The sequence below is a fragment of the Dyadobacter sp. HNCC25DJ184 genome, from assembly GCF_056895215.1.
This window is the reverse complement of record NZ_JBXHAQ010000014.1, coordinates 1-57671: the sequence shown is the minus strand read 5'-3', so window position 1 is coordinate 57671 and position 57671 is coordinate 1. Positions and strand designations below refer to the sequence as shown.

At 43.8% G+C, this 57671-nt stretch carries 55 protein-coding genes and 1 tRNA gene (1 of these 56 running past the window's edge); 27 read left to right on the top strand and 29 right to left on the bottom strand.

What is annotated here, in order from left to right:
- The 4 genes from AC1XUD_RS19840 to AC1XUD_RS19825 all read left to right on the top strand — a co-directional run.
- Window positions 1–1489 carry the 3' portion of a heavy metal translocating P-type ATPase gene (locus AC1XUD_RS19840; protein WP_483362763.1) on the top strand. The gene continues 542 nt to the left of window position 1, outside the view, so 1489 of the gene's 2031 nt are visible here — the last part of the coding sequence; the start codon falls outside the window, past its left edge; the stop codon is at window positions 1487–1489.
- Between the two features lie 135 nt (window positions 1490–1624).
- Entirely contained in the window at window positions 1625–2821 is a 1197-nt protein-coding gene (locus AC1XUD_RS19835; RefSeq protein WP_309993585.1) for a di-heme oxidoredictase family protein, read from the top strand.
- A 1-nt stretch (window position 2822) separates the two neighbouring features.
- Complete coding sequence (locus tag AC1XUD_RS19830; RefSeq protein ID WP_309993583.1) at window positions 2823–3266, top strand: QcrA and Rieske domain-containing protein; 444 nt, start codon at window positions 2823–2825, stop codon at window positions 3264–3266.
- On the top strand, window positions 3263–4489 hold the full coding sequence (locus AC1XUD_RS19825) for a hypothetical protein (RefSeq protein WP_483362762.1): 1227 nt from the start codon (window positions 3263–3265) through the stop codon (window positions 4487–4489). Before AC1XUD_RS19830 ends, AC1XUD_RS19825 begins: the two co-directional genes overlap by 4 nt.
- 74 nt (window positions 4490–4563) lie before the next feature.
- On the opposite strand, the gene AC1XUD_RS19820 is transcribed toward AC1XUD_RS19825, so the two are convergent.
- The 17 genes from AC1XUD_RS19820 to AC1XUD_RS19740 all read right to left on the bottom strand — a co-directional run bounded on the left by AC1XUD_RS19820 (window position 4564) and on the right by AC1XUD_RS19740 (window position 23809).
- Window positions 4564–4908, bottom strand: a complete 345-nt coding sequence (locus AC1XUD_RS19820; protein ID WP_309993576.1) for a four-helix bundle copper-binding protein — start codon at window positions 4906–4908, stop codon at window positions 4564–4566.
- 22 nt (window positions 4909–4930) lie between these two features.
- A complete protein-coding gene (locus tag AC1XUD_RS19815) occupies window positions 4931–5554 on the bottom strand; it encodes a DUF305 domain-containing protein (RefSeq protein ID WP_309993573.1) in 624 nt (207 codons plus the stop codon).
- 90 nt (window positions 5555–5644) lie between these two features.
- Complete coding sequence (locus AC1XUD_RS19810; protein WP_309993569.1) at window positions 5645–5854, bottom strand: heavy-metal-associated domain-containing protein; 210 nt, start codon at window positions 5852–5854, stop codon at window positions 5645–5647.
- 45 nt (window positions 5855–5899) lie between these two features.
- Window positions 5900–8161 carry a heavy metal translocating P-type ATPase gene (locus AC1XUD_RS19805; RefSeq protein WP_483362761.1) on the bottom strand — a complete coding sequence of 754 codons (2262 nt, stop codon included), beginning with the start codon at window positions 8159–8161 and terminating at the stop codon, window positions 5900–5902.
- 143 nt (window positions 8162–8304) lie between these two features.
- Entirely contained in the window at window positions 8305–8475 is a 171-nt protein-coding gene (locus AC1XUD_RS19800; protein ID WP_483362760.1) for a hypothetical protein, read from the bottom strand.
- Window positions 8476–8486: 11 nt separating this feature from the next.
- Window positions 8487–10553 (bottom strand): copper-translocating P-type ATPase, encoded by a 2067-nt coding sequence (locus AC1XUD_RS19795; protein ID WP_483362759.1) that lies wholly within the window; start codon window positions 10551–10553, stop codon window positions 8487–8489.
- A 151-nt stretch (window positions 10554–10704) separates the two neighbouring features.
- Window positions 10705–13263: a multicopper oxidase domain-containing protein gene (locus AC1XUD_RS19790; protein WP_483362758.1), complete on the bottom strand. Its 2559-nt coding sequence runs from the start codon at window positions 13261–13263 to the stop codon at window positions 10705–10707.
- A 67-nt stretch (window positions 13264–13330) separates the two neighbouring features.
- The gene (locus AC1XUD_RS19785) at window positions 13331–13894 is read right to left on the bottom strand and encodes a DUF3347 domain-containing protein (RefSeq protein WP_439556962.1); all 564 of its coding nucleotides are present in this window, start codon (window positions 13892–13894) and stop codon (window positions 13331–13333) included.
- A gap of 28 nt (window positions 13895–13922) precedes the next feature.
- A complete protein-coding gene (locus AC1XUD_RS19780; RefSeq protein WP_483362757.1) occupies window positions 13923–15140 on the bottom strand; it encodes an efflux RND transporter periplasmic adaptor subunit in 1218 nt (405 codons plus the stop codon).
- A 3-nt stretch (window positions 15141–15143) separates the two neighbouring features.
- Window positions 15144–16466 carry a heavy metal-binding domain-containing protein gene (locus AC1XUD_RS19775; RefSeq protein ID WP_483362756.1) on the bottom strand — a complete coding sequence of 441 codons (1323 nt, stop codon included), beginning with the start codon at window positions 16464–16466 and terminating at the stop codon, window positions 15144–15146.
- Window positions 16444–17730, bottom strand: coding sequence for a TolC family protein (locus AC1XUD_RS19770; protein ID WP_483362755.1), 1287 nt, complete (start codon window positions 17728–17730; stop codon window positions 16444–16446). The genes AC1XUD_RS19775 and AC1XUD_RS19770 overlap by 23 nt, the downstream gene beginning before the upstream one ends.
- On the bottom strand, window positions 17681–19615 hold the full coding sequence (locus AC1XUD_RS19765; RefSeq protein ID WP_483362754.1) for an efflux RND transporter permease subunit: 1935 nt from the start codon (window positions 19613–19615) through the stop codon (window positions 17681–17683). The genes AC1XUD_RS19770 and AC1XUD_RS19765 overlap by 50 nt, the downstream gene beginning before the upstream one ends.
- Window positions 19616–19617: 2 nt before the next feature.
- Window positions 19618–20907, bottom strand: a complete 1290-nt coding sequence (locus tag AC1XUD_RS19760; protein WP_483362753.1) for an efflux RND transporter permease subunit — start codon at window positions 20905–20907, stop codon at window positions 19618–19620.
- A gap of 41 nt (window positions 20908–20948) precedes the next feature.
- Window positions 20949–21614, bottom strand: a complete 666-nt coding sequence (locus AC1XUD_RS19755; protein ID WP_483362752.1) for a DUF2231 domain-containing protein — start codon at window positions 21612–21614, stop codon at window positions 20949–20951.
- 32 nt (window positions 21615–21646) lie between these two features.
- Entirely contained in the window at window positions 21647–22195 is a 549-nt protein-coding gene (locus AC1XUD_RS19750; RefSeq protein ID WP_483362751.1) for a heavy metal-binding domain-containing protein, read from the bottom strand.
- A gap of 36 nt (window positions 22196–22231) precedes the next feature.
- Window positions 22232–23299 carry a YncE family protein gene (locus AC1XUD_RS19745; protein WP_483362750.1) on the bottom strand — a complete coding sequence of 356 codons (1068 nt, stop codon included), beginning with the start codon at window positions 23297–23299 and terminating at the stop codon, window positions 22232–22234.
- A gap of 108 nt (window positions 23300–23407) precedes the next feature.
- Window positions 23408–23809, bottom strand: a complete 402-nt coding sequence (locus AC1XUD_RS19740) for an HYC_CC_PP family protein (protein ID WP_483362749.1) — start codon at window positions 23807–23809, stop codon at window positions 23408–23410.
- A gap of 150 nt (window positions 23810–23959) precedes the next feature.
- On the opposite strand from AC1XUD_RS19740, the gene AC1XUD_RS19735 reads away from it, so the two are divergent.
- From AC1XUD_RS19735 to AC1XUD_RS19705, 7 genes are all read left to right on the top strand, one after another.
- The gene (locus tag AC1XUD_RS19735) at window positions 23960–25057 is read left to right on the top strand and encodes a sialidase family protein (protein WP_483362748.1); all 1098 of its coding nucleotides are present in this window, start codon (window positions 23960–23962) and stop codon (window positions 25055–25057) included.
- Window positions 25058–25129: 72 nt separating this feature from the next.
- The gene (locus tag AC1XUD_RS19730; protein ID WP_309993531.1) at window positions 25130–25474 is read left to right on the top strand and encodes a DUF6799 domain-containing protein; all 345 of its coding nucleotides are present in this window, start codon (window positions 25130–25132) and stop codon (window positions 25472–25474) included.
- 367 nt (window positions 25475–25841) lie between these two features.
- Window positions 25842–26234 (top strand): ArsR/SmtB family transcription factor, encoded by a 393-nt coding sequence (locus tag AC1XUD_RS19725; RefSeq protein WP_309993529.1) that lies wholly within the window; start codon window positions 25842–25844, stop codon window positions 26232–26234.
- A 10-nt stretch (window positions 26235–26244) separates the two neighbouring features.
- Entirely contained in the window at window positions 26245–26835 is a 591-nt protein-coding gene (merTP, locus tag AC1XUD_RS19720) for a mercuric transport protein MerTP (protein WP_483362747.1), read from the top strand.
- Window positions 26836–26837: 2 nt separating this feature from the next.
- On the top strand, window positions 26838–27047 hold the full coding sequence (locus tag AC1XUD_RS19715; protein WP_309993523.1) for a GDCCVxC domain-containing (seleno)protein: 210 nt from the start codon (window positions 26838–26840) through the stop codon (window positions 27045–27047).
- A gap of 11 nt (window positions 27048–27058) precedes the next feature.
- Window positions 27059–27346, top strand: a complete 288-nt coding sequence (locus tag AC1XUD_RS19710; RefSeq protein ID WP_309993520.1) for a hypothetical protein — start codon at window positions 27059–27061, stop codon at window positions 27344–27346.
- Window positions 27347–27541: 195 nt separating this feature from the next.
- Window positions 27542–27796, top strand: a complete 255-nt coding sequence (locus tag AC1XUD_RS19705) for a hypothetical protein (RefSeq protein ID WP_483362746.1) — start codon at window positions 27542–27544, stop codon at window positions 27794–27796.
- Between the two features lie 135 nt (window positions 27797–27931).
- Here AC1XUD_RS19705 and AC1XUD_RS19700 read toward each other — a convergent pair whose 3' ends face one another.
- Window positions 27932–28582, bottom strand: coding sequence for a low molecular weight phosphatase family protein (locus AC1XUD_RS19700; RefSeq protein WP_483362745.1), 651 nt, complete (start codon window positions 28580–28582; stop codon window positions 27932–27934).
- A 159-nt stretch (window positions 28583–28741) separates the two neighbouring features.
- On the opposite strand from AC1XUD_RS19700, the gene AC1XUD_RS19695 reads away from it, so the two are divergent.
- The 13 genes from AC1XUD_RS19695 (at window position 28742) to AC1XUD_RS19635 (ending at window position 39241) form a co-directional block, all read left to right on the top strand.
- On the top strand, window positions 28742–29074 hold the full coding sequence (locus tag AC1XUD_RS19695) for an ArsR/SmtB family transcription factor (protein WP_309993516.1): 333 nt from the start codon (window positions 28742–28744) through the stop codon (window positions 29072–29074).
- 55 nt (window positions 29075–29129) lie between these two features.
- On the top strand, window positions 29130–29687 hold the full coding sequence (locus AC1XUD_RS19690; protein ID WP_309993513.1) for a DUF6428 family protein: 558 nt from the start codon (window positions 29130–29132) through the stop codon (window positions 29685–29687).
- A gap of 15 nt (window positions 29688–29702) precedes the next feature.
- On the top strand, window positions 29703–30152 hold the full coding sequence (gene arsN2 / locus AC1XUD_RS19685) for an arsenic resistance N-acetyltransferase ArsN2 (protein WP_309993510.1): 450 nt from the start codon (window positions 29703–29705) through the stop codon (window positions 30150–30152).
- Window positions 30149–31186 (top strand): ACR3 family arsenite efflux transporter, encoded by a 1038-nt coding sequence (arsB, locus tag AC1XUD_RS19680; protein WP_309993508.1) that lies wholly within the window; start codon window positions 30149–30151, stop codon window positions 31184–31186. The genes arsN2 and arsB overlap by 4 nt, the downstream gene beginning before the upstream one ends.
- Window positions 31187–31197: 11 nt before the next feature.
- Complete coding sequence (locus AC1XUD_RS19675) at window positions 31198–31974, top strand: metallophosphoesterase family protein (RefSeq protein WP_309993505.1); 777 nt, start codon at window positions 31198–31200, stop codon at window positions 31972–31974.
- The gene (locus AC1XUD_RS19670; protein WP_309993502.1) at window positions 31971–32720 is read left to right on the top strand and encodes a metallophosphoesterase family protein; all 750 of its coding nucleotides are present in this window, start codon (window positions 31971–31973) and stop codon (window positions 32718–32720) included. Before AC1XUD_RS19675 ends, AC1XUD_RS19670 begins: the two co-directional genes overlap by 4 nt.
- 11 nt (window positions 32721–32731) lie before the next feature.
- Window positions 32732–33061: a hypothetical protein gene (locus AC1XUD_RS19665; RefSeq protein WP_309993499.1), complete on the top strand. Its 330-nt coding sequence runs from the start codon at window positions 32732–32734 to the stop codon at window positions 33059–33061.
- Window positions 33062–33078: 17 nt separating this feature from the next.
- Window positions 33079–34212, top strand: a complete 1134-nt coding sequence (locus AC1XUD_RS19660; protein ID WP_309993496.1) for an MFS transporter — start codon at window positions 33079–33081, stop codon at window positions 34210–34212.
- 423 nt (window positions 34213–34635) lie between these two features.
- Window positions 34636–35613 (top strand): YeiH family protein, encoded by a 978-nt coding sequence (locus AC1XUD_RS19655; protein WP_082218000.1) that lies wholly within the window; start codon window positions 34636–34638, stop codon window positions 35611–35613.
- 71 nt (window positions 35614–35684) lie between these two features.
- A complete protein-coding gene (locus tag AC1XUD_RS19650; protein WP_082217999.1) occupies window positions 35685–36587 on the top strand; it encodes a LysR substrate-binding domain-containing protein in 903 nt (300 codons plus the stop codon).
- Between the two features lie 165 nt (window positions 36588–36752).
- Window positions 36753–37793, top strand: a complete 1041-nt coding sequence (locus AC1XUD_RS19645; protein WP_082217966.1) for a c-type cytochrome — start codon at window positions 36753–36755, stop codon at window positions 37791–37793.
- Between the two features lie 36 nt (window positions 37794–37829).
- Window positions 37830–38291 (top strand): DsrE family protein, encoded by a 462-nt coding sequence (locus AC1XUD_RS19640; RefSeq protein ID WP_082217965.1) that lies wholly within the window; start codon window positions 37830–37832, stop codon window positions 38289–38291.
- A gap of 26 nt (window positions 38292–38317) precedes the next feature.
- Complete coding sequence (locus AC1XUD_RS19635) at window positions 38318–39241, top strand: molybdate ABC transporter substrate-binding protein (protein WP_082217998.1); 924 nt, start codon at window positions 38318–38320, stop codon at window positions 39239–39241.
- A 300-nt stretch (window positions 39242–39541) separates the two neighbouring features.
- On the opposite strand, the gene AC1XUD_RS19630 is transcribed toward AC1XUD_RS19635, so the two are convergent.
- From AC1XUD_RS19630 to AC1XUD_RS19595, 8 genes are all read right to left on the bottom strand, one after another.
- The gene (locus AC1XUD_RS19630) at window positions 39542–40306 is read right to left on the bottom strand and encodes a LytR/AlgR family response regulator transcription factor (RefSeq protein WP_082217964.1); all 765 of its coding nucleotides are present in this window, start codon (window positions 40304–40306) and stop codon (window positions 39542–39544) included.
- Window positions 40275–41333: a sensor histidine kinase gene (locus AC1XUD_RS19625; RefSeq protein ID WP_082217963.1), complete on the bottom strand. Its 1059-nt coding sequence runs from the start codon at window positions 41331–41333 to the stop codon at window positions 40275–40277. The genes AC1XUD_RS19630 and AC1XUD_RS19625 overlap by 32 nt, the downstream gene beginning before the upstream one ends.
- 78 nt (window positions 41334–41411) lie before the next feature.
- Window positions 41412–42809 carry a YncE family protein gene (locus AC1XUD_RS19620; RefSeq protein ID WP_229208587.1) on the bottom strand — a complete coding sequence of 466 codons (1398 nt, stop codon included), beginning with the start codon at window positions 42807–42809 and terminating at the stop codon, window positions 41412–41414.
- Between the two features lie 2 nt (window positions 42810–42811).
- Window positions 42812–43441 (bottom strand): DUF305 domain-containing protein, encoded by a 630-nt coding sequence (locus AC1XUD_RS19615; RefSeq protein WP_082217961.1) that lies wholly within the window; start codon window positions 43439–43441, stop codon window positions 42812–42814.
- 1043 nt (window positions 43442–44484) lie between these two features.
- Window positions 44485–45720, bottom strand: coding sequence for a site-specific integrase (locus AC1XUD_RS19610; RefSeq protein WP_483362744.1), 1236 nt, complete (start codon window positions 45718–45720; stop codon window positions 44485–44487).
- Window positions 45721–45974: 254 nt separating this feature from the next.
- A tRNA-Asp gene (locus AC1XUD_RS19605) sits at window positions 45975–46051 on the bottom strand.
- A 135-nt stretch (window positions 46052–46186) separates the two neighbouring features.
- Window positions 46187–47023 carry an SGNH/GDSL hydrolase family protein gene (locus AC1XUD_RS19600; protein WP_483362743.1) on the bottom strand — a complete coding sequence of 279 codons (837 nt, stop codon included), beginning with the start codon at window positions 47021–47023 and terminating at the stop codon, window positions 46187–46189.
- 242 nt (window positions 47024–47265) lie between these two features.
- Window positions 47266–49401: a glycoside hydrolase family 31 protein gene (locus tag AC1XUD_RS19595; protein ID WP_483362742.1), complete on the bottom strand. Its 2136-nt coding sequence runs from the start codon at window positions 49399–49401 to the stop codon at window positions 47266–47268.
- 207 nt (window positions 49402–49608) lie between these two features.
- Between AC1XUD_RS19595 and AC1XUD_RS19590 the strand changes: the two genes are divergently transcribed.
- From AC1XUD_RS19590 to AC1XUD_RS19580, 3 genes are all read left to right on the top strand, one after another.
- Complete coding sequence (locus AC1XUD_RS19590; protein ID WP_483362741.1) at window positions 49609–50073, top strand: hypothetical protein; 465 nt, start codon at window positions 49609–49611, stop codon at window positions 50071–50073.
- A gap of 25 nt (window positions 50074–50098) precedes the next feature.
- Window positions 50099–50767 (top strand): hypothetical protein, encoded by a 669-nt coding sequence (locus tag AC1XUD_RS19585; RefSeq protein ID WP_483362740.1) that lies wholly within the window; start codon window positions 50099–50101, stop codon window positions 50765–50767.
- 444 nt (window positions 50768–51211) lie between these two features.
- Window positions 51212–53092, top strand: coding sequence for a T9SS type A sorting domain-containing protein (locus tag AC1XUD_RS19580; protein ID WP_483362739.1), 1881 nt, complete (start codon window positions 51212–51214; stop codon window positions 53090–53092).
- 261 nt (window positions 53093–53353) lie between these two features.
- Here AC1XUD_RS19580 and AC1XUD_RS19575 read toward each other — a convergent pair whose 3' ends face one another.
- From AC1XUD_RS19575 to AC1XUD_RS19565, 3 genes are all read right to left on the bottom strand, one after another.
- Window positions 53354–54325 carry a virulence RhuM family protein/type II toxin-antitoxin system death-on-curing family toxin gene (locus AC1XUD_RS19575; protein ID WP_483362738.1) on the bottom strand — a complete coding sequence of 324 codons (972 nt, stop codon included), beginning with the start codon at window positions 54323–54325 and terminating at the stop codon, window positions 53354–53356.
- 90 nt (window positions 54326–54415) lie between these two features.
- Complete coding sequence (locus tag AC1XUD_RS19570; protein ID WP_483362737.1) at window positions 54416–55855, bottom strand: DUF7017 domain-containing protein; 1440 nt, start codon at window positions 55853–55855, stop codon at window positions 54416–54418.
- Window positions 55856–55919: 64 nt separating this feature from the next.
- Window positions 55920–57671, bottom strand: a 1752-nt coding sequence (locus AC1XUD_RS19565) for an ATP-dependent DNA helicase (protein ID WP_483362736.1), incomplete at its 5' end; no start/stop codon positions are given.

The window sequence follows — 57671 nt, the reverse complement described above, 5'->3', positions numbered from 1 at the left end:
TAAGGTAACAGTCAAGAGAAGCGAGGGTAACAAGGTTATTAACCCCTCTGATGCTGTAATTGGCGATATCATCATGGTCAAGCCAGGTGAGAAAGTCGCCCTGGACAGCGAATTGCTGACAGAATCGGCCAGTTTCAATACGGCTGCGTTAACAGGCGAGTCTAAACCCGATACAAAAGAAAAAGGCAGCCCGGTCCTTGCCGGAATGATCAACCTGGACAGGCCAATCGAGATCAAAGTGACGACCGCTTTTAAAGATTCGAAGCTTTCCAGGATCTTGGAAATGGTGCAGGATGCTACGGCCAGAAAAGCACCGACGCAGCTTTTTATCAGCAAGTTTGCCAAAATTTATACGCCTATCGTTTTCTTTTTGGCCTTGGCTATTACGGTGCTGCCGTACTTCTTTGTAGATGACTATGTGTTCAACCAATGGCTTTACCGCGGGATGGTTTTCCTGGTTATTTCCTGTCCATGCGCGCTGACAATCTCTATTCCCCTAGGCTACTTTGGTGGTATTGGCCTGGCTTCCCGTAACGGGATTTTGTTTAAAGGGTCTAACTTTCTGGATGTGATGACCAAGGTGGATACCATTGTCATGGACAAGACCGGCACGCTTACCAAAGGGGTATTCAAAGTACAGCAGGTTGTTAGTGATATGGACAAGGAAGAATTCCTGAGATTGACCGCATCCTTGGAGAATGTATCCACGCACCCGGTAGCAAGGGCAGTCATTGACTACCAGCAAGGTAAAAAATTAGAAGATCCTACTGATGTCGAAGAGATAGCAGGGCATGGCTTAAAGGGCAAGGTTGCAGGTAAAGAGCTGCTAGCCGGTAACCTGAAATTGCTGGATAAATTTTCCATTACCTACCCCCAGGAAATCAAGCAAATCCAAGAGACAATCGTTGTTGTAGCTGTTGACGGCAAATATTCTGGCTACATTACCATTGCCGATGAAATCAAGGAAGATGCGGCCCAGGCCATCAAGGATATGCATGCCCTGGGCATTAAGACGGTAATGCTCTCTGGCGACAAGAATGCTGTTGCCCAAAAAGTTGCCAAAGAACTGGGCATCGATGAAGCATATGGGGATTTGTTGCCGGAAGGCAAGGTTGAGAAAGTACAGGCCTTCAAGGATGCCGGTAAACGTTTGGCCTTTGTCGGGGACGGAGTCAATGATGCCCCCGTTGTGGCCCTTGCCGATGCAGGCATTGCCATGGGCGGGCTGGGATCTGATGCGACTATTGAAACAGCGGATGTAGTAATCCAGAATGACCAGCCATCCAGGATTGTTTCCGCCATCCGGGCTGGTAAGATCACACGTTCCATTGTTTGGCAAAACATTATCCTTGCCATGTCTGTGAAGGCAATCGTGTTGCTTTTGGGTGCAGGCGGGATCGCCACTTTGTGGGAAGCTGTTTTTGCGGATGTTGGCGTGGCGCTACTGGCGATCTTAAATGCCTTCCGAATTCAGAGAAAGGAGATCTAACTTACTGTAATGCAACTAGAAAACCTCCGAGCGACATCCGGAGGTTTTTTTATGCCCATTATTTGCTTTTTAAAAATTTAAACTACCTTTATAAAAAGTTTAGGCTTATCTAAAACTTTGTTAAGAATAATCTAAATGAATCAACGGTTACTTATTTTTGCGATCATTCTCGAAGCCATTTTAATCGTATCCTGTGAGCGGATTACACCAAAGCTGCCAGCTGACGACCAGATCCTGGACGGTCCGATTGATGGGCTTTCATCTGCGGAAAAGACCCGCTTTTTAGCAGGTGATGTGGCTTTCAATGATGAGATATTTACCAGGGAAACCGGTTTAGGTTCTGTTTTTGTAGCTACGAGCTGCGGAAGCTGCCACGCCGGTGACGGCAAAGGGACATTGTTTACGACGCTGACCCGGTTTGGCCAAACTGACCAGACCGGCAATAAATTCCTGCACTTGGGTGGGCCACAGCTACAAAATAGGGCGATCCCTGGCTATACACCTGAGTCGATACCGGCTGGGGCTACTTTTTCCAGGTTCACGCCCCCTTCCAATACAGGACTTGGGTTTATTGAGCTGGTTTCCGATGAAGATATTTTGGCAATGGCCGATCCCTCTGACATGGATAAAGACGGGATAACGGGAGAGCCCAGTTATGGTAACCTACCTTCATTTATCAATGCCTTGCCCAATGCAATCCCTAAGAATGGCAAATACATCCATCGTTTCGGTAAAAAAGCAGCTACTTATAACCTGCTTCACCAGACTGTAAATGCATACAGCCAGGATATAGGTATCAGCTCGGCTTTTGCACCCAAGGATGTCTACTCAGGCCTTGAAATTGACCCAGAGATTTCAAACCTGACGATTAACAATGTGGTCTTTTATTTACAAACCTTAAAAGCGCCAATCCAAAGGGACCAAAGCGACGCACAGGTACAGCAAGGAAAGCAGACGTTTATAGACCTGGGTTGCCAGGGATGCCACCGGCAAACCCTGAAAACAGGGCTTTCCCCAATAGCAGCCCTTTCCAATAAAACTTTTAATCCCTATACTGATCTGCTGCTGCATGACATGGGCAGCGGGCTTGACGATGGTTACACCGAAGGAAGCGCGAAAACATCCGAATGGAGGACGCCGCCCCTGTGGGGGCTTGGTCTGTCGCCCAACTCCCAGGGCGGCCAGTACTTTTTGATGCACGATGGCCGGGCAAGGAGTATCGAGCAGGCCATTGACATGCATGGTGGGGAAGCGGAAGGGAGCAAGAACCGTTTTAAAAAACTGGCTCAGGGTGAGCAGGCAGATCTTATCAAATTTTTAAAATCTCTGTAAAATGGACAGAAAGCAATTTATTAAAGCGTGTGGTATTTCATGCCTTGGATTATCAACGGCGACTTTTTCCCTGACAGGGTGCGCCAGCGTCTATTCGGTACAAGGCACTGTAGCAGGCAAAACCATTTCATTTCCGAAGGATTCGTTTTTTCAAACCAAAAAGTCAGGAGAGAAGATAGCCCGCCAGGTCGTGGTCGTCAACGTAGAAAACCTGAAATTTCCTGTGGCCGTATATGATGATGGTAACGATAAATACACAGCAGTTTGGCTCAAATGCAGCCATCAAGGCAATGAAGTCAGTGTGCACGGTGACTCGCTTTCATGCTCTGCACATGGAAGTGAATACGACCGCAGCGGAAAAGTGACCAAAGGTCCTGCAAAAGAGGACTTGCGCAAATTCAGTGTCCGCAGTGATGAAACATCGGTATATATCCTACTGGCATGAAGAAACTTCTATTCTCCTTTTATCTGGTCTTTTTTTGCCAGCTTCTTTACGGCCAGACTGATACCAGCTTTTTCTTTACCCGCGTCAAGCAGGATTCCAGTAAGTTGAAGCTGAATATGGATGCGGTTTACAACCGCCCGTTCTTGCAGATGGGAAAGTTGCCGGTTTCAATAGGCGGGTACCTGGAAGCCAATAGCAGCTATTTCAGCACAAATGGGGTAAGTGAAGGCCTCTCTTTTCAATTGCCACGGCTCACCATGTTTATGTCTGCCAGCATGCGGCAGCGCATCAAGTTTATGACTGAAATAGAATTTGAGGAAGGTGGGCGGGAAATCAATATCGAATTTGCCGCACTGGACCTGGAATTCAATCCGCTATTTAACCTGCGCGGCGGGGTGATCATGAACCCGATCGGTTCGTTCAACCAAAACCATGATGGGCCCAAATGGGAATTCGTAAGCCGGCCGGTTTCATCGACGACCATCATACCCAGCACGTGGAGCAATGTAGGCTTTGGGGTTTTCGGTAAGTATTCCCGAAAGAACTGGGTTTGGGCATATGAGGCCTATCTTTCCAACGGCTTCAATGATAAAATCATCAACAACAACCAGAACCGTACGTGGTTCCCGGCCAGCAAAGCAAACGCGGAACGCTTCGAGGAAAGCTTTAATGGTGTCCCTTTGAAAACCATTAAAATGGCCATTAAACACAGGAATATCGCAGAGATTGGCCTGTCCTGGATGGGGGGTGTCTATAACAAATTCAAAGATGATGGTATTGTCCTTGATAAGAAAAGGCACCTTAATTTTATTGCAGTTGACGTTAATTCGACCATTTTGAAAGACACATACCTGAACGGGGAATGGGTTTGGGCTTATGTGGATGTGCCGGATACTTACATACAGCAATTTGGCAACCGCCAGCAAGGTGGGTTTTTGGATATTGTCCAGCCAATAAAAAAAGGCAAAATGCTCGGCTGGTCCGAAAGCGTGATCAATATTGCCCTGCGCCTGGAATATGCAGATTACAATGTTGGCAACTTTCAGGAGCTAGGTTTAAGGATCGCCGATCATGTGTACGCGCTGGTTCCGGCCATCAGCTTCCGGCCATCTGCGCAAACCGTCATCAGGGCCAATTACCGTTATGAACGGCACACTGATTTATTAAGGAACCCGGCCTCGCAAACTGCCGGGTTCCAGTTTGGCTTTTCAACCTATTTTTAATCGATGGTAAGTCCCTAACAATTTAGATAGTTCATACCTAAATATTGTAGTAGCCTGCAAGTCATTGCTGTCCTTTATACCGGAGTAGCCATTTCTTCACAAGCCTTAGCACAGTTACGACAAGCTTCTGCACATTCACGGCAATGATCCATGCCCATTTCTGCATGTTTTTCGCATTCTTCTGCACAAGCATTGCAGGCATCTGCACAAACACGGCATAGGTGCGCACTAAAACTGCTGCCAAGGCTCATTACTTCGGCCGCACTACGGCAGATAGCGGCGCACTCTAAATCAAGCTGGATGCACTTTGCCATATGTCCTACGTGCTCTTCTTTCAAACATTCAGTTGCACAGTGGCTGCAAGCGATAGCGCATGCCACACAAGCTTCGATACATTCTTTAAATTGCTGATGTGCCATAAGAATTAAGGTTAATTGGTGGTTAATTATTTCTGTTAGCCAGCAGCCAAGTCTGGAAATCGGCTATTTCTTTGTTCTGCTCTTCAATGATCATAGAAGACATTTCTTTCAAGCCAGCATCTCTACCCATTAATAATTGCATCTGTGCCATTTCAGTAGCACTCTTGTGATGCTCGATCATTAAGGTGGCAAAGTCCTGGTCTATGTTCCCATTGATGATTTGAAGGTCCGATTGTTTACCCATACGGTCCATCCCCTCCATCATTTTCATATGGAAGTCCATGTTCATATTTGCAGGTGTAGCCTTGGTCAGGAAAGAATCCAGCTGAGCAATTTCTTTTTGTTGTGCATCGATTATTGCTTGGGCTTTGGCCTTCATTTCACTGTTGTTTCCAGATGCTAATTCCAGTTTGGCCATATCAATGGCACCCATGTGATGCATTTTCATCATGGTAGCAAAATCAATATCTGGGTCCTGTGTGGCTTTCATTGTTTGCATTTCATCCATCATATCGTGCATGATAGTCATCATTTGATTTTTGTCATGGGCCTGGACTTCAATTTTGTTGTCGTCGTCGTCGTCGGAACATGCAGTTGAAAAGGCCATCAGGGCTGCAAGCCCTAGCATTTTGTACGTTGGTTTCATGGGGTTGTCGTTTAATTTAAAGACTCAAATTAGCTGGTATTCAGTCCCATGATTTTAAAACAACTATGCCAGCGCGATGGCAACTGATAATTAGTCGATCTTCTCAATCGCAAAACCGGCATCCTTAACAGCTGCGACGATTTGATCTTCCTTACTGTCGCTAGTTACAGTAAGGATTTTTTCAGGGTTATTAATATCAACTTCCCACTGATCGATCCCGGCTGTTTCATTTAAACCAGGCGTAACCTTTGCCACACAGCCCCCACATTTGATATTTGTTTTGAATTTTAAAGTTTCCATTGGTTATTTATTTTAGATTATATAATCACTCTACTAATTCAGATACTACAGTTTTGCCGCTTTTAGCCTTAAACTATTGCTTACAACAGAAACTGAGCTGAGCGCCATTGCTGCTCCTGCAATCATTGGGTCAAGTAAAAAGCCATTAAACGGGTATAACAGCCCCGCAGCAACAGGTATACCTATCAGGTTGTATATAAAAGCCCAGAACAGGTTTTGTTTGATCGTTTTAACTGTTTTTGCTGAAAGTTTCAGCGCTTTAGGCACCATGTTCAAATCGGATGTAATCAATGTCATTTTTGCTACGTCCATGGCAATGTCCGAGCCTTTGCCCATGGCAATGCTGACATCGGCCTGCGCCAGGGCATGACTGTCGTTAATCCCGTCCCCGACCATAGCCACAATTTTTCCTTCTGCTTGCAGTTGTTTTACGAACTCTGCTTTTTCAGAGGGCATCACATCTGCTTTATAGTGATTCAAGCCTACCTGCTTTGCTACGGCAGCTGCCGTGTGTTTATTGTCACCGGTAAGCATGTAAACGTCGATCCCCCGGTTTTGTAGCGTTTCAATGGCCTGGCGGGAAGTAGGTTTGATTTTATCGGCAATGGCAATGATTGCAAGGACCTTCCGGGAGTCTGCAAAGAAAATTACTGTTTTGGCCTGCTGTTGCCATCCTTCTGCTTCATGGGAAAGCTTATTGCTTATGCTGATCGTGTTTAGCTCCATCAGTTTGCGGTTGCCAATGAAATATTGGCCTCCATCATAAAATGAGCTGACTCCCAAACCAGTTATACTTTCAAATTTTTCCAGACGCAGGGCCAGGAAACTTTCTTTTTGGAGATGAGCAACCACCGCTTCCGCTAATGGGTGCTCAGATTGGCCTTCCATTGCATGCAGGATTTGCTTGTATGACCTTTGATCTTCGTTATTTTCATTCCAGGAAATGTCTGTGACAACGGGTTTACCCTCCGTAATCGTACCTGTTTTATCAAGGATAACCGCGTTCACTTTATGGCCTAATTCAAGACTTTCGGCATCTTTAATCAGGATGTTATTTTCTGCACCTTTACCGATACCTACCATGATTGCGGTAGGCGTTGCGAGCCCAAGTGCGCAAGGGCACGCAATTACGAGCACCGTGACAGAGGTGAGTAGTGCATGTGTAAAAGCGTTTTCTGATCCAAACAGCATCCATGTCAGAAAAGTCAATACAGCAATACCGATCACGATTGGCACAAAAATACCAGCTATCTTATCTACAAGCTTCTGAACCGGCGCTTTACTACCCTGAGCCTCTTGAACCATTTTAATGATCTGGGCAAGGATCGTATCACCTCCTACCTTTTGGGCTTTGAACTGAAAGCTACCCTTCTGATTAATTGTCCCTGCAAAGACAGACTCTCCCTGAATTTTTTCAACTGGAACCGGCTCCCCACTGATCATGCTTTCATCCACAAATGATCTTCCATCTGTTACAATGCCATCAACCGGGATTTTTTCACCAGGTTTTACCAGTAAGATATCATCAGGCTTTACTGCCGCAATTGGTATTTCCTGCTCTACACCATTAACAATAGCCCTGACAGTTTTAGGCTGCAAGCCAATCAGTTTTTTTATCGCCGACGAAGTATTGGACTTTGCTTTTTCTTCTAACAGTTTTCCCAGGGAGATAAAAGCGATTACAACTGCTGCTGCCTCAAAATAGACGTGTGCATGCAAACCTTGATTGTGCCAGAATTCCGGGTAAATCGTATTAAAAGCACTAAACAAAAAAGCAATCCCGGTGCTTAGTGCCACAAGGGTATCCATATTAGCTTTCCTGTACCTAGCTTGTTTAAAGGCATTGGTAAAAAAGCTTCGTCCCAGATAAAATACAACCGGCGCTGACAGGGCCATCATGATCCAATTCCCGTAAGGCATTGTGTCCATGAAAAACATTCCGATAATTACAATTGGTACAGACAGCAGCGCTGCCCACAAAATGCGCTTTTTTAACTGCTGGTAATGTTTGAGCTGGGCCTGATGCTGCTCCTGTTGCGGATCCTGTGAATCGACAATCAGATCATAGCCCACAGAGCGGATTAGATTTTGTAAGTCAACAGCCTTAAGGGTCTGGTCATATTCAGCCCAGGCTGTTTGATTGGCATAATTAACGCCGGCATCGTGGACTCCCTTGGCGGATTTAAGCATGCTTTCCACACTTACCGCACAGGCAGCACAAGTCATGCCCAGGACCGGGAAAGTTTTCTTTATATATTTATCCGAAGCTTTTTTAATGCTTGCTTTATCTGAAATAAGTGCTTCCATTGTCTTGATTTATATATACAAAACTAAGCTGGAGCACACAAGATTTCCTTACACAATTAGGTATGATATATGCATAGTTTTGTGAAATCAACTTCATCAGAAACCGCTTCATGCAGCTAACATACAGAGAAATGCCACTGATCTTACCTTGACGGCTTTCCTTTAGTGCGTCCGGCTGTATAAGAAGGCCTTGGCATTTTATTTGCACGTCTTTCCAGCCGCTCATTTAATTCAAGCCAGTCCCTGCGCAGGTAAACAGGCCGGAAAGATTCCAGCCTGCTCTTAATAAGCTCATCAAATTGTTGATTTGTCATTGCCATAGCATTTAATTTACCCTAAGTAGCTTAGCATTAATGGCAACCACGATTGTGGATGCACTCATCAGGACTGCTCCCATCGCAGGGCTTAACATAAAACTGGGATATAGCACACCGGCTGCCAAGGGGATTGCTATGACGTTGTAACCGATTGCCCAAGCCAGGTTTTGGACCATTTTTCTATAAGTGGCCCTGCCGAAGGTGATCATTTGTACTACATCCATCGGGTCGCTGTTGACCAGGATAATATCGGCGGTTTCAGCTGCCACATCGGTGCCCGAACCAACGGCAATGCCTACATCCGCTTGTGCGAGTGCGGGCGCATCATTAACACCATCGCCAGTCATGGCAACAATCTCTCCTTTATCTTGAAATTCCTTGACCTTATCCTGCTTTTGATGGGGCAATACATTAGCCAGATACCCATCCATGTTCAGCTTTCTACTGACCGCTTCCGCAATTTTCTCATTATCACCGGTCAAAAGAAAGGTTTTGATATTCATTTTTTTCAGCTCGGCAACTGCCTGTGCTGCGCTCTCCCTGATAGTGTCCGCAAATGTAATTATGCCAACCGTTTTGCCGTCGATAAGAATAAAGTTTACAGTGTCAGTCGCCTGGTCTACCTGATCCGGAATAGCAGGTACAGGGTTGTTTTCCTGTATAAAATAATTGGGGCCGGCAGCCACTACCTTTTTATTGTTTACTGTACCTGTTACGCCAATTCCCTGCATGTAGTTGAAGTCGGCCGAAGCCCACAGCTCTAATCCTTTCTCTTTAAGCTTGCGCATGACCCCATGTGCAATATGGTGTTCGGAGTTTTGCTGAATTGCCGCCGCATATTGCAATATCTGATCAGATGAAAACTGATCTCCAATGGGTATGATCTGTTGAATCTCATGAGAGCCTTTCGTAAGCGTACCGGTTTTATCAAAAATGATGGTTGTCAATTTACGGGCATTCTCAAAGGCTGTACGGTTGCGGATCAAAAGACCGTGCGTTGCAGATAGTGTGGTTGAAATAGCGATCACCAGGGGAATGGCGACACCCAATGCATGCGGGCAGGATGTTACCATAACGGTAACCATCCTTTCCAGGGCAAATGCAAGATTCTGACCGCCAGTATACCAAACAATAAAAGTGACCACGCCAACAGTAATGGAAACCAATGTTAACCATCCCGCCACCTTATCAGCTAAATTCTGTGTATTTGATTTAGCCCCTTGCGCAGTCTTGACCATGTCAATTACTTTTTGTAAGTAACTTTCATTGCCAGCACCTGTAACCTGGACTTTCAGAACACCATCTCCGTTGATTGCTCCGCCAATTACTTTATCGTCTTTCTGCTTTTGGACGGGCACGCTTTCCCCGGTGAGCATGCTTTCATTCACATAAGAATTACCTTCCAGGATCAATCCATCTGCCGGGACCTTTTCACCGGGTTTGACAAGCAATATGTCATCACGGCGAAGGTCTTTTAATGGGATGTCAGTTACCTGATGATCTTTTTCAACATGGACCATTGAAGGAAGCAGAGCAACCAGCGATTCCAAGGCCTGCGAAGCCGCCATTTGCGATTTCATTTCGAGCCAATGCCCGATCAGCATGATGTCAATCAGAGTAGCAAGCTCCCAAAAGAAATCCATCCCTTCCAGCCCAAAAACGACAGCTACGCTATACACATAGGCGGTAGTAATAGCAACTGCTACCAGGGTCATCATCCCTAATTTCTTGCTTTTCAGCTCCCTGATAAGGCCTGTCAGAAAAGGCCAGCCTCCATAAAAGTAAATGATCGTACTTAGTGCCAAAAGCACATATTGATCACCTGCAAACGTCCAGTTAAATCCGGCCCATTGCTGGATCATATGCGATAGCAAAAGGATCGGGACAGTGATGACCAGACAAATCCAAAAGCGCTTTAAAAAATCTTCGGTGTGATGCCCTGCATGTTTATCATGGTCGCTATGCTCATCAGCCTGCGCAGTGGGTCCGTGGTGCCCATGAGAAGATCCAGTCATTGACGGCATGCTTTCTGCTGGCTTTTTGGGATGATGCTCGTGGTGGTGGTGATTTTCCATTGATTTGATTTTGTCTAAAAACTGGAACTTTAAACGCACTTAGAGGCAATAACCGCAGCAACATCTTTGGTCGGCCCGTAAAACTTGGTATACTGCCAGGATTTCAACCTAATGGGAAAAATCCTGGCACATGGTAACGAAATCGCCCTTATTAGAACCTTACTAACAAGCCCCCACCCAGTTTGTACCTGGAATCATAGCCACCCGATAGGGAAATGTATTTTCCGAGCATATATTCCAGGTCCAGATGGTACTCTTTATCGGTGTTGATACGCCAGTTGAAAAACAATTTAGGCAGCAGCCATTCTTCTCCTTCCAGGGCGAAACGAACCCGGCCATTGGAATTTACACGCAGATCAGCATCGATGAAAAAAGGGAGTGTATACCGAACTCCAATTACCGGCAAGTCAAAATCCTGCTCAAAGGTTTGCTCCCCGTTGAATATATTGTAGTACCGCTGTTTTACAGCACCAAAGCCAATATAGGGGCGCAGCCAGTCTCCAATGTACCTTTCATAACTGATATTGGCCTCATATTGAGAACCATAGTTATAATTTCCTTCGAACCTGATGGCGCTGCTTCTATTAATAAAATTGGCCTTCGCTTCTGCCATATGCGATTTAGCTGCAATGCTTCCGTAAAAAAACCACATCTTATCCTCCTTCAACAAATTTTTGAGGGGATATCTGGCCAGAGAAGTATCACGGCTACTTCCCTGATATTCGACGATGCGGGCCATCCCGCTCATCATATGGTACAGTATATGGCAATGAAAAAACCAGTCCTTTTCCTCCGTTGCGTCGAACTCGATTGTAATGCTTGTCATTGGAGGCACATCCAAGGTGTGCTTTAAAGGAGAGAAATCCTCGTTTTTATTGAGTACCCTAAAATAATGGCCATGTAAATGCATAGGGTGGTTCATCATCGTAGTGTTTTCGAGCTCAAACCTGACGACTTCCCCTTTTTTAATACTGATTTTATCCGCTTGGGAGAGCACTCTGTTATTTATAGACCACACGTAACGGAACATACTACCAGTCAACTTTAAATGGACAGTTCTTACAGGTTTTGAGCTGTCAAAGGTTGATTTCTGGGTTGCACTTAATAAATCATAATTGAAGATGGTCAGTGAGTCGGTCTTACCCATCTGCATCCCATCCATGTTCATTTTGCTATGGTCCATTTTGTCCATGTCCATACCTTCATTCCCTTTTTCAGTTTTGCTGGCAGGCTGCTTGTTTTGGGAGGGTTCCATGTTCATTTTGCTATGGTCCATTTTGTCCATGTCCATACCTTCATGCCTTTTTTCAGTTTTGCTGGCAGGCTGCTTGTTTTGGGAGGGTTCCATGTTCATTTTGCTATGGTCCATTTTGTCCATGTCCATACCTTCATGCCCTTTTTTAGTTTTGCTGGCAGGCTGCTTGTTTTGGGAGGGTTCCATGTTCATTTTGCTATGATCTATTTTACCCATGCCCATACCCTCATGCCCCTTTTCGGGTTTGCTGGCAGGCTGTTTCTTTTGGGAGGGTTCCATGTTCATTTTGCTATGATCCATTTTATCCATGCCCATTGCTGAATGGTTCATTCTATCCGGGAAATTAACAGCCATGCTCATCATCATCTCATCCATATTCCAAACATTTGGCCTGGGAATGGGTGCAGCAGATAGCGTATCCCCTTTCCCAAGATATAAAGAAGCAAATCCAGACACGTCCTGGGCAGTTGCCCTGAATTCCATGGTTTTATCCTTTGGTACAGTCAACAGAAAATCATAAGTTTCAGCGATGCCCATCAGCAACCGATCTATTTTGATTGGCTTTACGTCGATGCCATCAGATGAAATCAATTCCAGCTTCCCTGCCCCGCCGTGCAGATAAAAATAGGTTGAAGCCGAGCCGTTAATGACACGTAACCGGACTTTATCGCCCGGCTTTAAATCCGGAATACTTTCTTTGCGCTTTCCATTTGCCAGAAATGCGGCATAGTAAACATCAGACAGATCCATGGGCGGCATACGTTTCCAGCCGTTTTTTAGCCTGTTGCCCAGTCCTTTATGCTGTATTAACTTATCAAGGCTTTGGGCATACCCTTTTTTAATTGAATACCACTCACTAGCCGGGTCATTCCTTTTTAACGCATTCAGTACACGCCGGGGGTTCTCATCGGTCCAGTCCGACAACAAAAGCACAAACTCCCTGTCTACTTCATACGTTTTCTTTCTAGGCTGGATCACGATTGAACCATACAATCCGCTTTGCTCCTGGAGCATGGTATGGGAATGGTACCAAAACGTTCCGCTTTGAATAAGGGGAAAGGTAAATGTGTACTGCCCGCCCGGCTCGACCGGGGCTGTTGTCAGATAAGGAACGCCATCCTCTTTATTGGGCAAAAGAAGGCCATGCCAGTGGATTGAAGTTTCATGGTGCATCAGATTATGCACATGGATCACGGCAGTGTCACCCTCTGTAAAATGTAAGGTCGGTGCAGGGATCTGACCATTCATGGCAAGCGCTGAGACCTTTTTTTTGCCACTGATGTTAGCCAATGTGTCATTCACATACAGGTGGTATTCGACCTTGCCACCTTTTGAATTTTCTAAAAGCGGTTTTTTAGCAGGTGTCGGTACGGGTGATACAGCACCGTGTTGGTGCTGTGCGAAAGCTTCCCCAACAGGCAGCAATAGTAGTAGTAGTATAGTGATTAGTTTCATCAGAAGTGTTTTTAAATGTTGTTGAAAATTGGATCAGGGCTATGTCCTGATCCAATACATACCACTGTTAATTTATTGTCTCCTTTACCTCTCCGCAGGAAATCATCTTATTTCCCATGTATGGGTTTTTAATTTCTTTTTGCGCAGACAACCAATAGCCACCTTTGTCTTTGTTTGCCATTGGACAAAAATCAACATACAGTTCGCCGCTGTTCAACCCGGCTTTTTTAACCAGGGGTATAAACTCATCACTTAGTGCAGAATATAAAGTCCTTTGGGATTCAATGCCTTTGGCCTCTGTAATTTGAGAAGCTGTTTTAGCGGCCTGGGATCCTTGCGGAATCTGGCCTAAACCTGCTTCTATGGCACTGGCGGCTATTTTTGCTTCTGCTTCATCTGAATTAATTAAAGCCGTGGTCAAATGAATATAGTGCTGGTAAACTGCATCAAGCTTATCATCTTTCAATACGACTTTACTTGTTTCTTTGCCACCCATATCCATGCCTTCATGGTGCTCATGGGCTGTTGAATCCTGATGGGAACCGGTGTTACCTTCTTCATTTTTGCTGCCGCAGGCCGAAAGAAATACTATCATTGCCACCGGCAGGGCCCATTTGGTTGCTTTTTTCATCTTACTAAAATTTATGGTTAAAAATTGGTTATTCATGTTGATGCAGCGCCATGGGATCCGACCCCTTTTTTAATATGTATTCACTATATAAAAGATAAGCACCTGTAACAACCACTTTTTCGTCTTTGGAAATGCCTTCCTTTATTTCAACCAGGTCAGCATTCTGGATTCCGGTAGAGACCATTCGTGCCAAAAAAGTACCAGGCTTCGTTTCAATCCATACATGTGCCCCTTTTGCATCATGGATCACTGCATCGACAGGTAAAGTCATGGCAGTCCCGCCCTGGGCAACGGGTAAAATTAGATTAGCTTGTAGTCCTGGCTGCCACCGGCTGCCTGGGTTTGGAACAGTTCCCCGGGCCTGCATCAACTGGCTGCCACTCTGAATTGCCGGAATAATGAAGTCGATGCGCATGGGCTGGGGATTATCTTCCCAGCCTGTAACCTGCACTTGTACCTTTTGCCCCGTTCGGATGCTGGCCGCTTCTGCTGGATAGATATCGGCTTCAACCCATAAAGAAGAGTAGTCTTCAAGGCGCAGTATCGCGCTCCCCTCACTTACATACTGGCCTTCTGTTACTGACAGCTCGGATACTGTGCCGCTGATCGGTGCGCGGTAAGTAATGTATGGTTCCAGGTCCTGGCTTGTCGTTAAGCCTTGTATATCTTCTTCACTTTGATCATATAAACGCAGTTTTTGACGGGCGGCCTTTTCAATGGCTCCAAACCGCGCGTCGGAAGGGAACTGCTTTATTTGGGCATATGCCAACAAATATTCCTGCTGCAATGCCAAAAGCTGTTCAGAGTATATTTTGTAAAGGGCCTGTCCTTTCCTTACTGGTACACCGGTTTCTTTGATATATAGCACCTGGATACGCCCTGCCACGCGGCTGGATACAACAGCAGTTTGGTCAGGGTTTACAGCAAGACGGCCATTGAGCCTTTTGGAATTTGACAAAAGGCCACTGTCCATTGTCATAGTCGTTATGTTGGCCAATGCTATTTGACTTTCGCCTAGCGTGATAGAGGCATCCTTATTACTTTTATCGAAGATAACCAGGTCCATCCCACATATCGGACAGCTGCCGGGTTTGTCCTGGACTATTTGTGGATGCATAGGACAGGTATAAGTCTTCTGCCCGGCTTCTGCCGCTTGCTTTTTTTGATCATCTTTACAAGCAATCAAAAGCATCCCAGGAGCAAAAGATGCAAAAGTGGCTAGCTTTAAAAATGCGATTCTTTTCATATTTTAATTTTCAACTATGCTGTTTTCTTTAATGAAGCTTTCACTGTCTATCAAATAAGAGGCATTGGATGCTACCTTCCAATCCTTGATATCCGATAGTATTTGCACCATCCCATCAACAACTGCCCCGGCTTTAATTTGCATAGGTACCAGTACTTTACCTTGTCGCTTAAATACAATAGACTTGTTGCCGCTCTGCCAAACCGCTTTTTTATCCAGCCATAACCCTTTTTGAAAAACAATGGGAATACTCGCTGTCAGCAGTTGCCCGGGCGTTAGCTTTTTTCCTGGAATATAAACCCTGGCCAAGGTGAAATTCTCGCCACTTCGAAGGACGGGTTGGATCAACCCAATCTGGCCACTGGCCATCGTTTCCTTGTCATTGCCCGCATAAAAAAGCAACTTTTGTCCTGTTTTGATTTGGGAAGATATAGCTGGCGATAAGGCGAATTCAGCAATCAAGCCCTGAGACGTATAAATAGTAAACAGGGTTTGTCCGGCTGTAACATATTGCCCGGCACGCAAAAGGACGGGTGAAACCGCCGCCAATGGCCTTGTAGGAGCTGCTGATGCAGCTGAGCTGCCAGCCATCTCATCCATTGCCGCGCCATCACTGCCGGAAGGCGCTGTCATAGCCGCGCCCGCCTGCGGCAAGCTGGCTGATTGTTCCAGGATGTATCCATTGGCAGGACTATATACCGGTACCTTATAGAGGATATTTCCAGACTTGAGAATATCCTCAATCTGCCCCGGTGTCACTCCCAGCAACAGCAGGCGCTGTTTTGCTTTTAGTAATAAATCCCGGCTGCCTTCATCGTTACCAAGCATCAAAAGTTCCCTTTGAGCTGATGCCAGATCTGGTGAATAAACCTCCATCACCAATTGTCCTTTCCTGACAGGCTGGTAGTTGTATTTGATCAGCAGCTTTTCAATACGGCCACCGACTCTGGATGAAAGTGAGACCTGGCTCCGGCTGTCATAAGTTACAACGCCTTGTGCCTGGGCTGAAAAAATTCGCATCCCGCTTTCGGCATTGATCAGTGGAATGTCGGCAATCACCTGGGCATTCACCGGCTTTAACAGTGCATTGAAACTAGTATCAACAATCAGCTCATTATTAGCCTCTTTTGCTACCAGGCCCATGCCACAGACCGGGCACTTGCCTGGTTTGCTGCTAATTACCTGCGGATGCATCGGACAGGTATACTGCTCTGATTTCCCATGAGCCGTATCCCCATCTTTTTGGGGTTGACTCTCACAGGCGCTTAAAAATACGGTAGCCAGTAACAGCACGATTAGCTGGCTAACGATATACTTCTTTTTCATAATCCACAATCATTTCATAGAGTTTCAATTTTTCGTCCAGCACATTCATTTGCATCATCGTCAAAGCTTCCCAGGCATCTATTACAACAGGTAGCTGGGCTTTATTCTCCTGATAATTGGCAAAATATGCGTCCATTGCTTTTTGAAGGGCCGGGATTATTTTTTCCTGCATGGTGCTGACCCTGGTTTGCATGGACTCGATCTCTGACTGCATACCATAAAGCATTCCCTGGGTTTCTACCAGCATGGCAGAACGCTCCTTCTGCATCCCTTGGATATTGAGCTGCATTGCTTTGATATCGGACTTGTACATCTTAGATGACCAGGGAGCTATCGGGATACTAAGCATGCCCATTACGCTGTAAGCATTGGGCATCATTGCGTCCAATGGGTACATGTGGTCAAAGCGGATTTTAAAATCCGGTTTTTTTTGCTGTTTCATGCTTTCGATATTAAGCTGCATGGACCGGATACTTTGATTCATTTTAAAAACATCCATTCGTGCGTCAGCCAGCGTAGCGGTATCGTAGTACATGGCCGGCTGGAAGGAAGGTTTATAGGTCGTGTCAATTTCAAAATCTTGATTACCCACTACATTCATCAGGCTATTGAGCCATCCTTTTGCCTTTCCAATAGCGCCTTCCTGCATACGGATCATATTCTGGTTTTCCAGGATTTTCGATTCAGCCCGGAATACCCCTCCAAGTTGTGACTGGTTATACGGGTAGCGGACTTCCTCGATTTTTTTCATCATGACCATAATTTTCTCATTCTCTTCAAGCACGCTTATACGCTGGCGTGCTATGAGCCAATTGAAATACAGTCGTTTTGCCTGTGCCTTATACGTATTAAGGGTAATATCACGGTTGGCCCTTTCCACATTGCCCTGGGAAGCGATGTACCTCCTTTTTGCACTGAGCTTTGCCGGATTTGGTATATCCTGCTCGATCTGCAGCATCAGATTGCCTTTGTCGCGGGATTCCATGATCATTTGATTGGGATAAGGGGTCATGAAAGTCCCCAGGCCTACCATTGGCGGCATCCATGCTGTGGCTGCATCACCACTATGTTTGTAACTGTCCGCTTTGAGCCCGTAGGACTGCAGCATCAGGTTGTTGTTATCAATTCGTTGTAAAATAGTATCCAGTGTAAACACCGGCTTTTGCGCCCAACTTGTGAGCGGCAGCAAAAACAGGACCAGCCATTTTACATATTTAATGCTGTGTATCATGGATTTGTAGTTTTCCGTATTTACGTAGCTCATACTCCTTTGTCATTAAAAAAATCAGTGGTGTTACCAGAAGGATGTGCGTAGATGATGTAAGTACGCCTCCGATCATCGGCAGCACAATAGGCTGCATCACATCTGTTCCTACCCCGTTGGCCCAGAGTACCGGCACGAGCCCAAACAGCGAAACGCACACGGTCATTAGCTTGGGCCGCAGCCGTTTTACCGCCCCATGGATTACGTACTCGCGCAGGTCATCCTTGGTAATTGATTCAGCAGAATTCCCCTTTTTAGTGACCAGTTGCTGCATGGCATCATTCAGATAGATAACCATTACGATACCGGTTTCTACGGCAATACCAAATAGCGCGATGAAACCCACGGCCACTGCAACCGAGAGGTTAACACCCCAGAAATAGATCATATACGCACCACCGATTAAGGCGAAGGGCACAGTGATCAAGCTTAAAAAAGCTTCGCGCAGGGAATGAAAAGCGAAATACAGTGAAAAGAAAATAATCAGCAGCACCACCGGAGCAATCCATAGAAGTGTCTGCTTGCCGCGTATCAGGTTTTCATACTGTCCGCTCCATTCCAGATAATATCCCGGTGGAAGCATGCCATTTGATTTACTGATCTTTTCTATGGCTTCCTGGACAGTTCCGCCCAGGTCACGGCCACGGACATTGAACAATACTGCGCCACGCAGCATGGCATTCTCGGAGGCTATCATCGGTGGGCCGTTTTCGAATACTACATCAGCCACTGCTGATAGGGGTACTTCCCCCATAGTGGCCGACATTAATGGTAACCTCTTGATGGTTTCTACGCTGTTCCGGTAATTTTGGGCAAGCCTGACGCTGATTGAAAACCGCTTTCTGCCCTCAATAGTGTTTCCTACCGGCGCACCTCCCAATGCAAATTCTACGGCCTGGTTTACATCATCGATATCGAGCCCATATCGGCTCAGATCTTCTCTTCTTGGGTTGATAGACAAATACTTTCCCCCTGTCACGGGTTCTACATAAAGATCACTTATACCTGCGGTGCCTTCGAGCGCTGTTTTAACCCTTTCAGACACATTGGCGATGGTATCCAAATTCTGCCCATACACTTTAACGCCTACGTCAGTGCGGATCCCGGTCGAAAGCATGTTGATCCGGTTGACGATCGGCTGGGTCCAACCGTTGATCACGCCCGGTATCTGAAGTTTAGCGTCAAGCTCGGTAATGATATCTTTCTTTGTAATCCCGGCCCGCCACTCGGACTTTGGTTTCAGTTTGATGATCGTCTCAATCATGCTGATGGGGGAGTTGTCGGTAGCAGTACTTGCCCTTCCAGCTTTTCCCAATACCTTATCAACCTCAGGAACGGATTTAATGATTTTGTCCTGTACCTGCAGGATCCGTTTGGCTTCTGAATTCGATATGTCCGGCAGCGTTACAGGCATGAAAAGGATGCTCTGCTCATCGAGTGGTGGCATAAACTCTGACCCAAGACTGGCCAGCAGCGGTATAGTGACCAAAAGCGCAATGATGTTGATAGCCAGTGTAGTCTTGCGCCATTTTAAAACGCCCCTGATCACCGGCTCATAAACACGTTCGAGAACCCTGTTGACTGGATTGGCATGATCGGGCCGGAACTTACCTTTCATGATAAAGGATATCAGCACCGGGGCCAGCGTGATGACAAGCAAAGCATCCACGATCAAAATGAATGTTTTCGTGTAAGCCAAAGGGTGAAACAGCTTACCCTCTTGTCCGGTCAGCATAAATACGGGAAGGAAAGATGTAATAATAATGACTGTCGCAAAGAATACTCCCCGGGATACCTGTTTGCTTGATTTTTCAATAATGGCCAGGCGTTCGGATTCTGTAATCCAGTCAGGCTGTTTATCTTTTCTTTTCTTAAACCATTTCATAATTATGTCGTTTTCTGCTGATGCTGCCACTGCTCATACCGCTGGGAAAGATGCTTATAGGCATTCTCACTCATAATAATGCCGTTATCAACGATTACGCCGATAGCAAGGGCAATACCGGTTAAGGACATGATGTTAGATGAGATCCCAAAGGCATTCAATAAAATGAAGCTGGCCGCCAGGGTAATAGGAATCTGGATGATAATACTTAGTGCACTGCGCCAATGAAAAAGAAAGATGATCACTACCAGTGAGACTACGATCATTTCTTCGATTAATGTGTGCTTGATAGAATCTACGGACTCCTGGATCAGCTCGCCCCGGTCATAGACTATATCGAATTTGACGCCCTTGGGAAAACCTTTGGCAGCTTCGCTCATTTTTGTCTTTACTTTTTCAATAACAGCAGCCGCATTCTCTCCATATCGCATGACCACAATGCCCCCAACCCGCTCTCCTTCCCCGTCCTGATCAAAAATGCCGAGCCGGGTTTCGCCTGTCATCTGCACGGAAGCTATATCTGAAACTCTGATGGGGACACTGGCTTGGTTTTTGAGCGGTATATTTTCAATTTCCTCAATGGATTGAAGATAGCCCGACGTCTTGATAATGTAGCCAATATCACTTAATTCGAATTTCCTTCCGCCTGATTCATTATTATTGGCGCGGACTGCATTTATTACCTCTGGGACAGATAAGCGGTAATAAAGCAGCTTATTAGGGTCTAGTGTAATTTGATACTGTTTTTGAAAACCACCAAAAGAGGCGATTTCACTGACCCCATCTACGTTCTGCAAGGCAAACTTGATATACCAGTCCTGCAAAGCCCTTTGTTCCCCCAAATCCATTTCAGGTGCGTCGAGTGTATACCAGAGTATATGTCCGACCCCTGTCCCGTCAGGGCCGAGCTGTGGGCTGACGCCGGTGGGCAACGACCGGGATACTGTACTTAATCTTTCCAGCACCCGCTCACGGGCCCAATATACGTCCACGTCATCATTGAAAATGACATAAATAAAACTCATCCCAAACATGGAGGTGCCACGTACATATTTGATTTTAGGAAGCCCCTGAAGATTGGTAACCAACGGGTAGGTAATCTGGTCTTCAATTAACTGGGGCCCCCGGCCCATCCACTCGGTAAAAACAATCACCTGGTTTTCGGATAAATCCGGAATGGCATCAATAGGGTTTTTCTTAATGGCAAACGTGCCCCATACGAGCAGTCCTGCCGATAAGACCAGTACAATGAACCGGTTCTGTAATGACCATTCTATAATACGATGTACCATACTTAATTCTGTAACCTACCCTTAGCAGGTCCTAATATTTATTAGTGATGATGTTGTTCCAGTAAATAACCTTTTGCCCCAACGCCATGCTTATGGACCAGTTCTGCACCATGATGCCCTGTATAGGCAACAAAGAATGCGGCCGCACTCATGAGTATAGCCATGGAAGCGTTAATCCAAACATTTCTTTTCAGGAAAAACAAATTAACCGACTGTACCAGTAGTGCGATCCCTGACAGCCATTGTGTATAAGACGCATACTTTTCATGCTCTTCCAGAACAGCTTGAACCGCCGGTGGCAACTGGGCTGTGTGGGCATGGAACCAGGTCGATGATGCGTAAGCACCGATAAAACCTAATAGTAAGAGTGCCCAGGCAACGATGGTTATTTCCTTTTTGTATACCAACAATCCAACCCATTGGAGAAGGGCTGCAAAGATCAATAGGACAATTGGGAAGTGTACGACCAAGGGGTGTAGTGTCGGAAACTCACTAAGGCCATGCTGATGATCACCATCCGCGCTCACAGCCACTTGCATAGCTGTACTATCATGCCCGCCATGCTGGTGCTGGCTAGCAGGCGCAACCGCCTGGACTGAGTCTATCTTAGCTTTACCGTGTTTTTTTCCGTTGTGGGCAAATAGTAACGAAGCTGTCAGCAGCGACATGCATGTCAGCAAAAAGAAAACTTTGCTCATTGTTTTCATTGGGATGATCTGTTAAAGTGAATGTATTTGACCTATTTTTTGACCAGCTTCATATGGCACTTTGAGCAGCTATCCCCTTCTTTCCCGGTGATCTCCGGGTGCATTGGGCAGGCGTATACAGTAGAAGCAACCGCTGGTTTTTTATGACTGGCATCCAGACCATTCTCAAAGCAATGTAAAACACAGGCCATTCCTTTATAACTGGAATGGACATTTCCGATTTTATTGCCGGATGCATCTAAAATATCGCAGGTTTCCCCTTTGTCCTTTACCGTTAAATAGATTTCGCCATTTGCATCGTAATAGGTCTTTCCGTTTTTACCAACCCGCCCCATTTTTTTGTTGGTTTTGGCATCGACCAGGTTTCCTTCCCCATCCACAAAGGCAATCTTATGGCCGTCATGATCCTGTACAATTTTGTCCTTTGTAACCAATCCGATGGTTGTTCCGCCTGCATCAGTGATCTTCCCATCTTTTGCAATGCTCATAGGTTGTTTATAGTTAGCCTGGGCAAATAGGATGACCGGGAAGGCAAAGATTGCTGCAAAGAGCAGAGCGGATATCTTGTTAAATGGTTTCATTGTTCTGTTTGGTTTTCTGTTAAAAATCACTTGTAATTATTGTTTCAGTACGATCCCATTCGGTTTTTTGCCGACCGGAATATCTTTGATTTTGGTATGGGTGGAAACATTGATAAGCGATACACTTTGCGCCATTTGGTTGGTGACATAAGCAGTATTGCCATCCGTTGTGAAGCCGATAGCATGTGCACCCGCCGCAGCATCAAAGACTCCTCCATGCATCCAGTCTTTCATAGTACTGTCCCATTTCCAGTAGTGCACTTTGGCGTTATCCGGGTCGGTGACCCATAATTCTTCTTTTTTAGCAAGATGTGCGGCACTGCCGGGCATAAAACCAAGTTCGATGGTCTGAACAACCTTGTCTGTCGCTACATCAATTACACTAATACTTTGGCCTTCTTCGTTGTCCACATACATTTTGCCATCGTAACCGATCCATGCGGCAACTGGGTTATCGCCCACAGGAATGGTGGTTATTACTGCTTTGCTTGAAGGATTAATGACCGAGACGTTATCATCGGCGCCGTTAGCGACGTAAACCTTAGAGCCATCTGCTGAAAATGTCACTTCTGCGGGCTCCATACCCACAGCGATTGTATTTTTCAAGGTGTAGGTAGCAGCATCATAGACAAGTACTTTACCTTCCATATCCATTTGAGATGTCCATATCTCTTTGCCATCAGGAGAATATACTGCGTTGTGATTCATGACAGGTACTTCCAGATCTTTTAAAACAGTACCCTTTACAGCATCCAAAACAAGCACCCTCCCAGTCATGCCTGCCATGCCTCCTGCGTGGCCAGCGCTCAAATCCATTCCAGGAACTGCAACGGTCAACCTATGCTCACCTAAACTTTGAAGATGATAGATGTGATGTGGCCACATGATCATTCCCGCAGAACCGGTCATCAGATCCAAAGTTTCGGAAACTTTTTGATCTGATAGCCGGATCACAGAAATCGTGGCATCTTCTCCATTGACCACATAAGCAGCGGGATAATCGATATTTTTTTCCATAGGCATATCATCCATAACATGTTTACGACAGGCAGAAAACGAAGTAATAGCAAGCAGCAGAATTGCGCCATAGGTAATGCGTAGCATAGATTTTGTGTGTTAATAAAATGAAAGAAAGATTGATCAGTGCTGACAGGAGCGCAACACAAAGAGCCCGGCAAATACATTTGCCTGGCACAGAAAGGACACAAAATTTTAAATCAGATAACTGCAGTGTAGAATATAAACCGGGACTGGTTTACTTCGGGGAGGAGCATTACTTTGATTGCCCGCCCCTAAAACATTCGGGTAAGATGCTGCGTAAAAATCATATATTAACACTTCGTTTAACACTGCCACAGAAAGCAGTGGGTTACTAAGTGTATTTTCTGTCAGTTTGTAGGAATCGTCGGTCTTTACTTTTTTAAACTCGTCTTTGCAGCACCCGTTTTTTGTGGACTTGTTTTTATCCATCCCACAATTTTCACAGTGCCTATGATCTACTTTTGTAACCTCCAAATTGACCACTTCCCCCATGCAGTAATGCAGGTGTAAGGTAACACCGGTTGCAGTACCCAGGTATAGAAAGGTCAAGAAAAGTACAGTAAGCTTTTTCATGATGGACTCAAAGTGCAAAGCTTGAAAATATTTATCTTACTTCATTATACAATTTTGGCTCAGACTTACATAATTTTTGGATTGATAAGCATTAATCAATAATGCCTGTCAATTCTTACTAAATTAGGTAAATTTAAGTAAATGTCAACCATGAACATATTTTTAGCGAAGCTTGGACTTTTGATTGCCCTTCCCGTCTTTTTGATTTTTCAAACAGATCCGCCCGGGCCTGGACCGGCGGATGCAGAATATAATTTAGGTATGGGTAGTCAGCCCGAAATCGCTATTGATCAAAATGGAACGGTCGGGATTGTATATGGAGTCAAAAATGGCGATCAGAGGGACCTGTATTTTGTATCTTCAAATGATGGGGGGAAATCATTTTCCAAACCTGACCGGTTAGGCAACTTTTCGAAAATGGGCCTCGGGATGGGCAGGGGACCGCAGATTTCAACAACAAAGGACTATACAGTGGTTACTGTCGGCGACCATCATGGTGATTTATTTGCAATGCGACTTTCCAATTCAGATAATCAATGGTCTGCCCCTGTGAAGGTCAATGATATGGATACTACCGCCAAAGAAGCTCTTTCTGGGCTAAGTGCTGGTAAAGGCAACGATGTATATACTGTTTGGCTGGATACGCGGCTGGGCAACAATAATCTATACGGGTCACTTTCCAAAGATGGCGGATTAACCTGGGAGAAAAATCAATTGATCTATCAGGGAGATCAGAAAGGTATTTGTGACTGCTGTAAGCCATCTGTGTCTTTTGATCAAAACGGCAGTATGCACGTTATGTTCCGGAATAAGCTCGATGGAGCCCGAAACATGTACCTGATCAGTTCCAAGGACAATGGCAAGCATTTTGGCAAAGCCCAAAAACTTGGAACAGGTGATTTTATGATTGATGGCTGCCCTATGGATGGCGGCGACTTGGCAGCTGATGAGAATGGGAGAGTTACCACGGTCTGGAGGCGCCAACTGGATGTCTATGTAGCCGAGCCCGAAAAGCCGGAAATAAAACTGGGAGTTGGCCGTACCCCTGTAATTTTGCAAACTGGCAAAGGAGCTGCAATTGCCTGGCAACAGGATGGGGCTATTCAATTTCGCAGTGCTAACGGGCAGAATACCGTTTCGATAGGTAAGGGTCAATATCCCAAGCTTGCCCTGATAGCTGATAAAAAAACCTCACTTTGTGTTTTTGAACGCGATGGGCAGATTTTGGTGAAATCCATTTTATTGTAAATTTTGATAGTAGAGAATACTTAGGCATACTTATTGAGCAGTATTCCATTATAATTTTAACCACCGAGAACAATGAAAAAATTACTTGCCTTAATGGTAGCAATTCTTTTTTCCGTTACTGTATATGCACAGGATAAAGAAAAGAAAATGGATAAAATGCATCATGCATCTATGAAAGATTGTGTTATGATGCACGATGGGAAGATGATGGTCATGAAAGGCGGTGAGATGACTACGATGACCGAAGATATGACGTTGAAAAACGGAACAATGATTATGAAAGATGGCACCGTAATGATGAAGGATGGTACCAATAAGCCGCTTAAAGAAGGAGAAATGGTCGATATGGATGGGAAAATGGGTAAGATGGACATGGACATGAAAAAACATAAACCTAAAAAATCGGGTACTAACTAAAAATCTGTCCCGCATAGGTCCCTTATATACTTATCAACAGTATGTAAGGGTTTTTTTTGCAATTTTGCCCATATCCCGCGGCTTTTGCTAATAAGCTTGCTGCCAATCGTATAACCTAATAATTAATAAACACACGTTTGGAAAAACCGTTCGATCTTTCCCCGGCCTTGAGATCTTCCTATTTGTTTCTGAAATATATAGGTCTTCAATAAATTTACTGTCTCATTAAGAATTTGAAATATTTACTATTTGTGGGAGAAGTATGTAACCTCACGTTCAAGTCACAAGAGAGGTAAAAGAGTCTTGTATTTAACAATTTGCTTAAATACTTAAATATGCCTATATTTACACATTAAATTATATGTATATGGGCGATCAACAAGGCTGTATTCGGGTTTACGAGGATCAGGACAAAATCCAGCAATACGTAGAAACCATAAATGAATTTCAGCCATTCTTTGGGCGGTTAGCCCAGGTGATGGACTTGGCGGGAAATGAGAACCGTTTGAAAATCATCTATCTGCTGCGAGAAGAAAACAATCTATGCGTCTGCGATTTATCTGACATTTTAGCCATGAGTATTCCAGCCGTTTCCCAGCACTTACGTAAGCTTAAAGATGCACAACTGATCCAAGCCAGAAAGGTTGGACAGACCGTGTTTTATTCGCTCCGGGAAGAATCCTCAGATATTTTGCATTTGATTTTAGCACATCTCACCACTTTACAAAAGTCGTCAGAGCTAGCGGTTAGCCTGGGTTAAAAATTGAACTATGAAAACGACAGGATTGATCGGACTTTTCACTGCATTTGCTTCTTCGCTCTGCTGCACAATTCCGCTGTTAGCTGTAATTCTAGGCACTTCTGGCTCAGCGAGTGGATTAGTGTGGCTTGAATCCGTTCGCCCATATAGCATTGCACTAACCATTGGCGCATTAGGCTGGGCTTGGTATGAACAATTTAAATCCAATAAAATGAAAGACTGCGCTTGCGATACAAACAAAACCTTCTTTTGGCAAACCAGGGGGTTCTTAGCCATAGTAACAGGAATAGCGTTACTATTGTTAACCTTCCCATCTTATTCAAAACTGCTATACCAAGAGAACGGCCAGCAAGTTTTACAACCTGCACAACAGGGGACGCAAAAGGTTGCCTATGTAACAATCAAAGGGATGACTTGCGAAAGCTGTGAACATCATGTTAAAAAGGAGGTTGCTAAATTGAAAGGCGTTTCACAGGTTGATGTCTCGTACTCTAAAGGGGCGGCCACCGTCAAATTTGATAGTAAGAAAACCTCAATTGCTGATATTAAAAAAGCGGTCGATGCGACTGGGTACAAAGTAACAGCCACAAAAACACTTTAAAAATGGTCGCAACACTTGAATCTGTTATTACATGCCCGAATTGTGGGCATCAGCAAACAGAAATTATGCCGACAGACGCATGCATGTATTTTTATGAGTGCAGCTCTTGTAAGCTCCTGTTGAAGCCTTTGACCGGCGATTGCTGTGTTTTCTGTTCATTTGGATCTGAGAAATGCCCGCCTATCCAAGAGCAAAGAAGCTGTTGCCATTAAGCCTATAATCAATGAACTATATTGATACAGATGATCCTCTTGCGGTTGCAGTTGCTAAGGCTATTCAAACAGAGGATATCTTGGCCCTTTCCCGATTACTGGCCGATAATCCTGGGTTGTCAAAAGTCAGGCTTGGTGATAATGACCCTTGTGGCATGTCCCGTACATTGCTACACGTTGCCACAGACTGGCCTGGTCACTTCCCTAATATCGCACAAACCATCAAAACGCTTGTTGATGCCGGAGCCGATGTGAATGCACAATTCACCGGTCCACATATTGAAACGCCCCTGCATTAGGCGGCTAGTAGTGATGACATCGAAGCGCTTGATACTTTAATTGATGCCGGCGCAAATATAGAAGCCGAAGGCGCGGTCATTGCCGGGGGAACCCCGCTTACTGATGCAAGAGCTTTTGGACAATGGAAAGCCGCACACCGGCTTGTTGAGCTCGGCGCACGAACTAATTTAACGGATGCTGCTACGCTTGGCCTGATGGATAGATTAGAGGGTTATTTCACTGAGAATTCAGGACCCGAAATGGGAGAGATTGACCGCGCTTTTTGGAGCTGTTGTCATGGTGGACAGAAAACAGCAGCTGCTTTCTTACTTGAACAGGGAGCCAATGTAAACTGGATACCCGACTGGGAAAATCTATCACCCCTGGATGCTGCACAGCGGGAAGGAGCAGACGAGCTGGTTGAGTGGTTACGTAGGCAGGGCGCAAAATCAGCGAGCGAGTTAGCATAGATTCCTGCCAGTCTTTCACAGATGACGCATGCAATTCTCGGCGAGCGGAGCAACATTCTTCAGTCCCTGTTCCAGGAAATTTATTAAATCGTAGTCTTGCGGCATCCCGTCCTATTTAGGGTAATGAAATACTTATCACCTTTTCACTTTTGAAAAGACATACAGTGTTTCAGTTGCGATCTGTTTGCAACGCTCGTCGTATTTGGCTGTCTCCTGCGCGCTGCCATCAAAGGCTTTGGGGTCATCATAAGGGACAGCAACCCTGGCAGCTGCTCCTTTTACCACAGGGCACGCTTTATCAGCCTGCGAGCAGGTCATGATAGCGCAGAAATTACTTTGCGGGTTGCTGGCATCATCATATTTTTTTGAAAATGCCTTCATAGGTTCAGTTCCGGCCCCGTAGCTGACATGATAAACCGGGTTTTTGCCCTCTGATGTTTTCGTTACATCAAAACCGGCCCGCTTGCAAGCAGCAACCGCCCGCTCATTGAACGCGCTGGCCTCAGTACCACCAGAATATGTTTTCACATTAGGGATACCGTAATATGCAGCAGCAGTTGCGCCCCAAATTTGGCCGAAATGACTGCGGCGCGAATTGTGGGTACAGATGTAGGTGAGCTGCACAGGCTGCGCGGCTTTAACCTGCTTTTGGATAAATGCGGCTATTTTGTCAAGCTCTTGTGTTCGTTCGTCCGGAATTTTTGAGAAGTCGTCTTTGATAGTTTCGATGTAGGAAGAGAGCTTTGGGTTTAGTGCTTTTTTGTTGTCAGAGTTGATAGATGGCATGATTGCGGCAGTGGTAAAAACAGTTATAAGTAACAGATTGATTAGGTGCATATTTATCAGGTAAGTTGTAGTTGATCGTAAAGATACGATAGAAATTAGAAGACAAAAAAATATTAATCGTAATATTGCAATTGGCTAAATGGTATCTATATTTGCAGCATGGGAGTAACTAAAACCGAAATATTCACCGAGCAGCAGAACCGTATCGCGGATCTGGCCAAGGCGTTTTCGCATCCAGCCAGGGTTGCGATCCTGCAACTGCTGATTTCCAGAAAAGCATGTGTCTGTGGTGATTTAGTAGATGAGCTCGAACTTGCCCAGGCAACTGTTTCCCAGCATTTGAAGGAGCTTAAAAGGATTGGGATCATCCATGGCGAAATCAATCCACCAAGGGTATGCTATTGCATTAACCCGGTCGTGTGGTCAGAAGCGCAGAAAACATTTGGCTTGCTGCTTGATACATTTGCCCTAAGTGAATCTTGCTGCAATTAGCAGGGCATTTTTTTGAAAATATCAATCGTAATAATACATTTAACCAATAGAAACCATGAGCCAATCAAATCCGTTAACCTGGGGTGAATTTAAAAATGCCCTTAAACAAAATCCAGATCTACACCTGCAATTCCAATATGAGGAAGGCAAGTTTGTAGACAGCTCTTACCACATTACCGAGATCAAACAAGCACCGATTGTTTCAGTTGATTGCGGTGGGGTAATGAACAGCTGGACAGAAGTGATCGTGCAGCTATGGGAACCCTCAGAGAAAGAAGTTGACCGTTCAATGAAAATTGACAAAGCGCTAAAAATTGTTGATCTGGTTGAAAAATCTCTTCCCCTGAACCCAAACGCAACAATTAAAATTGAGTTTGGTAATTCCAAGTTTGATACACGCCAGATGTACCCCGGAGAGTTTGCTTCCGATGGTGAAACATTCACTGTTAACCTGGTCCCGGACTTCACCCAATGCAAAGCACTTACCCGTAACCAAAGCTGCGGCACGTCGCCCGCCGAAGCATCGTGCTGCGCACCTTCGCCTGTTAAACAGGAACTTGAATTGGTTACCTCTGATGGAGACAGCTGCAAGCCTGGCTCTGGGTGCTGCTAATCAAAACAACCAGCTATGAAACTACAAATTGATAAAGCAGGGCCAGCAGACAGAGAACTAGTAACCAGCCTGCTGAAAGAAGCAGACCTTCTTACTGATGACTTGCCTACTGGTTTAGAACATTTCATTTTAGCCAGAAACGAAGGAGCACTTGTTGGTGTCGCCGGAATGGAGCTGTTTGAACAAGTCGGACTGTTACGCTCAATTGCAGTTAGCCCCGATCATCAGGGTAAGGGCATTGCCCGGAAATTGGTCGAGCAGCTTCTGGCAAATGCTGACAAGCAAGAAATTGAAGCGGTCTACTTGATCACAACCACAGCTGACCATTATTTTGACCGCTATGGCTTTGTGGTCGTAAACCGTGAGCAAGTGCCGGAAGCCATTCAGCAAACCAGGCAGTTTAGCGGTCTTTGCCCAACATCTGCTGTCGTTATGAAAAGAGATTTAACGCATACAACCGCATGAATAACCCACGTCTTTCTTTTTTAGACCGCTACCTGACTTTGTGGATCTTTTTGGCCATGCTGATCGGTGTGTCAATTGGCTATTTCTTACCCGGCACACCGGATTTTATCAACCAGTTTAATTCGGGGTCAGGCGTGAACGTTCCACTGGCCATTGGCCTTGTGCTGATGATGTACCCGCCACTGGCCAAGGTGCGTTATGCAGAGCTGCCAAAGGTGTTTAACAATACCAAGATCCTGGGGCTTTCGCTGCTTCAAAACTGGATCATTGGCCCGCTGCTGATGTTTGGCCTAGCCGTCATCTTCCTTCCTGATAAGCCAGAATACATGACTGGCTTGATCATGATCGGCATTGCCCGCTGCATTGCCATGGTGATTGTCTGGAATGAACTTGCTAATGGTGACCGCCTGTATGCGGCAGGGCTGGTTGCTTTCAACAGCATTTTTCAGGTCTTGTTTTACTCTGTCTATGCCTACGTTTTTGTAACGGTATTGCCACCACTTTTCGGACTGAAAGGATTTGAGGTAAACATTACGATTGGCCAGGTTGCCCAAAGCGTCTTTATCTATCTGGGCATCCCGTTCTTGGCAGGTATTATTTCCCGGATCGTATTAACAAAGCTATTTAGTAAGCAGTGGTATGAGACAAAATTCCTTCCAGCCATCAGCCCAATCACATTAATTGCCTTGCTCTTTACGATTGTGGTCATGTTTAGTTTGAAGGGCCAGCTGATTGTCAGTATCCCCTTTGATGTGCTGCGCATTGCGCTGCCACTGACGATCTATTTTGCAATCATGTTTTTCTCCGCTTTTTACTTGTCCAAACGTGCAGGCGCGGATTATGCCAAATCAACATCGCTGGCCTTCACAGCCGCAGGTAACAACTTCGAGCTTGGGATCGCGGTCGCTATCGCTGTATTCGGGATTGATTCGGGGGCTGCATTCGCTGCTGTAATCGGCCCACTAATCGAAGTGCCGGTATTGATCCTGATGGTCAATTTTGCACTCAAACAACAGCACAAGTTTTCCAATTAACTACATATTAAATGAGAATTGCCCTTTTTTCTGACATTCACGCCAACCTTCCGGCTTTGGATGCGTTTTTCAAAGATGTTGAAACCAGAGATACTGATGCTATTTATTGCCTGGGTGATTTGGTTGGTTATAACATATGGCCTAATGGAGTTATTGACGAAATCAGAAAGCGTGGTATTCCTACTATTGCCGGTAATTACGATTTTGGCATCGGAAGGAGCAGCGATGATTGCGGCTGTGCATATAAGACAGACGATGAAAAAGAAAACGGCAAAGTGTCGATCGCTTACACAAACGAAATTGTCAAAGACGAGCAGCGGGCTTATTTAAGAACCTTGCCGGCACACATCCGTCTGGAATTTCAACTTAATGAGAAACCGTTATCAGTTCTTCTGGTGCATGGCAGCCCGCGACGGATCAATGAATACTTGTTTGAGGACCGCGATGAAAAAAGCATGTTGCGGATTATGGAGCAGGCCGGTGCAGATGTCATGCTTTTCGGGCATACCCATAAACCCTATCATAGGATCCTGGGCTCAGTTCAGTCAAACGGCACAGACCATTTCCGCCATGCGATCAATATTGGTTCTGTCGGTAAGCCAAAAGATGGTGACCCAAGGGGCGGCTATGTGATCCTCCATATTAATGCAGATGCACTGGCATCAAGCAAGGAAAGCATTACGGTAGAGTTTATACGCTTTGAATATGATATTGAAAAGGCAGCCAAGGCCGTAGAAGGCAGCATCCTTCCCAATGCCTATGCAGAATCATTACGTCTGGGGAAATGAAAATAGCACTACTATCTGATATCCATGCCAACCTTCCCGCTTTTGAGGCGGTGCTAGCGGATCTGGAAATCAAGAAGCCAGACGCTGTTTACTGCCTTGGCGATCTTGTGGGCTATAATGTATGGCCTAACCAAGTAATTGGTTTGGTGCGCAAACACGGCATTGCAGCCATTGCAGGAAACCACGACCTGAAAGTTGCAAAAATACTGCCTTCCCAAGGCGATTGCAGCAAAGAAGAAAACAGCGAATATGCTTATAAACTGGTTGGAAACAAGGAAAGGGATTACCTGTTAACACTCCCCAGGCATTTGCGAATAGAGTTTCAGCTTAATGATCAGCAGCTGCACATGCTGCTTGTACATGGTAGCCCGCGCAGCATTAACGAGTATTTATTGAAGGAGCTACCTGAGCAGTACATGCTGGGGCTAGTCAAGGAATTTGAAGCGGACATCCTTTGCTTCGGACATTCGCACAAACCATATCACCGCGTCATCAATTCCGGTGAGAACGGCAGTGAGCATTTTCATCACCTGATTAACACTGGTTCTGTCGGTAAACCCAAGGACGGTGATGCGCGCGCTTGTTATGTATTAATTACCATTGATCACACAGCCAGTATAGCAGATCAAGATGCTGTTCAGGTTGAATTTGTAAGGGTTAAATACGATGTAGAAAAGGCAGCGCAGGCCGTAGAGCTGAGCCTACTTCCTAATGCTTTTGCAGATAATTTAAGAAAAGCATATTAACCTTTATCCAGATGAAAGGTTTGATGGTTTTGTTCCTTCTCTTTTTTACCACAGTGGCAACTTGCTATTCTTTAACAAGATGGGAAAAGCCATATGAAATAGGCAATCAATTATCCTGCCTTCTTGACTATCCTGCTGTTCTTGGTGAAAATGGCGGTATAGTTGTAATACAGTTTTCTGTTGGCGAAGATAGCGCTATAGGGAAAGTGAAAGTATTTACCCGCGATGATAAGCTTAATTACGATCTGATCCGGCAGCTGACTGGAAAGAGGATATTTTTGCCTGATCATCATCCAGCCGCAAGCTACATAGTCAGATTAAGGTTTGTAAGAGCTAAATAAACCGAATTAAGGGAGGGATGAGAAAGAATATTGCCGAAATGAAATTGCCCATGTATGCGTCTTTCAGCTTGAGCTTCGCTTTGATGGGTGATGCATTTCTATATTCTTTTCTGCCAATAAATGCTTCCAGTATCCACGTTCCAATCATTTGGATTGGCACCATCCTGTCAATTAACCGCTTCACACGAATCTTGCTTAACCCGCTTATTTTGCATGTTTTCAGTCTTAGAGGTTTTCGTATACCTGTTGTTGTTGCGGCGATTGTATCCGTATTAGCCACAGCTGGCTATGGTGCAGGTTTTGGCATTGCAACTTTGCTGCTTCTTAGGATCTTGTGGGGCATATCCTATTCTGTCCTTCGCGTTGGGGCAATTACTTATGCCATGGATTATCCTAAGAAAGGCTTGGCATTGGGGGTTAGCCAAAGTATAATTGAGTCAGGGCCGCTGCTGGCGTTATTGATCGGCCCGATGCTTTTTGAAGTAATGAATCCTAGCTGGATCTTTTTGGTGATTGCACTGCTTTCGATTCCAGGAATATACTTTGCCTTAAAGCTGAAAGAAAGAGACCGGTCGCTAGCTCGCCCATTTAACTTCAAAATATCATTTCCAACAGTCTTTAACCGGCTAGCGTTTTTAGGTGCTTTTGCAGTGGAAGGAATGCTCGTGGTTTTGATTGGGACCCTGTTGATGAGCGCGCAGCCTGATTGGTCACCGGTTGAAATCACCGCCGCAGCTGCCGGGTTTCTTTTCTTCCGGAGGATATGTTCCCTTTTAATTTCGCCTTTTGCGGGTTGGTCCGCTGACCGGTATGGGCTTGCGGATATTTACTCAGCTTCTATTTTGCTAATTTGCCTGGGTTTGCTGCTGGCAACAAGTGGCTGGGTAATGCCTGGATTGATCCTTGTATTTACCTTTTATAATGTTAATGCATCACTAGCAGCTGGAGCGGCATCCGCTGGGAAAGACGATGTGACACACGCAGTATCAATTAATGCCACTTTCCGGGATGCGGGGTCGGCATTTGGCGCATTAGCGGGCGGCTTTTTATTGACCAATAATCATTTGAGCCTGATCTTCACGGCTCTCACTTTGGTTCTAATATTTCTTACCTGGGTATACTACCGAAAGGCAACGGCACTCCGTGTTTAACGCAACGTTATAGATATTGTCGATACCGAATACCTGCCAAATTAATCGGTGGTATAAACGAACTTTGGTAAAAATGCAACATTATTCACTTCTGAGATACCATAAGCTCTTTTGGTACATATAATGGTTTGCCGTACACGTTAAATCGTATTTTATAAATATTGACCCGTCCTAAAAAGCGTTGACCATTCAACCGACGTTTTGGTTGAAAAAGACAACTGGACAGGGTTATGCAATGAGTTGACCTGCCCGAAACTTGAAAGTGGGGTAAAGAGCATCTGGCACCTTTGATAATAAACCTGACTGGTACAATGTTGGGAAAGATAATTTATGTATGATAACATTTAGTTATAACACATGCCTTTTTGTGATGAAAATATGAATCCTAAATCCAGGACCTTTGAGTATCAAAACAGAAAAGTCATGAATACTCAAAATCAGATTACAAAGCAAACGAGTGGATTACTTGTTAACCTAAGCGAAAACGGCAGAAAAATAATATTCATTGTTTGTGTTGTGCTTAGCATTACACAATTGGTAAGTCCGGCCATGGCCTTACTGATGGGCTTGGTTGTTGCTCAGCTAAGCGGCCACCCATACCTGCACTTAAACCATAAAGCAACGCACTGGCTTTTACAGGCTTCTGTTGTTGGCCTGGGTTTTGGCATGAATGTGCACAGTGCGATTAAAGCAGGCAGTGAGGGCATACTTTTCACATTAGGGTCAATCAGTATGACCTTGGGCTTCGGTTATCTGCTGGGAAAATGGCTGCGTATTGAAGAAAAAACGTCCTTTTTGATTTCGAGTGGAACGGCGATCTGCGGCGGAAGCGCGATTGCAGCAATTTCTCCCGTCATCCAGGCGAAAGAGAAACAGATATCTGTAGCTCTTGGCTGTGTTTTTATTCTCAATTCAGCTGCATTGATCATTTTTCCGCTAGTCGGACATTACTATAATTTGTCCCAGGCTGAGTTTGGCCTATGGTGTGCTTTGGCGATCCATGATACCAGTTCGGTAGTAGGGGCGGCCAGCAAATACGGCGAGCAGGCACTTGAAGTAGCCACCACAGTAAAGCTTGCCAGGGCACTGTGGATTATACCGGTTGCCTTTGCTTCCACCTTTATCTTTAAGAATGAATCTAAAAAGATTAATATTCCTTACTTTATAGGATTTTTCATACTTGCCATGGTGGTCAATACCAATGTCCCTCAGATCGCCCTGGTAAAGCCCTTGTTAACCGGTATCGCTAAGGCGGGGTTAACGCTTACTTTGTTTTTGATCGGTGCTGGCCTGTCACGAAAAGTGCTTACATCCATTGGGTACAAGCCGTTACTTCAGGGCCTTGCACTCTGGATCGTGATCTCGGCCGTTGCCTTGTATGCAGTTGTGCATTGGGCCTGATAAAGGACTTTATAAAAATAAAATATAATGAACGGATGGAAAATCCGGCTAAACTAACTTTAAAAAGAGCTATGCTATTCGATTTTCGTTTGCAGGTATTTCAAGCAGTTGCTACCAGGCTTAATTTTACAAGAGCAGCTTCTGAGTTGTTTATATCCCAGCCTGCTGTGACCAAACATATCCATGAGCTTGAAAGCCAGCTTAAGATAAAACTTTTTGAAAGAGACGGTTCAAAAATCACCCTGACCCAGGCCGGACAGCTGCTGCTGGTGCATACCAAGCAGATACTTGAAGCCTACCGGAACCTGGAATTTGATATCAATGCGCTGGCTGGACGGCATAGCGGTATACTCAGGCTAGGTGCCAGTACCACGCTTGCACAATATGTTTTACCTCCTATTTTAGCCGCATTCCATAATAAGTTACCGGATGTGCAGGTGACACTTACGGTTAATAATACCGAGCAGATCGAGCAGCTGCTTCAGAACAAAATAATTGACCTGGGCGTGATCGAGGGTTATTCTAAAAATACAGCCATCCGGTATTCAGAGTTTCTGAAAGATGAAATCGTGCTGGTTTCCAGTTTGAAAAATACATTTGTAAAATCAGGGTCTATTCTGCCGCAGCAGCTCAAAGAAATTCCGCTTCTTCTTCGGGAGCCGGGTTCGGGAACACTGGAAGTAATCGGACATGCACTAAAAGCGGCAGGCATGAGCCTGTCTGATTTAAAAAGCGAAATGCAGCTTGGAGGAAGCGAAAGTATAAAATTATACATGCTTCATTCTGATTGTATGGCATTGCTTTCGATCCATGCGGTATTAAAGGAGCTTCAAAACAAGGAGTGCTACATTGTCGATATTGAAGGGCTTAACATAGAAAGGTATTTTTATTTCACACAGCTTCATGGTCAGCAAGAAGCGCTTCCTGAACTGTTTATGAAATTTGCCTGCCGTAATGCCGGATTACCCAGGTGATGAAAGTATATGAATGGTACGCTCTTCTATAATGAAATGTTATGGCACATTACTTTTAATGATTTCTATTAGGGCTGTGTTCACCCTATCTTTGTATCATCAATCAGCAGAACGTCATCATACCCTTGAATCTGCCTGAACAATAATTTTCTAAACCTAATAAATATGAAGGATCCAATAACCTTTCTGAAGTTGCTGAAAAATACTCTGACTTGTCTTCTTGGATTGGCAGGTCTGTTGCTGCTGATCACTGGAATTCTACTGCCTGGCCTGGCGCAAAGACCGGCTAAAATTCCATCAGCCAGTGCTGCTAGTGCCCCAAAGAAAACGGAATCAGTGCGGCCGCAAAATCAACTCTGGCAGCCGCCGAAGACAGATTCTATTCCCAAAATCAGCGAGATAGAGCTGATCCGGTATGGAAAAGAGCTGATTGCACACACCGCTGACTACCTGGGGCCAAAAGGAACTGTGATGCAGATTAGTAATGGGATGAACTGCCAGAACTGCCATCTTGACGCAGGTACCAAAATCATGGGCAATAATTATGCGGCGGTATTCAGCACTTATCCCAAATTCAGGGCACGTTCGGGCACAGAAGAGACCATCATCAAACGCATTTCAGACTGCTTTGAAAGAAGTTTAAACGGAACGAAACCCGACAGCGCCAGCAAGGAAATGACAGCGATGATCGCTTACATGAAGTGGCTGGGGAAGGATACTCCCAAAGGTATCGTGCCGAAAGGAACGGGGCTAGAGAAGCTTGCCTACCTTGACCGAGCCGCAGATCCTAAAAATGGGCAGATTATTTACAAAGCCAAATGTGAAAGCTGTCATGGTGTTAACGGTGAAGGAATACCCAATCCGGAGAAAGGGTCTTACATCTATCCGCCGCTTTGGGGTAAAAACAGCTACAACGACGGGGCAGGACTTTACCGGCTTTCCTCCTTTGCAGGCTATGTGGTAAACAACATGCCTTTCGGTGCGAGTTATGAAAACAGGCTATTGACTGAGAAAGAAGCCTGGGATCTTGCCGCATTTGTCAATTCACAGCCACGCCCGCACAAAGACCAAAAAAATGATTGGGTGGACCTTACCAAAAAACCAATTGATTTTCCGTTTGCACCCTATGCTGACGAATTTACAGAGAAACAGCATAAGCTTGGTCCATTCAAGGCTATTGCAGATGCAAAAAAAGAAAGAAAATAATTTAAACAGTACCCTAATCTTTTAAAACCAAAACAGATGAAAACGTTGAAAACAATGATGTATGTAGCAGCAATGCTTATTTCTGCAGGTGCGATTGCGCAGAAATCTCCCGTAAGTCCAGCAGATTTTCACGGAGCTATTGCAGATCAGAAATCCTATAAGGTGGTTTATCAGCTTAATAGTGATGACGAAAAAGTAATTAAAGCAACGATGAGAAACATTATGAATGCGCTGGATGACCCGCGTTTAAATGGAAAACTGGAAGTGGAACTTGTGGCGCATGGCGGGGGAGTGACCGTGTTTAAAAAGGACCAGCCCTATGAAACCCAGCTAAAAGCTTTGCAGCAGCGAGGGGTGATTCTGGCTGAATGCGAGAACACGATGCGAGAAAGAAAAATCAGCAAAGATGAGCTCTTTGACTTTATTTCTTATGTGCCCAGCGGAAACGGAGAAATCATTATCCGTCAGCAGCAAGGCTGGGCCATTGTACATCCATGATCATCATCAACCTATTAACAACAGATATGAAACATTTAGTAATCATCACCGCACTCATTTTGAGTTTAACAAGCCTAAGTCAGCTTCATGCCCAGCAGCAGGAACACCGTTTTGACCCACCCTGGAACAAACCCTGGAACGAAGGCCTTTCCTTTACCGTAGCGGGTGTTGACAATGTGCCTGATCTGTACGGAGATATCGTTGATCCGCAGCTGGTTGTGTTTTTTGCCGGAAACCAGTTTATGGTCATTGATGACCTTCTGGCCGGCTTTAAAAAAGCCTATCCTGATTACACCCGCATTTTTGCTGAGACACTTCCGCCCGGTATTTTGGCCAAGCAAATTAAAAGTGGATCAATAACAGTTGGCAACATGCGGATTTCGCATCAGCCTGATGTTTATACGGCGGGCAAATCCAAGATCTCCGAGATGCAGGATTTTTTTAGCCGCAGCGAAGTATATGCTAAAAACAATCTGGCAATCATGGTGCAAAAAGGTAATCCTAAAAATGTAAAAGGGCTCTGTGATCTTGGAAGGGCAGATGTGATGGTGAGCATGCCCAATCCTGAATGGGAGGGAATTGGAAAAAGGATAGAAGAAGCCTATGTGAAAGCCGGTGGCGAAATGCTACGAAAAAAGATCATGGAGCTAAAAGTAAAAGATAAAACAACGTATCTGACCCAGATCCATCATCGTCAGACGCCCATGCGCATCATGTACGGACAATCACAGGCCGGGCCCGTGTGGTATTCTGAGGCCTATTATCAGAAGATGATCGGCAATCCAATCGAGATGATCCCGGTTCCGGAAAAGGAAAATATCCAGGCAATCTATATGGCCGGGCAGCTCAAAACCGCGCCACATCCCAAAGCTGCCGAAGATTTTATGAACTTTCTGGTCAGCAGCGAAGCAAAAAAGATTTACCGCCAGTATGGCTTTACAGTGGATTAAGCCAATGGTCTATGAAAAGACTTTTTTAGCCAGAGGCTTCTGATAACAGCGACGGCAAATGCACAGCCCGGCACGTGCTATTTAACAATCCGGGAAGCCCGTTTTATGCTGTTAACAAATGTGCACAATAGGCTAGGGTTAAAATAACAATCGGACCTGAAGAAAAATGACAGAAAAGTGCAAGGGTACATGCAGGAATTTTTTGGAGGATCTGAATTTATGCTGGCATAGTTTGTCATAAACCATCAAAGGATATGTAACCAGGAGGTGGGGATGAGAGTAATTGTTTTATTTTACTTACTATCTGCTGTCCAGCCAGTTCAGGAATGAGCCAGTTTTATCTTTTCCGATTAGTAGTTTATCGGGAGTGTCAACGGATAAAGATACGACCAGTTTGCGGGTAAAATAATGCTCTACTTCTTTAACAGCCGTATAGTTTACCAGGTACTGACGGTTAATGCGGAAAAACTGATGTGGTGCCAATTGCTGGTAAATCTCATCCAAGGATTGGTTTACGGGAAATTCCTGGCCATCAAAAGTCGTTATCGTGGTGGTATCATGATGGGTGTAAAAGAACGCAATATTTTCTGTTTGTATGGTTAGATATTTGTTATTCTTAAATACCAGAAAGCCTTTTTTACCACGGACTTCAATTTTATTCAGCAGAACTTCCAGATCCGGCAAAGCATTGTCATGTGTTTGAAAAAAGTTTTTCAGGTGAACGACTTTATCCAGTGCTGCCGTTAAACTTTCCCTGGAAAACGGTTTAAGCACATAATCTACTCCGTTAGCTTTAAAAGCTTCCAGTGCATATTCATCAAAAGCGGTACAGAATATAACCGGCGAAACGACTTTAACCAGCTTAAATATGTCAAAACACAAGCCGTCCGCCAGCTGAATATCCATAAAGATCAGGTCAGGACTTTCATTTTCCCTGATGTATTTAACTGCTGCTTCAACACTTTGTATAGTAGCCAGGATTTTTGCAGTTGGATTGATAGACAAAATTAATTGCCCTAATGCCTTGGCTGTTTTAATCTCGTCTTCGATCAACAGGATTTTCATAAATAAGAGGTAAAATAACCTTAAAGGAAATTGTATTCTGTTCTATTCTGATTTCTTTCTGAGTAAGATGCTGGTAACGCTGATTGATATTTTCCAGTCCCATTCCTGTTGATGCTTCCGGATTTTTCTTTAACTGCAATTGATTTTCAACAATCAGCGTATCATCAGCGGTGTACAATTTAATATTTAAAGGATGTTCAAGAGAAATCACGTTGTGTTTTACACAGTTTTCTACCAGTAACTGCAATGTAAAAGGAGGAATGAAAGTAAAAGCTGCGGATGTCTCAATATTGATATTCAGGTTGATGCCTTCTTCAAACCTCGCTTCCAGTAAAAACATATAAGCCTGCAATATATTTAATTCTTCTGACAGCGGAATAATATCCTGTTGTCTGTTGTTCAGTGTAAAACGGTAAAAATCAGAAAGTTTAAGAACAAACTCCACGGAATGCGCATCGCCAATCTCAATCATCGATTTCAATGTATTCAGGCTGTTAAAAAGAAAATGTGGATTGACCTGCTGTTTCAGTAATTCATATTGTGCCCCGATATGGTCTGCTTTTACACGTTCCAGTTCTATACCGATCAGCTGTGTATGATAACTTTGATAAAGCAGGTATAAAAACATATAAATGGTCAGGTTGATGAGTATGCCGCGAAACTCATACATCATGATCATCGACTCAAATTTATAATGCGGAAACAATAGCTGATGGGCACTGACCAGCAGAAACATTAAACCAATGCCCAAAAGCAAACTGTAGAGCAGTCTGAGATTGAAAAACCGGCTGGTAAATTGTCGGTTTGAAAATTTAGGCAGACTGTATATATTAAAATACCATACAAAAAGGGAAAACAAAAAAGCAACGGATGCATCCACAGCCAGTTCGATAAGCGTAATATGCAGCTGAAGTATTTTCGGTATAGACGCCAGAACGCCCATAAATAAAGCACTGAACCATATCACTCTGGCAGAGACACGAAACACAGTGCTGTTACTCAACCGGACATTGTTTTTGGTAATCATAAAATAGTTGACAGTCGGCCAAAGATAACCTTAAAAAATCATAAGGGCTTATCAAACAGTCTGTTGTAAATCTACTTTTTAAAGTTGATCTGATAATACAACATTCCCGGTTTTAGTGTCGGTTAAAATCACATGACGGAAAGACTGACTATCAACACTGTTAATCGTTTTAACCAGCCCGGTAGACTGACCCATGTATTTGCCATTCGCATCGGTATCAAAAGTATTGATCTGATAATCAGAAGAAAACGGCGCTTTATCTGACCTTGATAAAGCCAGGGTATAAGAGGTGTTCGGTTGTAATGAAGTGAAAATCTGCTCCACCAGATCAGCCAGGCCAATGCTTCGCACAGCAATTCTGCCATGTGATTTTTGATTTGTGTTAACTGCATTTAATGCAATTACCTGTGTGGAAGCCGTATCATTCAGGGCAGAAAGACCGGATTTAGCGTTGATATTAGTTACCGCATTTTCAGCATAAACCAGTGCCTGCGGACTTTGTCCAATCTGGATCGTGCTGATTATTTTCATTGTTTGCAGGTCAACAGCCTGCACCTGGTCAGCGAATTCCAGGCCTACATACAGTAATTTTCCATCCGTCGAAGGCCACAGGCCATGAGGCAAAGCTCCGATATTAACCGTATCGGTTTGTTTAAAATCCTGAGCTGCATCAAATACCCGCAGTTTGTTTTCACCGCCAACTGTAACGAGCATCATCAGTTTATTTTTCACATAACTGAAAGAAACATGATTGGTTATCGCGCCGGTCGTAATCACTTTGGCAACAGACTGAGAAGCGGTATTGATAATGGTAACTTTCCCAGTATCCTTGTGCGTCATGGCTATCCATTCACCTTTGGGACTGGTAAATATATTGGGTGAAAAGGGGCTGGTAACCGGAATCTTTTTTACAATTGTATAAGTTGCTGCATCCACAATATCTACCTCCGGCGTAAAGCTGGAACATATATAGGCCAGTTTGCCATCCGGTGTAAAGGATACCATGCCCGGTCCGTCTGCAACGGGTACGCGCCTGATCTCTGCCATTTTTTCAACATCAATGACACTGATGTATGCTTCTCCTCTCACAGACACCCATATTTGTTTACTATCGGGCGTAAACGTCGGCTCGTGCGGGGAACGGCCAACATAAATGGTCTTCAATATCTGGTTTGTTTCCGTAGAGATCAGGGTAACAGCATTGGAGCCGATGGACACCACAGCCAGTATTTTTTTCTCCTGTGAGTATCGAAGGCCATGCACCAGCGCCTGGCCTTTGTATAAGGGACTCAATACGTTAGGGTAGGGTTTACCCAGTTTAATTTCTCCCAATAACTTATTCGTTGATGGGTCTACAACAGAAACGGTATTGGAAACCTGGTTACCTGTATAAACACGGTCATGAGCATACGGACTTTGGGCAGCGGTAATTAAACCAACAAGATTTAATATGACTGCAAGCGCTATTGTTTTCATTTTCATTTATTTAAGAATAAGGACATTTGTTCAATTTCAACCTGCTGTAAGGAAATAAGTTGTTTGGCAAAACCGGTAATCAGCTGATCACCGGAATATTTTAATATGATTTTGGCCATATCAACAGCGGCCTGGTGATGCGGGACCATCACAGCTGCAAAAGCATGATCAATATCTGTCAGCTGCTCATTTGAAGGCATGGTGTTCATCATGGTCTGCATCGATTGGTTCATAGACTGCTGGTAACCGGAGGGCATTTCTTTGTCCGTTGCAGAAATTTGCTTTAACCACAGGTTCATCTGCTGGATCTCACTGGTTTGCTCAGTCAGAATACTTCTGGCGAGCTGTATCATGTTAAAATCTTTGCCATGCTGAATTTCATACTTTGCCATGGCTACGGCACCTTCATGATGCGGTATCATCTGCTGTATAAAATCAGATTCCGGTGAAGTGGCTTTTGGCAGTTTACTCATTTGTACCATCATGGAATCCATCAGGGTAAGGAGCATGTTTTTACCTGCCGACGAATGCTGATGATGCATCTGCATAGATTGCGCTTTAACGGGCCTGATGGCTGTAAGCAACGCTAATACCAGCATTATTTTGAACGTATTAAATATTTTATTTTTCATGTCTTTCAGATTTAATAGTAAAACTAGGAGGATGAGATTTATTTCCTGCAGCGGCTTTTGTTAAAACCGGCACATTGGAAGCTAAAAGCGGCAGAATTCAGGCTGATTACTATATTGGAAATGACGGAAGATCCAGATGTGCTGCGCATTACGCATGGGAGTATGCAGGATTATCAAAACCGTCCCTGCCGTAGATCTGATGTTCAGATAAATTGACCGTACAGGAACCATAGCCACCCAGAAGCGAATCCAATCATCCACCAGCCTTGGTGCAGACGAACGATACGAACAGATTGCAAAAACATATTCTGAATTTATTAGGCGCTTTCCCCCAAGCCTGATTCCTTCCTACCCGGGGATTTCAGCTGAAACACTGAGTCGGATTTGTTTTTCTATACTTACTACACGAGCCTGTTCCATAAGTGCAGGCTTTTTTGTTGGACGTTCACATATAGAAAATATCTATGTGAAATTTTAGCTAATTTATTCGGTGGTTTTTCCGTACTCTTTGACCCTTCTGTTTTTCTCACCTTTGATTCCTAAAATGCCCAATCACTATACTTCGAAATTACGATTTAGTGGTACACCTAAACAAATTACTGTATAGTGCAAAATGGCACGTTAAATTGTACTATTTGGAATGTGACCAGTCCTGAATATTGGTACCTATATCACGGCAATTTAATTCTGAAATTTTCGTGCAAAAGAGTCCTGAAGTTTACATTCTGGAACTTACGAGAAAGAAAAACCGAAAGGCCTGAGAGTACAGAAATACCACCTTGGCCGTTTTAATAGACTCATGAACCGAGTGCCAAATTAAGCCAATCAAGAACTTTAAAACGTTGCTCTATGATTGGTAATACTGAGTGATGGTGTCTATATTAATTTCTTCAACAACGCCCCCACGGCCTAAGTCGAACCTATAACTATCCCATTCAACTAAAAATTGACAAATAGACTTGGTAAAAATTGGAAAGAGCCTCTAATCCTAGAAATAGACGCTTTCCTCAATTTGTAATCTTTTTGGAGGTTCTACTCCTCAATCACTCAAAAGGAATTTTGGAATAAGCACCAATCTTAGCCTTCAACAGATTCATATCCTCACCAATCTTCTTGTCTACAATTTTTGCATAAATCTGCGTCGTCTTGATACTGCTATGACCCAGCATTTTTGATACACTTTCAATCGGAACCCCATTCGTTAATGTAACGGTTGTCGCGAAAGTATGTCGGGCCAAATGAAATGTAATTGGTTTATTTATTCGGCACAGATCACTAATTTCTTTTAAATACGAATTCATTTTTTGGTTTGAGAGTACTGGAAGCAGAGTGCCGGTATTCTGACATTGGGGATGGTCCTCGTAGGATTTCAATATTTTGAGTGCTGGCGCAAGCAAAGGAATCCTCGAATGACTATCTGTTTTCTGACGACTGATCGTCAGCCATTTTTCGCCGCCGTAACCGTCAATGATGTTCTTCGAACTCAATTTAATGACGTCAACATCGGCAAGACCAGTATAACAGCAGAAAACGAAAATATCCCGCACTTGATTCAACCTGGTGTTCTTGAAATCCTTCCCCGCAATCCTTGATAATTCCTTTTCACTTAATGCACTCCGATTGACATTTTCACGGGTCATTTTGTATTCGGCAAACGGATCCTTGGGAATCCATCCTTTCTTCACTCCTATTAAGACAACCTTCTTAAAATTGATAAGGTATTTCATAACCGTGTTATGTGCACATTTCTTCTGGGTTTTAAGCCAGAATTCGAATTCAGAGATGAATTCGTAATCGAGGGCTGTTAGGTTGATATCCTTCTGTTTGTATTTCCACTGAATAAATTGATAGGTGTAATCCCGGGTTGTTTTGTATTTGGTAAGGGTTACGGGGGCATAGCCATTTCCCAACAACTGCTTCAACTGCTCGTTGTGTCTGTCAAATATCTCAAGCAGTTGAATAGGTCGTTGTTTCTCACCAGTCCATTTGTCCCCGAAGTTTTTGATATTGACTCCTTTGCTTTCATTGATGAGTTCCTGCCGGTAAGCATACACTTTTCCAAGCAAGCTGTCCAGATATATGTTGATCGTCCTTGCCGCTGCGGAATTACCTTTAACCCGGCTTGCTTCAACCGACCACTTTTCCGGTTGAACATACCGGTGGGCACTGGTTTCAAACCTCTTCCCTCCTATCGTAACAGGTAAATAAATTGGCATCAAACCTTCTGTGGTAATCTTTGCCTTCTTGCCATAAAACAGAATACTCAGTCTCGTTTCCATACACCCCATCTTATTTTTGGTTGTCAAATCTAATATTCAATCATGCTTAAGTCAAGATGTTCATTTATCGAACAACTTGCTGACTAATAGATCCTTATAGCAAATTCGGTTACCCGGACACAGTACCCGTTTCGGGTAACCGAATTTATCCCCTAAGGATTGAGAGAATTTGAATGATTTGAGCGGTAGGAGGAAAATAAAAAAGCTTGCAAACCTATGATTTGCAAGCTTTTAACTAATTTTGATTTATTATCTGGCGGTCTGGACGGGACTCGAACCCGCGACCCCATGCGTGACAGGCATGTATTCTAACCAACTGAACTACCAAACCAGATTTCGTTTCCGTTGAAACGTGGGGCAAAAGTACGCATTGAAATTTCAATTACAATCTTTCTGCCTGTTATTTTTTGATAAAACACCCAACTATTTTATAATCTATTGAATTCCAGACCTTCAATAAGAATCTTTAATTATACTTTTTCAAGCCTTTCCACTTTTCAATCAGCATTTCAGCGATGATTTCATATCCTTTGTTAGAAGGATGCAATCCGTCATAAGTCATATTCGATGCTTCGCGGGGATATGGATAGTAGTCTTTTTCCGGATCGAAAGGAATGTTAGTATACTCCGGATAGGTGTAGTCCTGATATTCGCCGGTCTTAGGATTTTTCAGCCTTTTGAAATTGACCATGTTCTCGTATTTAATGCCACTATCGTGGTAGAGGTCAACGACAGGCATTTTTTCAAGCTTCCCTATCGCTACTACTGCATTTGCAAACTCTTCCAAACTACGCTCATTCTTAGTCTTGTAAGATCCAAAGGCATTATTTTTCGGATTATTGATATAAACAAAATCACCTCGCTGCATTGGTGTGATCAATATAATTTTTGCTTCACTATTCAACTGCTTCAGCTTGTTGGTAATAATCCGGAACGCACCATTTAGCGTCCCTGAGCCTGTATTGTTTTGATAGTCAGAAATGGTTCCCAGATTTTTTCCCTGCCACCAGTCGTTGGTACCTAAAAAAACAGTATATATATCTGCATTTACCAACCCTATTGCATCGATCTTGTCTGCAATATTGACAGAAGTCCACCCATTATGTCCCTGATTGATATACTCCACTCCCGGATACTTGTCAGTTATCAAGGTCAGGTATCCGGTAGTGACGCGATTTCCAGTTTCGTCCTGATGATCATTCAAATAAGTGATGGAATCCCCGATTGCCACCCAGGTTAGCTTGCGGGGCGCGGACGCGAAACAAACAGAAATTAGCAGAATAAATAGAAATAGCCTTTTCACAAACACCGAATATTTATGTTGAAGTTTCTTCTTTAAAGGGAATCCCAACTAGTTTTTAACGATTCTGCCGAATATTTTCTTTGAGTCATTAAACAAAATGTGATTGCCACAAAGACTCGGAGACACAAATGTCCAAGACTATTCTTCTCAAAAGTGTAGATTCAGCCACACCGGAAAAAACGCTGTGTTAACTCAGCGCCTAACTCCAATAACTCTGCGTTTAACATAATTTGGCAACAAACTCATTTCGTCATAAACTCCCAGGTAACGTTATTGTATTGGAAAATCTTCCCTGGTATATAGCTCCCTGTGAGAACGCCATTGTTTTGAGTAACATTCAAAGTTGTCCAGCCAAGCTGCCCTTTTTCATAGTCAAACGTTTCCCCGTCGTCATCATATATCCTGCTTGCGCCGGGTTTTGTACCATAATGTCGCAAGGTTAACGGTAATACTACACCCTTTTCAGGAGTATTTAAAACAGGAGGAATCATCGGGATAACCGCGCCATCCGAAACAAAAAGAGGTATGCTCCTCATATCATTTGCGATTTCAATAGTTTCCTCTTCCCCTGCGAACTTGCCGGTATAGAAATCATACCATTTACCTTTTGGTAGAATTACCTTTCTCGACTTTTCACCAGCGAACAACGGAGCCACCAGCAAATAATCGCCCAACATATACTGATCCTTCATGTCCTTTTTAATCGCCTGAGCATATGGATTGTCTGTCGAATTCAGTTTCCCCTCCACCATTTTTTCATCAAATGAAAACCCAGCAACCAAATTCATGGCCCTGATCGGTGGCTTTCCATCGAAGTGATATTGTGCAAAAGTCGTATACAAATAGGGCAAGAGTCTCATTCTCAATAACATTACCTCTTTGACCTGGCCGGCAACATCCGGAAATGTCCAGGGTTTCGTACCATCCGCCCATGCATTGAGCATGGCCATAGGTGACAAACAAACTGTTTGCATACGTCTCAGCCATTCTTCTGAGGTCTTTGAAGAACGGGCTTCGGGCGTCCAAAGTACCCCGATAAAACTGCTGTTGATCAACGCGGTAATAAAATCGTTGTGATTATAATAGTCGTTGTATATCACATATGGCATCGAAGACGCGCCTGCATTCGACGCACGCACCAGGCCATACGTTCTGACATTCTTTTCATGAAACCAGTCCGCCGACATTCTTTGAAATTGCAAACCGTAAGTTTGCCGCACTTGTTCTGCGCTGAAGCCTGAGGGAAATTTAGCCACATCCGGCCACAGCCAGCCATCGTACCCATCTGTTTCGTCTACCTTATATCCCATCACTCCGATGTCCAGATGTTGAGAGCCAAAATGCTTTTTATATGCATTTCTTGCCTGCGGCATATTAAAATCCGGCACCTGCCCTACCCACACCATATGCGAAGCTGTGTATGGCTCTACCTCCTTGAATAGCGGAGAAAGTTTTGATACATAAGGATTTATCCACAAATTGGCTCGAATATTTTTTGCTTTCAATTTTTCTAAAAACAATTTCGGCTGTGGGAAACGGGTCGAATCCCAAACAAAGCTGTTAGGATATGATCGGGTTTGCCAGCCTGGTTCAAGCCCAACAAAACTTAATGGATATCCATTTTTCTCAAAATCAGCAACTTCCTGCAGCACCTGCTCGTCTGTAAACAGGGTCGGTGTACGATGCGTAAAGCCAAGTCCCCATTTTGGAGGAAGCGTCCCGCCGCCGCAATAAAGATTATATCGCTGAACGACCTCCATCGCATCCTTCCCCGCGAAAACATATACTTCAGTTCCAACTGCAGGTACTAACACTTCAACTGCGTCAGAATACGGTTGGGAGTTCCAATCCTTTTGGGTGTTCCTGTTCATTTCGGGAGGCAAATCACCACTCTCCTTTCGAACTCCCGTTCCAGCATAAACTGTGATGTATCTGGCAGAATTGATCAATACGCCATATCCCTTATCAGACACATAAAATGGAACCGGAGCATGTGTCCGGCCATCGTCCTTGCCATTGTAATGATCCACATGTAGCGTTTTGATACTTCCCCGCTGTTGCACCGACTTGAAATTCAGTCCTAATCCGTACAATTGCTCAGCCCTTTGCAAAGGAAAACGCAGATATGTTTTGCCATCGGTCAGCTGGTTCTTACTGTTTTTTAACAGTATCGGAAAAACAGGATTTCCCAGACCATCCAACGCCTGCATTTTTGGAACGATCTGTGCAATACTCAGCGGAGATATCTTTTCCGGCTGACCCACAATCGCTTTCCAAACTCCCGGAGCTACCTGTTTCCACTGAAAATTCTGCTCCTGAGCAAGAGCACTATAAGACAGAAAAAATAAAATGATTAACGAAGAAAACGATCGGTTCATAACTTATGGGTTGATTCACTGACAGATAAAGAAGTTCGGGAACTATAATTACTGAATTTGGAGATCGGAGTACCTATAAATTTGAATATTGCAATTTTTTAGTAACGATACTCACTCACCATGATGCCTATATTTTAATTTGTGTATCTTCGTTGGCGATGCTAATCCGTTGGCAATACACTTTCAAGCCCAACCTCAATCAGACATATGAAAATTAACTTCATCCTATTTTCAACAATTCTATTTCTCGCTGGCTGCCAAGAAAAACCCGGTAAAACCACTGTTGTTTCCGATTCATTTTATCTGAATGGAACCTGGCAATTGGTTTCAAGTAAAATCATTACAAAAGGAGATACCACGGTCACATTTCCGGTCGCCAATCAGGAGATGATCAAGATTTTCAATGACAAAGATTTTGCTTTTTTCAAACATAATATCAACCGCCAACCTGGCGACAGTTCTGTATTTGATGCTGGCAGCGGATCATACACTTTGAATGATGAAACTTACACGGAACATTTAGCTTACTGCACCGCTCGTGAGTGGGAAAACCGGGATTTCTCTTTCAAGTTACGTGTCCAAAACGATACGCTTACTCAGACGGGAATTGAGAAAATCGATAGCCTGAATATCAATCAGGAAATTGTGGAAATTTATGTAAAACGGCGATAGTTCTTTAATCAAAATATTAAGCCATATGAAACTCGATATCAGTATACCTTGCATGATATCCATTTGGCTTTTTGTGCTGATGGCTAGCGATGCATTTGGACAGACAGATGCATCAGCCACTTCCAAAAGATACCTGTTTTACTTTCATGGTCAGGTTGTTACAGAGTTGGGAGATAATGCGGTCAATAATGGAGCACCGGAATGGGGGCCCTATGAATTCTCTAATATACTGGACTCCCTTCGAAAAAGAGGATTTATCGTGATCAGTGAAATCCGGAAAAAGGGTGTTGAAAATGAAGTATATACTTCTAAAGCTTTGGGACAAATTGATAGTCTGCTTAAATTGAAAGTTAACCCAAAAAGCATACTGTTAGTTGGTGCATCCGCTGGCACCGATATAGTTCTGAAAGTCGCATCCCGGCAAAAGAATGATCTAATTAATTACGTGATTATGGGGGGCTGTCGGGATTACACTTTTAAGGATTATGAGAAGATGAGTTTTTCGGGTCGTTTTCTTTCAATTACTGAGAAGTCGGATGAATCACGTGGGTCTTGCCTGCCGCTCTTTACTGGTAAAGTTGATTCAAAAAAGCTCAAAGAAGTACAGCTCAACACAGGTTTCGATCACGGATTTTTTTACAAAGGCAGAAAAGACTGGATTGATCCGATTGTGGATTGGATGGGTGCAAGGTAACGAGCATGGAATGAAGAGGGGCGTGGCAGCAGGGCGAAGGGAATCTTATATTGAATGCCCATCAATACCAATTTGGATAATAGCCGATATACTCATGTTTTCCTCCAAATATCAACTTAAGCATTCCTGAATTAGAGGTTGCTCCGACCGAGCCCGTATTTCTCAATTAATCAACAGGAAAGCCATTATTCATTGAAGATATTGTTCCGCCGAACCTTACTTTCAAAGAAATTAAAATATTACTAATCAGATATTTAAGGACTTTTCAATTCTTCAAGGCCTGATATTCCTCGTAACATCCGTGGTATGAATATTGAAGTTAAATAATCATCGCGTTGAATTAGCGCGATAAGGAATGTCATTCCACTTCTCCCGTAATAAGCCATTTCCCGTAACTAAACTTCCCTTTGTAGCAAAAATGTCCTTTTAATTTAACATCCGAATATGAAAAAATTACTACGACACGCCTGGATATCCGAAAGAGATCTCCACTTTGCCCTAACTTTTCTAATCCTTGTTGCCGTGGGTGGCAAATCAGCTAATGCACAGCCAGGTTCATTAATTTTTAAAGACGAATTTAGCAGCAACACTCTCAGCAGCGACTGGCAGGCTGACAATAACTGGTCTGCGGCTAATGGTTTTGCATATAGTATTTATGACTTTGGCGAACTAGTAACCACCAAAAAATACGATTCGGACTCCTATATAATTGAAACGACGGCAAAAGGTTTCACGTCCAGCTATTGGCGTGAGTTCCGTATCATTTTCGGGCAAGTAGCCCCCGATGATCAACGAACTTATGTTCTCACATATGCCCCTGATTTAGGAGGTCAGCTGATATTGGGGAAGTCTACGGACAATATTTACTATCCTCAAACATTAGATGCTGTGGGGATTTATCCGAAGTTGGAAAAAGATAAGCCCTATAAATTGAAAATCGCACGTTACAAAAGCGGACTTTTACAGATATATATGGACAAAGGAGCCGGATACGGACAGACGCCCCTCCTCGAAGCTATCGACAATTCCTATCAACAACTAGGGCATTTTGGGTGGCAGGTAAGCACCCAAACCGCCCCGGAAGCATTTTACGTAGATCGCATAGAAGCTCGGGTACCACAAACTGAAAAACCAGCCATTCCTGAAAGACCCGAAGATGATAATCTGATCACGCAGGTTTCCGCTGCGTCTGGTAAAGCATATCAAGTGGGAAAATTGAACAGCGGTTCACAACTGTATACGGATCGAGCGTTTCAGGCTACCTCCGTGCCAGACTATCTGGCTGGAGCATCCTTCGTGCTAACTGCGATGGACGATAAGAAAGAGGCTGACAAGTTCGAGCTCGTTACCTATATGAAAAAACAGGCAGTCGTATTCGTCGCTTACGATCTCAGGGCAACAGTCCTGCCCGGCTGGCTGAACAGCTGGCACAAAACCGGGGATATAGTCGGTACGAATGATCCGCAAATGAAACATCTCCAGCTGTACAGTAAACTAATTAATTCCTATCAATCTTACCCATATCCTTTTGTGTTAGGAGGAAATTTGGCTAGCCCCGCCGTGGGAGCGCAGTCAAATTATATCGTCGTTGCAGTAGAAACTCCGGGAAGTCAAAACCTTCAAGCCGAAAACGCGTTTGTCTCCGGAGCGAAAGTTGCGAAAGACCGGCCAGGTTATTCGGGTACCGGGTTTGTCGATTTTATTAATGATAGCAAGGACTATATTGAGTGGACAACTCAGATAAAAGTGGCAGGTACCTATTCTCTAAGCTTTCAATTTGCAAATGGGTCTGCAAAAAGCCGTGCCGTGGCTATTTCTGTGGATAATAATATTGCGCAAAATGCATCTTTCCCGTCTATCACCAACTGGGATAATTGGGCCACATACTCTGGACCAAGGATATTTCTGAAGGTAGGAACACACAAAATCAGGATGGCGGCTATGGGTCAAAGCGGTCCGAATATCGACTTTCTCAACCTGTCTTATTTCGATGCGGCACCAGAAGGCACGGCAGGTAACTCACTCGCCAGAACTGGGATTATCGATTTTGAGGGGACCAGTAAGACCATCGATTCTTCACCAAAAGCCTACCCCAACCCATTTGAAAGCTCAGCCAAAATTTCTTACGAACTTCTGGAAAAGAAACAGGTCAACCTAACTATCTATTCAACGAATGGCCAAAAACAAGCTGTGTTAGTCGACAAACTTCTCGAAAGCGGGAAATATGAAACAGAAATCCCTGCCAGCAGCCTGCCGGGAGGGATATATATTTATTCGTTGCAAGTTGGCGATGAAGTGTTTTTGGGAAAAGTCGTTAAGAAGTAGGATTCAAAAGGCGTCATATTTTAGTGCCCTCAAATTATAAACTGTTACTAAAGGGTAACACCTGTAAAGGATTGATATTACCTACTTTCCGATACAAAAAGTAATCAAACCGCTCAACAAGCTAATTATCAATATTTTACATTTCGTAAACTCTACTCAGGTAACAAGTGGGTAACAAAATTTCAAATTTTAATAATTTCTCCCATAATTTCCCCGGTTATTTCTCCCAAAACTCGCGACTATCTGCTGGACAAAATGTAATCACTGATTTCTATTGAGTACACTGACAACCAGTTTCTTCACAGTTTCCATCTCCTCCGGTTTGCTTGCGGCGGCAAATAAGGTTAGGCTGGCAAGTGCTTCGTTGCTAATTATTGGCTCCCCAGACCTGGACTCTAAGAGAGAATTTCTTTCTAAAAATAACAAGAAACACGCAGCTGCAATCCGCTTATTACCATCCACAAAACCATGGTTCTTTATAATGAGATATAGCAAAGTCGCTGCCTTTTCCTCTATGGATGGATAAAAATCTACGTCACCAAAGCCTTTACTGATTTGTATCACTGCGCTTTGGAAACTCTCATCTTTTTCCTTTCCAAAAACATCAGAATCAAAATCGGCTTTCATGATTTCGACGATTTGCTGGTAGTCGGATAGCTCCGGATAAATTGCCTGTGTGGTGCTGATTCCTTTACGGTCTAATTCTTCATGGTCATAATCGTCCAGTAATTCCAAACCCTTTGCAAATTGACTCAGCCATGCAAAATCAGTATCGGTAATCTTACTTTCTATCGCCCTACCTAAAATCCGAATACCGTCTTTCAGTGTTTGCACTTGCTGTTGTTTTTGAGCCAGTCGTTTCTCATTGATTGAGTACCCTTGGACTAGGTAGTCTTTCAAGCGCTGGGTTGCCCATTGACGGAATTTTGTTCCTTGTTTAGTATTTACTCTATATCCAACAGCTATGATGACATCTAAGTTATAGTGAATACGATCCCGCTCAATTAAACGATTACCCTCCTGTTGAACTGTTCGGAATTTCCGAACAGTTGCCTGTTCATCCAGCTCATTGGATAAAAAGATATGTTTAATGTGCTCACTTATGTTCGCCTTGCTCGAAGCAAACAATGCAACCAACTGTAAATTGGTTAGCCATACAGTATCTTCCTGGAAGGCTACTTCGATTTGGGTCTGTCCATCACTACTCTGGTATATTTCGATTTGGTTATTCATATTTATTATATTCTCTTCTCAGCAGCGTCAACATACAGTAATAATCAAGTTTAGAAAATCCGAGGTCAATAATAGACAAAATAAATTTCACTACTCACCAACAGCAAACAACTTCCATCCCCATTGATTTTTCTCCTTATTAAAAGATTTAATGGCTGAACCCTTAACAAACATACCGTTAACCATTTTTCGACTCGAAACGAATGTTGGGTGAACATATGCGTCGCTTACAAAACCAAAGGATTTCCCCTCAGAAATTCTTAGATCGCCCTCAATTTCTTTAACAAACTGATTTCGGAAAGTAGGATCGTCAATTTTTTTCACTGTGTGAACTTGATAGATACCTCCTAGCGTACCCGACTGAAAGCGAACTCGGAGCGTGTCACCCACTTGTATCTGTCGAAGGAATCGTTCATATTTAAAAAATCCATACTTTGACTCTGACCCTATAAAATTCAACATCTTACCATCAGAATTGACAAATTCGACAATTACAGTTTCCTCTGGAGCGTCCGCAAACAATAATGATTCCGCAGTATCGAGGCCATTTTTATAAAAGTTAATATTAGATGAACTTGACGTCGCCTCCGTGTACCAATTTTGACCTAACCAGTTACTAACTTCATTCGGTATTGGCCAGTGATTTTGAGTACGAGCAGCTAATAACAGTTGAATTTCTGTTTTCGCTTCGTTATGTAAGCCCTTGCGTACGAGAATTGAAGCCATTTTTTGCCGAAGCTTCACTAACATTTCATCCTTGGCAAAACAACTCAATGCCTTGCAATAACAAGCAAAAACAACTTCCGGATTATCTTTGTAAATCTCTGCAAAGATTTCCCATACCCAAAAATCATTCTTTTTACGTCTAGCAAATGGAAGAAATGACGCCAGAACATTATTATCACTATCTCCCAGAGCTAGCAACAACTTGGCCTTAAAATAGGCTGGATACTGGAACTTAGGGTAGTTTTCAACAATCGAATCAATTAACGGCAGGAAGGATTCCACTTTTGATTTGTCAAAAATCAAAATACCTGAAACAGCTTTCTGAGGCAATAAATGTTTGGCATAGGCAATGTAAACTTGTTCCACCAACGCCATCACTTCTTGGCCATTAGGTAATTTTTCCTTTTCAAAATCCTCGTCGCGAAAACTACTCAGGCTCCACCAGTCAATAAAAGCTATATACTTGTTAGTATCCTTAAACACCTTATGGAACGCCTTTAATAGAAAACTGTATCCTTCTGAGGGTTTTGAGAAATAAAAAGGCTGTATGGTTTTGAATAACAAATCAACTTTACTAATCGGAACAGCACTCAGCTTAGCCAATGAAAACACAATGATACCAACCTGAAACCCTACCGAATCAAAGATTATTTTTTCATCCTCGGGAAGGTCTAACTCTACAATACCGTTGAGTTTATCCAGGAAAGCATCAAATTGCTCAGCATGGTTGTTAACCTTCAAGTACTCGTAATAAACCCAACCAATATTCCGCTTTGCCCAAATGTTATCCGGATCGGCATCCAATTCGGACTGTGCCATTGCCAGTGCCTCATCCAACTTTCCGGCTTTACGTAGCTCCTTTATTTCCTTAGACGGCATGGGCTGCAAGTTTACTTATCAGAAGTGTAAGTGAATCTGTTGGTTCACCCTGAAATGCTTTTGGTTGAGCCTTTGTTATTTTTCCATTTTTATCAAAATAGAATTGCAGTGAGGCAAATCCTGTTTTTGTCTGGAAAATATAAAGCACGTAATAACTCAATTGATATTCTTTAACACCTGAAATAACAATATCCAATTCCGAGCAGGCAGTTGAGATTTTGGTAAAGAGCTTTGAAAGAGGCAAAGTGGTCGGAGTGTAAACCACCTCAACTTCAATCCTTTTAAACAGATTAACGATAGACAATAATCTCTCGCCAATACTGGCATCTCCTTTCACTAGTAAAAATTTACCAAAGATACCCGCTCCATCATGATTCGCCTGAATTCTTATCTCCTGTTCATCGTGCACTAAATGATATATCTCTAGATATGGTTTTGATTCCGCTGTCCTTAATTGAAACGGGGTATCCTGGATCTTTTCCAATATTTCATAATACTTCGCACTCTTGCAAGGATGTGAACCTGGTAAATGATATGGAGAAACTGAAACATTCAAGAAATGAATAGCGTCGGCTCCAAGTGAGTTTAATAATGTAATTGGATCGAAATTAATGGCGTCAAGAGCACCAAAACTTGGAGGAGAAATATTGTAGCACACCCGTTTTGCTCTGGTCAAAGCAGTGTAGCACCAGCGAAGTTGTGCATCTCTAATACCGACCTGACCTCGGTAATCTACAAAGGTGGTATCCCACTCGCTACCTTGCGCTTTATGACAGGTAATAGCGTATCCGTATTTTACACGTAGAGCATTAAAATACGGATCCTTTTTCAACTTATCCTTAAATTCCTCAGAGCCTTCTCTAAAATGTGGAAACCCTTTCTTCCTATGCTCACTTTGTTCCTCGTTGAAACGAATTATAAAATTAATGTACAATGCTTTAAGCTCCGTTACAGATAATGAAGGCAAAGGGCTATTGAGCAACGATTCAATAATTTTACATGGCACATCCTGGTCGTGATGGGGGAATCTCACAACGATGTTTCTGAATTGTAGCTCTACAACTTTTCGAATTCTCTCTTTTCCTTCTGTCACATACACAGGCGCCGATATGGACTCGACCGTATCTGAAACGGACACTACTGTAGCCATGTCACCATTGTATAGTTCTAAACCGTAAGCATGGTAATTGTTGCTATTGATAAGAAGGACGTCTCCGACAGTAATTGTTTGATACTTGCCCGGAAAAATTTTCTCCCGAATAGACTGGTTATATGAAAGCGCCTGAGGGTTAGAATAGCAAATAATCACTCCGTTCCCTATCTCAGGGTTTGGGAACAATTCTGTATATCTGGTTGCGGGTAACTCATCACTCAAATGAATAAAATTGTCGTCATCAAATTCAAGATTCAACTCTGAACGTTTTTCAGTTGCAAGAAGCTCCCTAAAAACGATGGCATTCCTCTGAATAGGATTTTCCTTTACCTGACGATGTACTTCTTTCATCTCTGTTGATTCCACTACAATGTCTGCTTCCAGAAAAAAGCTTTCTTCAAGTGCCAAAGACTTAGAGTCCGCTACAGGAGGCAACTGTGCCGGATCTCCTACGAAAATAATTTTATTCTGACTAGTCTTTATTTTAGCATACGTCAAGAGATCATTCAGCAGCTTGCCCGTCCCAAAAGTGAAGAGCTCATGTTCTGTTTTCGAATTGGAGATCATAGAAGCCTCGTCGACGATGAT

Coding starts and splice junctions, on each gene's coding strand:
- AC1XUD_RS19835 (WP_309993585.1), top strand. CDS start 1,625: ATGAATCAACGGTTACTTATTTTTGCGATCATTCTCGAAGCCATTTTA.
- AC1XUD_RS19830 (WP_309993583.1), top strand. CDS start 2,823: ATGGACAGAAAGCAATTTATTAAAGCGTGTGGTATTTCATGCCTTGGA.
- AC1XUD_RS19825 (WP_483362762.1), top strand. CDS start 3,263: ATGAAGAAACTTCTATTCTCCTTTTATCTGGTCTTTTTTTGCCAGCTT.
- AC1XUD_RS19820 (WP_309993576.1), bottom strand. CDS start 4,908: ATGGCACATCAGCAATTTAAAGAATGTATCGAAGCTTGTGTGGCATGC.
- AC1XUD_RS19815 (WP_309993573.1), bottom strand. CDS start 5,554: ATGAAACCAACGTACAAAATGCTAGGGCTTGCAGCCCTGATGGCCTTT.
- AC1XUD_RS19810 (WP_309993569.1), bottom strand. CDS start 5,854: ATGGAAACTTTAAAATTCAAAACAAATATCAAATGTGGGGGCTGTGTG.
- AC1XUD_RS19805 (WP_483362761.1), bottom strand. CDS start 8,161: ATGGAAGCACTTATTTCAGATAAAGCAAGCATTAAAAAAGCTTCGGAT.
- AC1XUD_RS19800 (WP_483362760.1), bottom strand. CDS start 8,475: ATGACAAATCAACAATTTGATGAGCTTATTAAGAGCAGGCTGGAATCT.
- AC1XUD_RS19795 (WP_483362759.1), bottom strand. CDS start 10,553: ATGGAAAATCACCACCACCACGAGCATCATCCCAAAAAGCCAGCAGAA.
- AC1XUD_RS19790 (WP_483362758.1), bottom strand. CDS start 13,263: ATGAAACTAATCACTATACTACTACTACTATTGCTGCCTGTTGGGGAA.
- AC1XUD_RS19785 (WP_439556962.1), bottom strand. CDS start 13,894: ATGAAAAAAGCAACCAAATGGGCCCTGCCGGTGGCAATGATAGTATTT.
- AC1XUD_RS19780 (WP_483362757.1), bottom strand. CDS start 15,140: ATGAAAAGAATCGCATTTTTAAAGCTAGCCACTTTTGCATCTTTTGCT.
- AC1XUD_RS19775 (WP_483362756.1), bottom strand. CDS start 16,466: ATGAAAAAGAAGTATATCGTTAGCCAGCTAATCGTGCTGTTACTGGCT.
- AC1XUD_RS19770 (WP_483362755.1), bottom strand. CDS start 17,730: ATGAGCTACGTAAATACGGAAAACTACAAATCCATGATACACAGCATT.
- AC1XUD_RS19765 (WP_483362754.1), bottom strand. CDS start 19,615: ATGAAATGGTTTAAGAAAAGAAAAGATAAACAGCCTGACTGGATTACA.
- AC1XUD_RS19760 (WP_483362753.1), bottom strand. CDS start 20,907: ATGGTACATCGTATTATAGAATGGTCATTACAGAACCGGTTCATTGTA.
- AC1XUD_RS19755 (WP_483362752.1), bottom strand. CDS start 21,614: ATGAAAACAATGAGCAAAGTTTTCTTTTTGCTGACATGCATGTCGCTG.
- AC1XUD_RS19750 (WP_483362751.1), bottom strand. CDS start 22,195: ATGAAACCATTTAACAAGATATCCGCTCTGCTCTTTGCAGCAATCTTT.
- AC1XUD_RS19745 (WP_483362750.1), bottom strand. CDS start 23,299: ATGCTACGCATTACCTATGGCGCAATTCTGCTGCTTGCTATTACTTCG.
- AC1XUD_RS19740 (WP_483362749.1), bottom strand. CDS start 23,809: ATGAAAAAGCTTACTGTACTTTTCTTGACCTTTCTATACCTGGGTACT.
- AC1XUD_RS19735 (WP_483362748.1), top strand. CDS start 23,960: ATGAACATATTTTTAGCGAAGCTTGGACTTTTGATTGCCCTTCCCGTC.
- AC1XUD_RS19730 (WP_309993531.1), top strand. CDS start 25,130: ATGAAAAAATTACTTGCCTTAATGGTAGCAATTCTTTTTTCCGTTACT.
- AC1XUD_RS19725 (WP_309993529.1), top strand. CDS start 25,842: ATGGGCGATCAACAAGGCTGTATTCGGGTTTACGAGGATCAGGACAAA.
- merTP (WP_483362747.1), top strand. CDS start 26,245: ATGAAAACGACAGGATTGATCGGACTTTTCACTGCATTTGCTTCTTCG.
- AC1XUD_RS19715 (WP_309993523.1), top strand. CDS start 26,838: ATGGTCGCAACACTTGAATCTGTTATTACATGCCCGAATTGTGGGCAT.
- AC1XUD_RS19710 (WP_309993520.1), top strand. CDS start 27,059: ATGAACTATATTGATACAGATGATCCTCTTGCGGTTGCAGTTGCTAAG.
- AC1XUD_RS19705 (WP_483362746.1), top strand. CDS start 27,542: ATGGATAGATTAGAGGGTTATTTCACTGAGAATTCAGGACCCGAAATG.
- AC1XUD_RS19700 (WP_483362745.1), bottom strand. CDS start 28,582: ATGCCATCTATCAACTCTGACAACAAAAAAGCACTAAACCCAAAGCTC.
- AC1XUD_RS19695 (WP_309993516.1), top strand. CDS start 28,742: ATGGGAGTAACTAAAACCGAAATATTCACCGAGCAGCAGAACCGTATC.
- AC1XUD_RS19690 (WP_309993513.1), top strand. CDS start 29,130: ATGAGCCAATCAAATCCGTTAACCTGGGGTGAATTTAAAAATGCCCTT.
- arsN2 (WP_309993510.1), top strand. CDS start 29,703: ATGAAACTACAAATTGATAAAGCAGGGCCAGCAGACAGAGAACTAGTA.
- arsB (WP_309993508.1), top strand. CDS start 30,149: ATGAATAACCCACGTCTTTCTTTTTTAGACCGCTACCTGACTTTGTGG.
- AC1XUD_RS19675 (WP_309993505.1), top strand. CDS start 31,198: ATGAGAATTGCCCTTTTTTCTGACATTCACGCCAACCTTCCGGCTTTG.
- AC1XUD_RS19670 (WP_309993502.1), top strand. CDS start 31,971: ATGAAAATAGCACTACTATCTGATATCCATGCCAACCTTCCCGCTTTT.
- AC1XUD_RS19665 (WP_309993499.1), top strand. CDS start 32,732: ATGAAAGGTTTGATGGTTTTGTTCCTTCTCTTTTTTACCACAGTGGCA.
- AC1XUD_RS19660 (WP_309993496.1), top strand. CDS start 33,079: ATGAGAAAGAATATTGCCGAAATGAAATTGCCCATGTATGCGTCTTTC.
- AC1XUD_RS19655 (WP_082218000.1), top strand. CDS start 34,636: ATGAATACTCAAAATCAGATTACAAAGCAAACGAGTGGATTACTTGTT.
- AC1XUD_RS19650 (WP_082217999.1), top strand. CDS start 35,685: ATGCTATTCGATTTTCGTTTGCAGGTATTTCAAGCAGTTGCTACCAGG.
- AC1XUD_RS19645 (WP_082217966.1), top strand. CDS start 36,753: ATGAAGGATCCAATAACCTTTCTGAAGTTGCTGAAAAATACTCTGACT.
- AC1XUD_RS19640 (WP_082217965.1), top strand. CDS start 37,830: ATGAAAACGTTGAAAACAATGATGTATGTAGCAGCAATGCTTATTTCT.
- AC1XUD_RS19635 (WP_082217998.1), top strand. CDS start 38,318: ATGAAACATTTAGTAATCATCACCGCACTCATTTTGAGTTTAACAAGC.
- AC1XUD_RS19630 (WP_082217964.1), bottom strand. CDS start 40,306: ATGAAAATCCTGTTGATCGAAGACGAGATTAAAACAGCCAAGGCATTA.
- AC1XUD_RS19625 (WP_082217963.1), bottom strand. CDS start 41,333: ATGATTACCAAAAACAATGTCCGGTTGAGTAACAGCACTGTGTTTCGT.
- AC1XUD_RS19620 (WP_229208587.1), bottom strand. CDS start 42,809: ATGAAAACAATAGCGCTTGCAGTCATATTAAATCTTGTTGGTTTAATT.
- AC1XUD_RS19615 (WP_082217961.1), bottom strand. CDS start 43,441: ATGAAAAATAAAATATTTAATACGTTCAAAATAATGCTGGTATTAGCG.
- AC1XUD_RS19610 (WP_483362744.1), bottom strand. CDS start 45,720: ATGGAAACGAGACTGAGTATTCTGTTTTATGGCAAGAAGGCAAAGATT.
- AC1XUD_RS19595 (WP_483362742.1), bottom strand. CDS start 49,401: ATGAACCGATCGTTTTCTTCGTTAATCATTTTATTTTTTCTGTCTTAT.
- AC1XUD_RS19590 (WP_483362741.1), top strand. CDS start 49,609: ATGAAAATTAACTTCATCCTATTTTCAACAATTCTATTTCTCGCTGGC.
- AC1XUD_RS19585 (WP_483362740.1), top strand. CDS start 50,099: ATGAAACTCGATATCAGTATACCTTGCATGATATCCATTTGGCTTTTT.
- AC1XUD_RS19580 (WP_483362739.1), top strand. CDS start 51,212: ATGAAAAAATTACTACGACACGCCTGGATATCCGAAAGAGATCTCCAC.
- AC1XUD_RS19575 (WP_483362738.1), bottom strand. CDS start 54,325: ATGAATAACCAAATCGAAATATACCAGAGTAGTGATGGACAGACCCAA.